54 protein-coding genes (1 of these 54 only partly in view) are annotated in these 54,520 nt (G+C 66.4%); 26 read left to right on the top strand and 28 right to left on the bottom strand.

Annotated features, from left to right (window positions below; all coding sequences use genetic code 11):
* From AC4ELS_RS25935 to glpX, 3 genes are all read right to left on the bottom strand, one after another.
* The coding region (locus AC4ELS_RS25935; protein ID WP_499049956.1) for a helix-turn-helix domain-containing protein at positions 1 to 166 on the bottom strand (166 nt) is incomplete at its 3' end.
* 130 nt (positions 167 to 296) lie between these two features.
* The gene (locus AC4ELS_RS25930; protein ID WP_064960502.1) at positions 297 to 1,712 is read right to left on the bottom strand and encodes a class II fumarate hydratase; all 1,416 of its coding nucleotides are present in this window, start codon (positions 1,710 to 1,712) and stop codon (positions 297 to 299) included.
* An 18-nt stretch (positions 1,713 to 1,730) separates the two neighbouring features.
* Positions 1,731 to 2,759 carry a class II fructose-bisphosphatase gene (gene glpX, locus AC4ELS_RS25925; protein ID WP_055116699.1) on the bottom strand — a complete coding sequence of 343 codons (1,029 nt, stop codon included), beginning with the start codon at positions 2,757 to 2,759 and terminating at the stop codon, positions 1,731 to 1,733.
* Positions 2,760 to 2,814: 55 nt separating this feature from the next.
* On the opposite strand from glpX, the gene AC4ELS_RS25920 reads away from it, so the two are divergent.
* Positions 2,815 to 3,453, top strand: a complete 639-nt coding sequence (locus tag AC4ELS_RS25920; RefSeq protein WP_499049868.1) for a DUF4245 domain-containing protein — start codon at positions 2,815 to 2,817, stop codon at positions 3,451 to 3,453.
* Positions 3,454 to 3,476: 23 nt separating this feature from the next.
* Complete coding sequence (locus tag AC4ELS_RS25915) at positions 3,477 to 4,280, top strand: dienelactone hydrolase family protein (RefSeq protein ID WP_448442287.1); 804 nt, start codon at positions 3,477 to 3,479, stop codon at positions 4,278 to 4,280.
* 18 nt (positions 4,281 to 4,298) lie between these two features.
* Here the strand turns inward: AC4ELS_RS25915 and AC4ELS_RS25910 are convergent, their stop codons facing one another.
* From AC4ELS_RS25910 to AC4ELS_RS25895, 4 genes are all read right to left on the bottom strand, one after another.
* Entirely contained in the window at positions 4,299 to 5,492 is a 1,194-nt protein-coding gene (locus AC4ELS_RS25910) for an AI-2E family transporter (protein WP_499049865.1), read from the bottom strand.
* Between the two features lie 64 nt (positions 5,493 to 5,556).
* The gene (locus AC4ELS_RS25905; RefSeq protein WP_064960505.1) at positions 5,557 to 6,402 is read right to left on the bottom strand and encodes an SDR family NAD(P)-dependent oxidoreductase; all 846 of its coding nucleotides are present in this window, start codon (positions 6,400 to 6,402) and stop codon (positions 5,557 to 5,559) included.
* Positions 6,399 to 7,163, bottom strand: coding sequence for an SDR family NAD(P)-dependent oxidoreductase (locus tag AC4ELS_RS25900; RefSeq protein ID WP_499049953.1), 765 nt, complete (start codon positions 7,161 to 7,163; stop codon positions 6,399 to 6,401). The genes AC4ELS_RS25905 and AC4ELS_RS25900 overlap by 4 nt, the downstream gene beginning before the upstream one ends.
* Positions 7,164 to 7,168: 5 nt before the next feature.
* Positions 7,169 to 8,272: a cholesterol dehydrogenase/isomerase gene (locus AC4ELS_RS25895; protein ID WP_499049862.1), complete on the bottom strand. Its 1,104-nt coding sequence runs from the start codon at positions 8,270 to 8,272 to the stop codon at positions 7,169 to 7,171.
* A 399-nt stretch (positions 8,273 to 8,671) separates the two neighbouring features.
* Here AC4ELS_RS25895 and AC4ELS_RS25890 point away from each other — a divergent pair, with 399 nt between their 5' ends.
* Positions 8,672 to 8,947: a hypothetical protein gene (locus AC4ELS_RS25890; RefSeq protein ID WP_236732109.1), complete on the top strand. Its 276-nt coding sequence runs from the start codon at positions 8,672 to 8,674 to the stop codon at positions 8,945 to 8,947.
* A gap of 12 nt (positions 8,948 to 8,959) precedes the next feature.
* On the opposite strand, the gene AC4ELS_RS25885 is transcribed toward AC4ELS_RS25890, so the two are convergent.
* Positions 8,960 to 10,159 carry a cytochrome P450 gene (locus AC4ELS_RS25885; RefSeq protein ID WP_499049859.1) on the bottom strand — a complete coding sequence of 400 codons (1,200 nt, stop codon included), beginning with the start codon at positions 10,157 to 10,159 and terminating at the stop codon, positions 8,960 to 8,962.
* 165 nt (positions 10,160 to 10,324) lie between these two features.
* Between AC4ELS_RS25885 and AC4ELS_RS25880 the strand changes: the two genes are divergently transcribed.
* On the top strand, positions 10,325 to 10,879 hold the full coding sequence (locus AC4ELS_RS25880; protein WP_499049856.1) for a TetR/AcrR family transcriptional regulator: 555 nt from the start codon (positions 10,325 to 10,327) through the stop codon (positions 10,877 to 10,879).
* Here AC4ELS_RS25880 and AC4ELS_RS25875 read toward each other — a convergent pair.
* The 4 genes from AC4ELS_RS25875 to AC4ELS_RS25860 are packed head-to-tail and all read right to left on the bottom strand — an operon-like array spanning position 10,876 to position 15,864.
* Entirely contained in the window at positions 10,876 to 11,805 is a 930-nt protein-coding gene (locus AC4ELS_RS25875) for a formylglycine-generating enzyme family protein (protein ID WP_499049854.1), read from the bottom strand. The two genes, AC4ELS_RS25880 and AC4ELS_RS25875, sit on opposite strands and share 4 nt — an antisense overlap.
* A gap of 33 nt (positions 11,806 to 11,838) precedes the next feature.
* Positions 11,839 to 12,744, bottom strand: a complete 906-nt coding sequence (locus AC4ELS_RS25870; RefSeq protein WP_499049949.1) for an HAD family hydrolase — start codon at positions 12,742 to 12,744, stop codon at positions 11,839 to 11,841.
* On the bottom strand, positions 12,741 to 14,294 hold the full coding sequence (locus tag AC4ELS_RS25865) for an arylsulfatase (RefSeq protein ID WP_448442300.1): 1,554 nt from the start codon (positions 14,292 to 14,294) through the stop codon (positions 12,741 to 12,743). Before AC4ELS_RS25865 ends, AC4ELS_RS25870 begins: the two co-directional genes overlap by 4 nt.
* A 19-nt stretch (positions 14,295 to 14,313) precedes the next feature.
* Positions 14,314 to 15,864, bottom strand: coding sequence for an arylsulfatase (locus AC4ELS_RS25860; RefSeq protein WP_064882882.1), 1,551 nt, complete (start codon positions 15,862 to 15,864; stop codon positions 14,314 to 14,316).
* A 138-nt stretch (positions 15,865 to 16,002) separates the two neighbouring features.
* Between AC4ELS_RS25860 and AC4ELS_RS25855 the strand changes: the two genes are divergently transcribed.
* Genes AC4ELS_RS25855 through AC4ELS_RS25840 form a run of 4 tightly spaced genes read left to right on the top strand, consistent with a single transcriptional unit; the run spans position 16,003 to position 18,422 of the window.
* Positions 16,003 to 17,094: a tellurite resistance/C4-dicarboxylate transporter family protein gene (locus tag AC4ELS_RS25855; protein ID WP_448442302.1), complete on the top strand. Its 1,092-nt coding sequence runs from the start codon at positions 16,003 to 16,005 to the stop codon at positions 17,092 to 17,094.
* 1 nt (position 17,095) lies between these two features.
* The gene (locus AC4ELS_RS25850) at positions 17,096 to 17,371 is read left to right on the top strand and encodes a dsRBD fold-containing protein (RefSeq protein ID WP_055116674.1); all 276 of its coding nucleotides are present in this window, start codon (positions 17,096 to 17,098) and stop codon (positions 17,369 to 17,371) included.
* 45 nt (positions 17,372 to 17,416) lie between these two features.
* Entirely contained in the window at positions 17,417 to 18,100 is a 684-nt protein-coding gene (locus tag AC4ELS_RS25845) for an AzlC family ABC transporter permease (RefSeq protein ID WP_064882886.1), read from the top strand.
* Positions 18,093 to 18,422 carry a branched-chain amino acid transport AzlD family protein gene (locus AC4ELS_RS25840; RefSeq protein ID WP_064960514.1) on the top strand — a complete coding sequence of 110 codons (330 nt, stop codon included), beginning with the start codon at positions 18,093 to 18,095 and terminating at the stop codon, positions 18,420 to 18,422. The genes AC4ELS_RS25845 and AC4ELS_RS25840 overlap by 8 nt, the downstream gene beginning before the upstream one ends.
* A 16-nt stretch (positions 18,423 to 18,438) precedes the next feature.
* On the opposite strand, the gene AC4ELS_RS25835 is transcribed toward AC4ELS_RS25840, so the two are convergent.
* The 4 genes from AC4ELS_RS25835 to AC4ELS_RS25820 all read right to left on the bottom strand — a co-directional run bounded on the left by AC4ELS_RS25835 (position 18,439) and on the right by AC4ELS_RS25820 (position 21,664).
* Positions 18,439 to 19,533 carry a 3-beta-hydroxysteroid dehydrogenase gene (locus AC4ELS_RS25835; protein WP_064882891.1) on the bottom strand — a complete coding sequence of 365 codons (1,095 nt, stop codon included), beginning with the start codon at positions 19,531 to 19,533 and terminating at the stop codon, positions 18,439 to 18,441.
* A 63-nt stretch (positions 19,534 to 19,596) separates the two neighbouring features.
* Entirely contained in the window at positions 19,597 to 19,809 is a 213-nt protein-coding gene (locus tag AC4ELS_RS25830) for an exodeoxyribonuclease VII small subunit (RefSeq protein WP_448442406.1), read from the bottom strand.
* Positions 19,810 to 19,829: 20 nt separating this feature from the next.
* On the bottom strand, positions 19,830 to 21,086 hold the full coding sequence (gene xseA, locus AC4ELS_RS25825) for an exodeoxyribonuclease VII large subunit (RefSeq protein WP_448442309.1): 1,257 nt from the start codon (positions 21,084 to 21,086) through the stop codon (positions 19,830 to 19,832).
* Positions 21,083 to 21,664 carry a lipid droplet-associated protein gene (locus AC4ELS_RS25820; protein ID WP_064882895.1) on the bottom strand — a complete coding sequence of 194 codons (582 nt, stop codon included), beginning with the start codon at positions 21,662 to 21,664 and terminating at the stop codon, positions 21,083 to 21,085. Before AC4ELS_RS25820 ends, xseA begins: the two co-directional genes overlap by 4 nt.
* 62 nt (positions 21,665 to 21,726) lie before the next feature.
* Here AC4ELS_RS25820 and AC4ELS_RS25815 point away from each other — a divergent pair, with 62 nt between their 5' ends.
* Positions 21,727 to 22,740 carry a 4-hydroxy-3-methylbut-2-enyl diphosphate reductase gene (locus AC4ELS_RS25815; RefSeq protein WP_064882897.1) on the top strand — a complete coding sequence of 338 codons (1,014 nt, stop codon included), beginning with the start codon at positions 21,727 to 21,729 and terminating at the stop codon, positions 22,738 to 22,740.
* Between the two features lie 44 nt (positions 22,741 to 22,784).
* Here AC4ELS_RS25815 and AC4ELS_RS25810 read toward each other — a convergent pair whose 3' ends face one another.
* Positions 22,785 to 23,960, bottom strand: a complete 1,176-nt coding sequence (locus tag AC4ELS_RS25810; protein WP_448457050.1) for a DUF6542 domain-containing protein — start codon at positions 23,958 to 23,960, stop codon at positions 22,785 to 22,787.
* 111 nt (positions 23,961 to 24,071) lie between these two features.
* On the opposite strand from AC4ELS_RS25810, the gene ychF reads away from it, so the two are divergent.
* Entirely contained in the window at positions 24,072 to 25,154 is a 1,083-nt protein-coding gene (gene ychF, locus AC4ELS_RS25805; protein WP_064882901.1) for a redox-regulated ATPase YchF, read from the top strand.
* A 201-nt stretch (positions 25,155 to 25,355) separates the two neighbouring features.
* Here ychF and AC4ELS_RS25800 read toward each other — a convergent pair whose 3' ends face one another.
* Positions 25,356 to 25,682, bottom strand: coding sequence for a nuclear transport factor 2 family protein (locus AC4ELS_RS25800; RefSeq protein ID WP_499049850.1), 327 nt, complete (start codon positions 25,680 to 25,682; stop codon positions 25,356 to 25,358).
* A gap of 114 nt (positions 25,683 to 25,796) precedes the next feature.
* On the opposite strand from AC4ELS_RS25800, the gene AC4ELS_RS25795 reads away from it, so the two are divergent.
* The gene (locus AC4ELS_RS25795; protein WP_064882905.1) at positions 25,797 to 26,138 is read left to right on the top strand and encodes a DUF1801 domain-containing protein; all 342 of its coding nucleotides are present in this window, start codon (positions 25,797 to 25,799) and stop codon (positions 26,136 to 26,138) included.
* A gap of 13 nt (positions 26,139 to 26,151) precedes the next feature.
* On the opposite strand, the gene AC4ELS_RS25790 is transcribed toward AC4ELS_RS25795, so the two are convergent.
* Genes AC4ELS_RS25790 through AC4ELS_RS25780 form a run of 3 tightly spaced genes read right to left on the bottom strand, consistent with a single transcriptional unit; the run spans position 26,152 to position 27,614 of the window.
* Positions 26,152 to 26,532 carry a VOC family protein gene (locus AC4ELS_RS25790; protein ID WP_499049847.1) on the bottom strand — a complete coding sequence of 127 codons (381 nt, stop codon included), beginning with the start codon at positions 26,530 to 26,532 and terminating at the stop codon, positions 26,152 to 26,154.
* A gap of 52 nt (positions 26,533 to 26,584) precedes the next feature.
* Positions 26,585 to 26,995 (bottom strand): NAD(+)--rifampin ADP-ribosyltransferase, encoded by a 411-nt coding sequence (gene arr / locus AC4ELS_RS25785; protein ID WP_499049844.1) that lies wholly within the window; start codon positions 26,993 to 26,995, stop codon positions 26,585 to 26,587.
* A gap of 40 nt (positions 26,996 to 27,035) precedes the next feature.
* On the bottom strand, positions 27,036 to 27,614 hold the full coding sequence (locus tag AC4ELS_RS25780; RefSeq protein WP_499049841.1) for a P-loop nucleotide/nucleoside kinase family protein: 579 nt from the start codon (positions 27,612 to 27,614) through the stop codon (positions 27,036 to 27,038).
* A 106-nt stretch (positions 27,615 to 27,720) separates the two neighbouring features.
* Between AC4ELS_RS25780 and AC4ELS_RS25775 the strand changes: the two genes are divergently transcribed.
* Both AC4ELS_RS25775 and AC4ELS_RS25770 read left to right on the top strand, forming a co-directional pair.
* On the top strand, positions 27,721 to 28,119 hold the full coding sequence (locus AC4ELS_RS25775) for a VOC family protein (RefSeq protein ID WP_499049838.1): 399 nt from the start codon (positions 27,721 to 27,723) through the stop codon (positions 28,117 to 28,119).
* 28 nt (positions 28,120 to 28,147) lie between these two features.
* The gene (locus AC4ELS_RS25770; protein ID WP_498889419.1) at positions 28,148 to 28,894 is read left to right on the top strand and encodes a class I SAM-dependent methyltransferase; all 747 of its coding nucleotides are present in this window, start codon (positions 28,148 to 28,150) and stop codon (positions 28,892 to 28,894) included.
* Between the two features lie 24 nt (positions 28,895 to 28,918).
* On the opposite strand, the gene AC4ELS_RS25765 is transcribed toward AC4ELS_RS25770, so the two are convergent.
* Positions 28,919 to 30,343 (bottom strand): aldehyde dehydrogenase family protein, encoded by a 1,425-nt coding sequence (locus AC4ELS_RS25765; RefSeq protein WP_499049835.1) that lies wholly within the window; start codon positions 30,341 to 30,343, stop codon positions 28,919 to 28,921.
* A 219-nt stretch (positions 30,344 to 30,562) separates the two neighbouring features.
* A complete protein-coding gene (locus tag AC4ELS_RS25760) occupies positions 30,563 to 31,243 on the bottom strand; it encodes a guanylate cyclase (RefSeq protein ID WP_463795133.1) in 681 nt (226 codons plus the stop codon).
* 41 nt (positions 31,244 to 31,284) lie between these two features.
* Here AC4ELS_RS25760 and AC4ELS_RS25755 point away from each other — a divergent pair, with 41 nt between their 5' ends.
* Complete coding sequence (locus AC4ELS_RS25755) at positions 31,285 to 31,455, top strand: hypothetical protein (protein WP_110917029.1); 171 nt, start codon at positions 31,285 to 31,287, stop codon at positions 31,453 to 31,455.
* Positions 31,456 to 31,458: 3 nt separating this feature from the next.
* Here AC4ELS_RS25755 and AC4ELS_RS25750 read toward each other — a convergent pair whose 3' ends face one another.
* Positions 31,459 to 33,123 (bottom strand): FAD-binding protein, encoded by a 1,665-nt coding sequence (locus AC4ELS_RS25750; RefSeq protein ID WP_499049832.1) that lies wholly within the window; start codon positions 33,121 to 33,123, stop codon positions 31,459 to 31,461.
* Positions 33,124 to 33,251: 128 nt separating this feature from the next.
* Between AC4ELS_RS25750 and AC4ELS_RS25745 the strand changes: the two genes are divergently transcribed.
* From AC4ELS_RS25745 to AC4ELS_RS25730, 4 genes are all read left to right on the top strand, one after another.
* On the top strand, positions 33,252 to 36,023 hold the full coding sequence (locus AC4ELS_RS25745) for a helix-turn-helix transcriptional regulator (RefSeq protein WP_499049829.1): 2,772 nt from the start codon (positions 33,252 to 33,254) through the stop codon (positions 36,021 to 36,023).
* Positions 36,024 to 36,127: 104 nt separating this feature from the next.
* Entirely contained in the window at positions 36,128 to 36,760 is a 633-nt protein-coding gene (locus AC4ELS_RS25740) for a sigma-70 family RNA polymerase sigma factor (RefSeq protein WP_499049826.1), read from the top strand.
* Positions 36,757 to 39,585, top strand: coding sequence for a LuxR C-terminal-related transcriptional regulator (locus AC4ELS_RS25735; protein WP_499049823.1), 2,829 nt, complete (start codon positions 36,757 to 36,759; stop codon positions 39,583 to 39,585). Before AC4ELS_RS25740 ends, AC4ELS_RS25735 begins: the two co-directional genes overlap by 4 nt.
* Positions 39,586 to 39,625: 40 nt before the next feature.
* A complete protein-coding gene (locus tag AC4ELS_RS25730) occupies positions 39,626 to 42,466 on the top strand; it encodes an AAA family ATPase (RefSeq protein ID WP_499049820.1) in 2,841 nt (946 codons plus the stop codon).
* On the opposite strand, the gene AC4ELS_RS25725 is transcribed toward AC4ELS_RS25730, so the two are convergent.
* Together AC4ELS_RS25725 and AC4ELS_RS25720 are read right to left on the bottom strand one after the other, a co-directional pair.
* Positions 42,424 to 45,363 carry an aminotransferase gene (locus AC4ELS_RS25725; RefSeq protein ID WP_499049818.1) on the bottom strand — a complete coding sequence of 980 codons (2,940 nt, stop codon included), beginning with the start codon at positions 45,361 to 45,363 and terminating at the stop codon, positions 42,424 to 42,426. The two genes, AC4ELS_RS25730 and AC4ELS_RS25725, sit on opposite strands and share 43 nt — an antisense overlap.
* Positions 45,360 to 46,196, bottom strand: coding sequence for an alpha/beta fold hydrolase (locus AC4ELS_RS25720; protein ID WP_448442408.1), 837 nt, complete (start codon positions 46,194 to 46,196; stop codon positions 45,360 to 45,362). The genes AC4ELS_RS25725 and AC4ELS_RS25720 overlap by 4 nt, the downstream gene beginning before the upstream one ends.
* Before the next feature lie 135 nt (positions 46,197 to 46,331).
* On the opposite strand from AC4ELS_RS25720, the gene AC4ELS_RS25715 reads away from it, so the two are divergent.
* The 5 genes from AC4ELS_RS25715 (at position 46,332) to AC4ELS_RS25695 (ending at position 50,669) form a co-directional block, all read left to right on the top strand.
* Complete coding sequence (locus tag AC4ELS_RS25715) at positions 46,332 to 46,973, top strand: TetR/AcrR family transcriptional regulator (protein WP_448442333.1); 642 nt, start codon at positions 46,332 to 46,334, stop codon at positions 46,971 to 46,973.
* Between the two features lie 130 nt (positions 46,974 to 47,103).
* Positions 47,104 to 47,763 (top strand): Rv1363c family protein, encoded by a 660-nt coding sequence (locus tag AC4ELS_RS25710; protein ID WP_448442335.1) that lies wholly within the window; start codon positions 47,104 to 47,106, stop codon positions 47,761 to 47,763.
* Entirely contained in the window at positions 47,760 to 48,521 is a 762-nt protein-coding gene (locus AC4ELS_RS25705) for a hypothetical protein (protein WP_499049815.1), read from the top strand. Before AC4ELS_RS25710 ends, AC4ELS_RS25705 begins: the two co-directional genes overlap by 4 nt.
* Positions 48,518 to 49,423 (top strand): alpha/beta fold hydrolase, encoded by a 906-nt coding sequence (locus AC4ELS_RS25700; RefSeq protein WP_448442339.1) that lies wholly within the window; start codon positions 48,518 to 48,520, stop codon positions 49,421 to 49,423. The genes AC4ELS_RS25705 and AC4ELS_RS25700 overlap by 4 nt, the downstream gene beginning before the upstream one ends.
* Positions 49,413 to 50,669 carry a WS/DGAT domain-containing protein gene (locus AC4ELS_RS25695; protein ID WP_499049812.1) on the top strand — a complete coding sequence of 419 codons (1,257 nt, stop codon included), beginning with the start codon at positions 49,413 to 49,415 and terminating at the stop codon, positions 50,667 to 50,669. The genes AC4ELS_RS25700 and AC4ELS_RS25695 overlap by 11 nt, the downstream gene beginning before the upstream one ends.
* A gap of 9 nt (positions 50,670 to 50,678) precedes the next feature.
* On the opposite strand, the gene AC4ELS_RS25690 is transcribed toward AC4ELS_RS25695, so the two are convergent.
* A complete protein-coding gene (locus AC4ELS_RS25690) occupies positions 50,679 to 51,278 on the bottom strand; it encodes a TetR/AcrR family transcriptional regulator (protein ID WP_499049809.1) in 600 nt (199 codons plus the stop codon).
* Positions 51,279 to 51,302: 24 nt separating this feature from the next.
* On the opposite strand from AC4ELS_RS25690, the gene AC4ELS_RS25685 reads away from it, so the two are divergent.
* The 3 genes from AC4ELS_RS25685 to AC4ELS_RS25675 all read left to right on the top strand — a co-directional run bounded on the left by AC4ELS_RS25685 (position 51,303) and on the right by AC4ELS_RS25675 (position 54,479).
* Positions 51,303 to 52,076: an SDR family NAD(P)-dependent oxidoreductase gene (locus AC4ELS_RS25685; RefSeq protein ID WP_498889436.1), complete on the top strand. Its 774-nt coding sequence runs from the start codon at positions 51,303 to 51,305 to the stop codon at positions 52,074 to 52,076.
* A 22-nt stretch (positions 52,077 to 52,098) separates the two neighbouring features.
* Positions 52,099 to 52,620: a DoxX family protein gene (locus AC4ELS_RS25680; protein WP_463795085.1), complete on the top strand. Its 522-nt coding sequence runs from the start codon at positions 52,099 to 52,101 to the stop codon at positions 52,618 to 52,620.
* 107 nt (positions 52,621 to 52,727) lie between these two features.
* Complete coding sequence (locus AC4ELS_RS25675) at positions 52,728 to 54,479, top strand: DUF3556 domain-containing protein (RefSeq protein WP_499049806.1); 1,752 nt, start codon at positions 52,728 to 52,730, stop codon at positions 54,477 to 54,479.
* A gap of 36 nt (positions 54,480 to 54,515) precedes the next feature.
* Here the strand turns inward: AC4ELS_RS25675 and AC4ELS_RS25670 are convergent, their stop codons facing one another.
* Positions 54,516 to 54,520 carry the final stretch of a FadR/GntR family transcriptional regulator gene (locus AC4ELS_RS25670; protein ID WP_064882945.1) on the bottom strand. Its footprint extends 787 nt past the window's final position, so 5 of the gene's 792 nt are visible here — the last part of the coding sequence; the start codon falls outside the window, past its right edge; its stop codon occupies positions 54,516 to 54,518.

Here is a 54,520-nt window from a genome sequence, read left to right as displayed (position 1 = left end):
GCGTTCTGGTCGGTTTTGCCACCAGCACCTTCCTGCCATGCAGGACCCAACGGCGATGTATCTCGCGAACCGGCCCCCGGCTCACTCCCAGATACCTCGCCGTGGCGCTATAGCCCCGACCCTGCTCGAACAACGCTACCGCCGCACCGCGCTGGGCCTCAGTCAACGAACTACAAGGATGCAAAAAAGTACTCCCCAGAAGAACAAACTGAATTTCTCAGTCCAACTTCCGGGGAGCACTTCATTCAAGCGAAAAGAGGCAGTTTTGCGTCTGCTCGCGCAGAGAAACGTGAGGGTTACTCGCCTTCCTTCACCTTGGCCATGGCCAGCACGTCGAGGCGCTTGTCCAGCTCGGCCTCGCTCAGCTTGTCGCCGATCAGGCCGCGGTCGATCACGGTCTGGCGGATGGTCTTCTTCTCCTTCAGCGCCTGCTTGGCGACCTTGGCGGCCTCCTCGTAGCCGATCGCCGAGTTCAGCGGCGTCACGATGGAGGGGGAGGACTCGGCCAGGGTGCGCAGGTGCTCCTCGTTGGCCACCAGGCCGTCGATGCACTTCTCTGCGAAAAGCCGAGACACGTTGGACAGCAGGGTGAACGACTCCAGCACGTTGCGCGCCATCATCGGGATGTAGACGTTCAGCTCGAAGGCGCCCGACAGGCCGCCGACGGTGACGGCAGCGTCGTTGCCGATGACCTGTGCGGCCACCTGGGTAACCGCCTCGGGCAGAACAGGATTGACCTTGCCCGGCATGATGGAGCTGCCCGGCTGCAGGTCCGGCAGCTGGATCTCGCCCAGGCCGGTCAGCGGGCCCGAGCCCATCCAGCGCACGTCGTTGGCGATCTTGGTCAGCGAGGCGGCGATGGTCTTCAGCGCGCCGGACGCCTCGACCAGCCCGTCGCGGGCCGCCTGGGCCTCGAACGAGTCTGCGGCGGTGCGCAGTTCGGCCAGCCCGGTCTGGTTGACCAGCACCTCGACCACCTTGGGGCCGAAACCGTCGGGGGCGTTGAGGCCGGTGCCCACGGCGGTACCGCCGATGGCGAGCTCACCGAGACGGGGGAGCGTCGCCTTGACGCGTTCGATGCCGGCCTCGATCTGACGGGCGTAGCCGCCGAACTCCTGGCCCAGCGTCACCGGCACCGCGTCCATCAGGTGGGTGCGGCCGGACTTCACCACGGTCTTCCACTGCTTGGCCTTGGCGGCCAGCGACTCATGGAGTACCTCGAGCGCCGGAATCAGGTGGCGCACAGCGGCCTCGGTGGCGGCGATGTGGGTGGCCGTCGGGAACGTGTCATTGGAGCTCTGCGACATGTTCACGTCGTCGTTGGGGTGAACCGTCACGCCGTTGCGGGCGGCGATCGAGGCGATGACCTCGTTGGCGTTCATGTTCGAGCTGGTGCCCGAGCCGGTCTGGAACACGTCGATCGGGAACTGGTCGTCGTGCAGGCCGTCGGCGATTTCGCCGGCCGCGGCGATGATGGCATCGGCCTTCTCGGCGGCCAGCAGGCCCAGGTCCTTGTTGACCTGCGCGCACGCCGCCTTCAGCAGGCCGAGTGCCCGGATCTGGGTGCGCTCCAGCCCACGGAAGGAGATCGGGAAGTTCTCCACGGCGCGCTGGGTCTGCGCCCGCCATAGGGCGTTGACCGGCACCCGGACCTCGCCCATGGTGTCGTGCTCGATGCGGTACTCGACAGCTCCGTCGGTATCGGTGCTCATGTTGCCCTTTCTGGCGAGTTACGGGAGCGGGTAGGCGGCGGTCTTGTCGCCGGTGAAGTCGATGGCGGAATATTCGTTGAGTTTGGTCAGCCGGTGGTAGGCCTCGATCATCCGGACGGTGCCGGACTTGGACCGCATCACGATGGACTGGGTGGTGCACCCGCCCGGGTAGTACTGCACGCCCTTGAGCAGATCGCCGTCGGTGACGCCGGTGGCGCAGAAAAAGACGTTGTCACCCGAGACCAGGTCGTCGGTCGACAGCACCTGGTCCAGGTCGTAGCCGGCGTCGAGTGCCTTCTGGCGTTCGGCGTCGTCGGTGGGGGCCAGCTGGGCCTGGATCGCGCCGCCCATGCAGCGGATCGCGGCCGCGGCGATGATGCCCTCGGGGGTGCCACCGATGCCGGCCAGGATGTCGGTGCCGGAGTTGGGGCGGCAGGCCGAGATGGCGCCTGCGACGTCACCGTCGGTGATCAGTCGGATGCGGGCGCCGGCGGCGCGAGCGTCGTCGATCAGTTGGGCGTGGCGCGGACGGTCGAGGATGCACACGGTCAGATCGCTCACCGAGGCGCCGCGCACCTTGGCCACCCGGCGGATGTTCTCGCCGATCGGGGCGGTGATGTCGATCGCGTCGGCGCACTCGGGGCCGACGGCGATCTTGTTCATGTAGAACACCGCGGACGGGTCGAACATGGCACCGCGCTCGGCGACGGCGAGCACCGAGATGGCGTTGGGCATGCCCTTGCTCATCAGCGTGGTGCCGTCGACCGGGTCGACAGCGAAGTCGCACTCCGGCCCGTCGCCGTTGCCGACCTCTTCACCGTTGAAGAGCATCGGGGCTTCGTCTTTCTCGCCCTCGCCGATCACCACGACACCGCGCATCGACACCGAGTTGACCAGCTCACGCATGGCGTCGACAGCGGCCCCGTCGCCGCCTTCCTTGTCGCCGCGGCCGACCCAGCGGCCTGCCGCCATGGCGCCGGCCTCGGTCACCCGGACAAGCTCAAGGGCAAGGTTGCGATCCGGGGCTTCCCCCCGCGTGGGACTCATGGCCCAGATTGTCCCAGAACGTGGTCAGCGTTTGGGAGCTGGGATACTGACGAACATGTCCTCCGAGCCGACGTCTCAGCCAACCCCGGTCCCGAAGCCGGAAAAGTCGCGGTTGCTGCAGGACGGCCGGGACATGTTCTGGTCGATGGCGCCGCTGGTGGTGGCCTGCATCGTGCTCGCGGGGATGCTGGGGATGTGCTCGTTTCAGGCGGGTGGGCCCGGGGCCGGTCCGGCCCCCGAATTCGATGCGCCGGCCGCGCTGCAGGCCGACGCCGACACCTTGAAGATCCCGATCCGCCTGCCTCAGCTGCCCGAGGGCTGGCAGCCCAACTCCGGCAGTCGCCACGGCATCGACGGCGGTTTGACGCTGCCCGACGGCCAGCACGCCCGCGCGGTGTCCTCACGCATCGGTTATCTGGCCCCCACCGGCAAGTACCTGAGCCTTACCCAGAGCAATGCCGACGAGGCCGCCCTGGTGGCCTCGATCAAGCCGGACTCGTATGCGGCAGGTACCCAGGACGTCGACGGGGTGACCTGGGTGGTCTACGAGAGCAGCGACCCGGAACCGGTGTGGACGACAAAGCTGAGCGGACCGGCTCAGGTTGCGATCACCGGCGCCGGTGGTACTGATGAGTACCGTACGCTGGCGAGTGCGACGCAGAAGCAGTCGCCGCTGCCGATCAAGAGGCTGTGACGCACTAACGGATGGAGCCCGTGTTGTCGTCGCCAGTTGCAGATCTCACCGGGTGGACCGCTACCCCCTTCACCGCCGCCGATCAGACCTATGACGTCTACCGCAAGGGCGAAGGCCCCGGCGTGGTCCTGATCCCCGAGATTCCCGGCCTGCATCCCGGCGTACTCGCGCTGGGCAACCATCTGGTGGACAACGGCTTCACGGTGGCCGCGCCGTCGCTGTTCGGCACCCCCGGTGCCTCCGCCGTCCGCCCTGGCGCCATCCCGGTCATGCTGAAAGCCTGCGTGACAAAGGAATTTGCGGCATTCGCCACCAATGCCGACCGGCCCGTCGCGCATTACCTCCGGGCGCTGGCCCGCGATCTCAACGCCACTACCCCCGGTAAGGGCGTCGGCGTCATCGGGCAGTGCTTCACGGGCGGCTTTGCGCTCGCCGCGGCCGTCGACGACAGCGTGCTGGCCCCGGTGCTCAGTCAGCCGTCGGTGCCGATCGCCCTGACCGCGGCGCAGAAACGTGATCCGGGTATGTCGGAGGCCGAGCTCAAGATCGTCGAACAGCGCGTTGCCAATGACGGGCTGTGCGCACTGGCCCTTCGGTTCAGCCAGGACAAACTGGCGCCGGGGGAGCGGTTCGCCACCCTCAAGGCCCGCCTGGGGGACGCGTTCGAGGTGATCGAGATCAATTCGAAGAAGGGCAATCCCGACGGGTTGTCCGCATCGGCGCACTCGGTGCTCACCGATCAGGTGCGCGAGGTTGACGGGCATCCTGCATATGAGGCGCGCAAGAGGGTGGTCGCGTTCCTGACCGAGCGGCTGTGCTCGAATTAGGGAAATGCGTTTGACCGACTAGCTCTCGGCTTCGGCCGTGGCTTTGGATTCGGCTCGGGGTTCAGGTTTCTTTCCCCCGAGCCGTTTCTGTACCCAGTCCCACATCCGCCGCCACGGCCGCTGACCCGGCTCGTCGGGCTCGGTCGTTTCCAGCTCGACGCCCTTGAACACCGCCAGGTAGACGCTGACCGTGGTGACGATGATGATCATCAGCACCGGCCCGATCACCAGGCCGAAGAAGCCGAACATCGAGATGCCGGCGAACACCGCCAGCAGCATCAGTGCCGGATCCAACCGGGCGGCCTTGGGTACCAGCCACGGCCGCAGCACATTGTCGATGTTGGTGACCACCAGCAGGTGGAACACCACCACGAAGATGCCGCCGATGATGTTGCCGAAGAACATCATTCCGATGCCGAACGGAATGGTCACGATGCCGCCACCGAGCGGGATGACGGACAGGGCGGTCAGCAGGATCGCGAAGACGAAGAACCCGTTGTGGAAGCCGGCGATGTAGATCGAGATGGCACCGGCCACACCCTGGCAGAGCGCGATCACGAACTGCCCCTTGACCGTTCCCTTCACCATGGCGCCGGTCTTGGCCAGGTACAGATCGGTGATCTCTTCGCCGAGCGGGTTGAGCCGGCGGATCAGTGTGGCCATCTCGGCGTTGTTGACCAGCATCGAGATGAACACGTACAGGAAGATGATCGATCCGGTGATCGCGCCGACCATGCCGCCGACCGCGCCCTGCAGAATGCCCAGCAGCCATTCGCCGATGTGTTGAGAAAGCTTGACCACCGTGTCGCGCAAGGAATCCGCGGTCAGGTGGATGTCCAGGAACGGCACCCGGCCGAGCAGTGAGTTGACCAGTTGCAGGGCCCGGTCGCCGAGGGTGCTGACATCGGTGTCGGCGATCCACGTGCTGACTGTGTTGACCAGCTGGGTCACCTGCACGATGGCCATGAACACCACCAACGACACCGGGATGATCACCATCAGGATGGCGACCAACACCGTCAGCGTGGCCGAAAGGCCGGTGCCCAGCCGGTGCTGAAACCGTTGATAGAGCGGGGTGAACAGATAGGCGCCGACCGCGGCCATCACGATCAGGACGAAGAAACCACGCAGGAAGTAGGCGCCCAGCAGCACGGCCAGCACCGTGACGACCGCCAGCGCCCGCTTCTGGGTGAGGCTGAACTCGTCTTTCATCGGGCCCCTTCCCGCCGTTGGGCTGACCCTATCGTCACGCTGGCGTGACGGTCGGCATTGAGCGTCACTCTGGCGTGACGCTGGAGCCTTCAGTCGAGCGGTGCGCGGCCTGGCCGGCGCGCTGTGCGGCGACGAACCGCATCGAGAGTCGCTGCATCAGACCCGGCGCGATGCGGGCGAACAGCCAGGAGGCATGGGCACGACGAGGTTTGACCAGGATGGCCTTGTTGCGCGCGATGGCACGCAGGGTGTCGGCGGCCAGCTGGTCGGCGTCGTAGGCGGTTTTGACGCCCTGGCCTTGCAGGAAGTAGTCGCGGCCGACGAAACCGCCCACCGCGCCCTTGTCCAGGATCGGCGTCTCCACCGCGGCCGGGCACACCGCCAGCACACCTACGCCGTGGGCGGCCGCTTCCGATCGCAGGGCCATCGACAGCCCGACGACGGCGTGCTTGGTCATCACATAGCTGGTGAGCTGGCCCGCTGCGGCCAGACCTGCCATCGATGCGGTGTTGACGATGTGGCCGTGGCCCTGCCGGATCATCTGCGGATACGCCGCGGCGACACCGTGGACGACGCCGCGCACATTGATGTCGATGATGGCGTTCCACTGATCCAGCGTCAGCAGTTCGGTGTCCCCGCCCCAGACGATGCCGGCGTTGTTGAACATCAGGTCGAGTCGGCCGGCCCGGTCCACGACGCCGTCGACCGCGGCTTGCACGGCGGCCGCATCGGTGACGTCCAGACGTGCCGACCGGGCGCCGAGCGCAGCCGCAGTGTGGGCTGCGGCGTCCTCGTCGATGTCGGTGCAGAGCACCTCGGCGCCGGCGCCGGCCAACGCCCGGCACAGGGCCGCGCCGATTCCCGATCCGGCGCCGGTGACGATCGCCTGCTTGCCGGCGAGGCTTGTCACGCCTGGGCCAGCTTCATCACGTGTCCGAGGATGTCCGGGTAGCGCTTGAGGTGCGCGCCGCCGTTGAGATCGAGAACTTCGCCGGTCAGCCACGAGGCCTGGGGCGAACACAGGAACACGACGGCGGCCGCGATGTCCTCCGGGGTTCCGCTGCGGCCCAGCGCGGTGTTCTCGACGTACTCCTCGACCACACCGGGGATCATCGCCGCAGGATCGGTCAGTGGCGTCTTGACGAATCCTGGCGCGATCGCGTTGACCCGGATGCCGCGTGGTCCCATTTCCAGCGCGGCCACCTGCGTCAGCATCGACAATCCGGCCTTGGCGGCGCAGTAGGCGCTCATCCCGGCCGCGGGCTGGCGCCCGTTCAGCGATGAAATCGACACCAGGACACCGCCTTCGGGCAGGTTACGCCCGGCGTGTTTGGCGACGATGAACCCGCCGTTGAGGCAGACGTCGACGACCGAGCGGAAGTCTTCGACCGCCAGGTCGGTGATCAGCCCGACGTTGCTGAACCCCGCGCAGTTGAGCACGATGTCGACCGGTCCCGCGGCCTCGAACAGCTTCTCCACCGAGCTCTCGTCGGTGACGTCGGCGTAGTGGCTCGTGTGCGGCGCACCGAGCTGAGTGACTCGGGCCGCCGCTCCGTCAGCGTCACGGTCGGCCACCACGATGCGGCAGCCGTCGGCGGCCAGGGCCTGGGCGCTGGCCCAGCCGATCCCCGAAGCTCCGCCGATGACGATCGCGACGCGTTCCGTCGTCATGCTGCTCATGTCGTCTCCTCGCGCGAGCGCTCGTCGGGCGCCTGATCCGGTCGGTGGTCGCCCCACTTCTTGTCGATGGCATTCCACGGGTCGGCCAACTTGCCCGGATAGTCCTTGTACGCGGACTTCGACCGCAGGAACGCGCGGATCAGGGGTGCGGCCAGGCCGATCGGAAACCGTTTCAGCCCGGCGTTCGCCCTGGTGTCGGCCAGGAGCTGCGGCCATGAGCGGTGCTGGAACCCGAGCACCTCCTGCGAGCGGGTGGTGTCCATCCAGTCGGTGGCGAACCAGGCGGCGTCGTCGTCGGGGTTGCCGGGCCGGCCGATCGGCAGGCCGCCCTTGATTCCCATCGCGGCAGCCGCTTGCGAACCGACCGAGGACTGGATGTGCCGGTGCGTCTCGGCGTCGCCACCGATCAGCAGCACCTCGTGGTTGGCGGTCTCGGTCGGGACCGTGGTGGCCGCGACGAACGCCGCCGCCACATCACGCACGTCGACCGTCTGCAGCCGCCCGTCGGCGGGCAACACGCTCTCGAACGAGATGAGGTCCACGTCGATGCCGAGGCTGAACTCTGAGCTCATGACCCCACCGAGACGCAGGATCAGCCAGTCCAGCTTCGAGGCCCGGACCAGGGCTTCTGCCTCGACCTTGTGCGCGCCGTAGATGTCGGATGGGTTGACCGGGGTATCCGGGGTCAGCACACCGTCGATGTGGTGCGGATTGCGGGCGCCGTAGACCGCGATGCTGGAGGCCTGGACGAACCGCGGCGGGGTCGGCTGAGCCTCGGCGGCCCGCAGCAGCGATGCGGTGGCCTCGACGTTCACCTTGCGGGCCAGTCCGCGACGCATGTAGCAGAACGGCGGGATGATGGCGGCGAGGTGGATGATCGCGGCCGGTGCGACCGCCGCCACCAATGCGTCGACGGCGGCGGCGTCGGTCAGGTCGGCCCAGCGCACCTCTACAGATGCGGGGAGCGCGGCGGCAGCCTTACGGTTGGCCGGCACGTCGAGATCGGTCGCGACCACTGTGCGTCCGCCTGCGGCCAGCGTCTTCACCACGGCCGAGCCCACCAAACCGAACGCGCCGGTAACCAAAACAGCGTCGGACATAGGCCTCCTCGCTAGAACGTGTTGCAACACTAGCGAACGCAGGTGTGGTGTGTGTCACCGCGATCCGGAACTCCATCGTGCGTTTATCGGGAGGCGTTCGCCCGAGGTTGCTCAGCAACCGGTGACCATCCGTCGTGCTGGGCGATGCCGGGGATCGGCGAATGTTGCTGCCGTTGCCTCAAAAGCATCGGCCAGTGGCACTTTGCGGCGTTAGGTGTGACCGGGGACACGCTGGCCACCCCACTGTGATGCATTTGCCCGAACGGTCGTCGTCGCCGGATTTGGAAATTTGCCCGAGAGGTATGCAAGGTGTGGCTGTAGGTATCGATCGAAAGTGAGCCAATCGCAGGCGTTTGTGATGTACTCGGTTGCACGCGTCAGTAATTGGGGAGGTGTGGGATGTCCGAAGATGTCGTGACGGGGGTTAACGACAGCGACTCCGGCGAAATTGCCGAAGAGGTTGCTGTGGGTTCCTCGGTGGTCGTGTATCCGGGAACTGACGACGAATTGCACGGCACTGTCGTCGAAGATTTCGCCGACCTTGCCGGGACCGCAGTGGAGGTCGCTGGGGAGCGAATTGTCGAACCGGCGCGCCGGTGGGCAGTCAACCTCGACGACGGCGGTCTGGTGTTCGTCGACGACGACAGCATTGCGCTCGCCGCGCAGGCTGCCTGAGTTCCAGGCAGCTCACCGCAGACTCAGCGGAAGCTGACGTAACCGCCGCACCAACAGGCTGGGCTGCCATTCGGCGTCTCCGGCTGGACTGATGGTGTCGGTGGCGGCGAGCAGAGCCGAGATCACGATGCGGGCTTCGAGGCGGGCGAGTGCGGCCCCGAGACAGAAGTGCCCGCCCTTGCCGAATGCCAAGTGATTCTTGATATTCGGCCGATCCAGCCGGAACTCGTTCGGATCCTCGAACACTGCCTCATCCCGGTTGGCTGCACCCCACAGCAGCAGTAGATGGCTGTCCGCAGGCAGCGCGACGCCCGCCAGTTCGGCATCGGCCAGCACATGCCGGTAGTGGCCGCGGAACGGGGATTCGAACCGCAACACCTCCTCCAGGAACGGCGCGATCATCGCGGGATCCTGGCGCAGCTTTCCCGCCAGCTCGGGCTGACGGCTCAGTATCCCGACGGCGCTGCCAATCAACGATGCCGTCGATTCGCCTCCCGCGCCCACCAGCTGGATCAGCATGAACACTGCCGTGTCGCGGTCCACGCGCTCCGCCGCACAGTAGGTCGCCAGGTCGCCCAGCAGATTCTCGCCCGCATTTGCCGATGCTTCGACGAACCGTTCGGTCAGGTAGCCGCCGAGTTCGACGGCTGCGATCCCCGATGCCGTCAGCTGATCGGCGTCGACGAGCCCGTCCAGGAGCTGGGTGCTGGCATACGCCCATGCCACGAGTTGGTCCACGTCTTCGGCCGGTAAGCCCAGCAGTTGCGCGACGACCACCATCGGCAGCCGGTCGGCCACGGCCGACATCCAGTCGAACTCCCCGGCGGCCCCGGTGAGCAGGTCCGCGGCCGTGGCGGCGATGAAGGGCTCGAGCTCAGAGATCCGTTTCGCCGCCATCCGCGGCAGGACCAGTTTGCGGTGGGCGGCGTGAGCCGGTTCGTCAGCGGTGGCCAGTACGTGGATGGGTCCGCCCGGCTCGCCCATGCCGAACGCACTGACGGTGCCGTCGGCCTGGGACCACATGGTGGCGGTGAGGTTCGACGAGAAGTCGTGCGTGCGTGCGGTGGCCTCGAGGACGGCGTCGAAGGAGCTCACCACGAAGAACGGTGAGTCGCCGACCTGTGCCACCGGTGCGTGCGCCCGCAGGCGGTCGTAGAGCGGATACGGATTCTGCAGGCAGGCGGGCTCGAACAGTTCGTGTGCCAGGAGCATTTGGCCAGGTTGGCTGGCTGTTCGAGGCCCGTCAACGTTGCCGGCTCATGTTGATATCCGCCGACGGGGAGCCGGTTGCGGGGGCGTCTCAATCGCGCGCGGTGACCTGCGGGCGAGATGAGAACTTTGGGGAACTTTGTCTCAGTATGCGATAAATTGACTCCCATGTCTCCCAGACGTGAAGACTGGTTGGTCGGGGGTGACCGACGCGTCGAGGCTGCCGAACGCATCTATGCCGCCGCGGCCGAGATGGCGGCGCGGGACGGACTGGACGCTCTGGACATCGATGCGTTGGCGGCGCGGGTGCACTGCTCACGCGCGACGGTGTACCGGCATGCCGGGGGCAAGGCACAGATTCGCGACGCTGTGCTGGCCAGGTTGGCCATATCGATCGTGGGAGAGGTGCGTCGCGCGGTCGACGGCCTGACCGGAGCAGAACGGGTGCTGATCGCTGTCACCGTTGCACTGAAACATATTCGGGCCGATCCGATGTTCGGCCTACTACTCAGCTCACTGCGCAGTGGGGGTGGGATGGCGGATCTGGCACAGTCACCGGTCCCCGCCGCATTCGCCACCGAACTCACCGGACTCGGCGAGGACGACCCGGCGGCCGCGGCGTGGATCGTGCGGCTGGTGTTGTCGTTGTTGGTCTGGCCGGGGGTCGACGAGGCAGCTGAGCGAGAGATGTTGAGGCGCTTTGTGGCTCCTGCGTTCGGCTAAGGCTGTTTGACGCACCGAAAACCGATGTGGCTCATGCCGGTATCAACCATCTGGGGACGTCGGGCAGCCGGCCGGTAGCGCATGCAGTAGCTGTCGGCGCACAGGAACGAACCGCCCTTGATCACCTTGCGCCCGATCTGGAACTGGGGCTGATCGGGGTCATAGGTATCTGCGGCACAGCACGGCGTGGTGGCCCGGTCCTCGCCGTACCAGTCGGTGGTCCACTCCCAGACGTTGCCTGCCATGTCGAACAGGCCGTAGCCGTTGGCTTCGAAGCTGCCGACCGGTTTCGTTGTGCCATAACCGGTGTCGGGCAGGTAGGGGAATTCGCCGTGCCAGTAGTTCGCGAGGCGCTGCCCGGGTTGCTCGGGCTGGTCACCCCACGTGTACGCCGCACCGGGGATCCCGCCGCGGGCCGCGGTCTCCCACTGGGCCTCGCTCGGCAGTTCCAGCCCGGCCCAGTCCGCATAGGCCGCGGCATCGTCGAAGGCGATGTGCACCACGGGATGCTGCTCGCGTCCTGTCAGTGAGGAGCGCGGTCCGCGTGGGTGATTCCAGCACGCACCCGGCGTCCATGCCCACCATTGGCTGATGTGCCGCAAATCCACGGGGCCGGCAGTGCGCCGGAACACCATGGAGCCGGGGACGAGGTTCTCCGGTGGGGCGCCCGGGAAATCGTCGGGGTTCACCGGACGTTCGGCGACCGTGATGTAGCCGGTGGCCGAAACGAACTGCGCGAACTCGCTATTCGTCACCTGGTGGCTCTGGATCCAGTAGCCCGTGGTAGCAACCTCGCGTGCCGGCGCCTCTTCGGGGTAATGCGCGTCGGAGCCGAGAATCGTCGTCTGGGCCGGAATCCACACCAGATCGGCTGATGTCATGCGTCGACTCTGCGGTGAGGGCGAGGTGTACTCGCACTTTGGCACCCTGGACGCAGAGTCGGCGACCTTGGTGCGGTGTCAGTCAAAGACCGTCGTCCAATCGTCACGCATGCTCGCCACCGCCCAGCCGTTGGACCCCGCCAGGTCCAGAGCCTTCTCGGCCCCTGCGGTGTAATCGAATTCGCGGTCGGCATCGTCGTGACGTACCAGCAGACCCAACGACGGTCCTGGTCCGCCTGCGGTGTACTGCAGCATCTGGATGTCGCCGTTGGAGTTTCCCGCCGCGAAGATCGGCCGACGCCCGATACGTCCCCAGATGCGCACGGCCTTGACCGGACCATCGTTCAGGAACTCGGGGGTGGCTGTCGTCCTGAGTTGACCACCGACGAAATCCAGCCCCACTGAACTGCCGATCACCCGCTCGGGCGGGATGCCGTACATCGATGCTGTCACCGGGCGCATGAAATCGCGGCCGCCGCCGGAGACGATGTAGTTGGTGAACCCGTTGGCCTCCAGGTAACGCAGCAACTCGACCATCGGCAGATAGCCGCACCTGGTGTACGGACGACTCAGCGTCGGGTGCTGCGCCTCGGCGAAGAACGCCTTGATCCGGTCGGCGTGGTCCTCGACAGACAGTCCGGCGTAGGCCGAGAGTATGCCTCCGGCAAGGATTTTGAGCGCGGAGTCATCGCCGTTGTAGTGCTTGGTGACGGCATCGCCGAACCAGGCCAGATCACCGGCGGCCGCAGCCTGATACGGCTGTGTGGCCGCCAGCGCCGGGTCGGCGGCGGCCTGCTCGGCCAGTCGGCGCACCAGGAAGTCCAGCTGGATGTACGCCGGCTTCTCACACCACAGCGTGCCGTCGTTGTCGAAAACGGCGACGCGCTCTTCGGGAGCCACCTGCTCGGTGACACGCCCCACGAAGTCGCCGATCGCCGACTTCGTAGGCCCATCGTTCCAGGATTTCAGTTCGGCCACGCTCAGCCGCCCCGCGTGGCCAGGAACTTCTCGAGCTCCTCCACGGCATGGTTGATCGTGAACGAGGCCGGCTCCTGACGCGGCGGGAACTCTTTGAAGGTTTCCAGGAACTGATTGACGATCGCCCCGGCGTAGAACATGAGGTACAGGCGATCGATCACCCAGTCCCAGTAGGTGTTTGACGTGACATCGGCGTGTTCGAAAGGGTCGGTGCGCAGGTTGAACAGCTTCGGGGCGCGCAGCTTGGTGAACGGTTCGAACCACACCTCCAGGGTTCCCTGGCAGCGCTGCTCCATGAACACGACTTTCCAGTTGTCCGCGCGGACACCCAGGACATCGCCGTCGTCGGAGAAGTAGATCATCCCGCGCCGGGGGGATTTGTCGACCTCGCCGGTGAGATAGGGCAGCAGGTTGTACCCGTCGATATGGACCTTGTATTCGGTTTCCCCGTCGGCGCCGGCCTTGTAGCCCTGTTTGAGCTTCTCCACGATGTCAGGATCGCCCGCGGCAGCGAGAAATGTGGGCAGCCAGTCATGGTGTTGCACAATCTCGTTCGAGACCGAACCGGGCGAGATCTTCCCCGTCCACCGGATCATCTCGGGAATGCGGAAGGCACCTTCCCAGTTGGTGTTCTTCTCGCTACGGAACGGAGTGGTCGCGCCGTCGGGCCAGCTGTTGGCGTGGGGTCCGTTGTCCGTGGAGTAGATGACGATGGTGTCCTCGGTGATACCGAGCTCGTCCACCAGGTCGAGTAATGTCCCGACGTGGCCGTCGTGATCGATCATCGTGTCGTGGTACCGCGACTGCCAGCGTCCGGCCTGCCCCTCGCTCTCCGGCTTGGTGTGGGTCCGGAAATGCATGTGGGTCATGTTCATCCATACGAAGAACGGTGTGTCTGATTCGTGCTGGCGCTTGATGAAATCCATACAGGCTGACGTGGTTTCATCGTCGACGGTCTCCATCCGCTTCTTCGTCAGCGGCCCGGTGTCCTCGATGCGCTGCTTGCCGACCGGTCCGTAGCGTGGGTCGACCTCGCCGGAATCCTCTTCGGTGGCCCAGGAGTGGATGACGCCGCGAGGCAACAGCGCCTTGCGGAGCAGAGGTGCTTCTTCCTCGGTGGGATAGTCCTCGTGCTCGGGCTCCTCCTCGGCGTTGAGATGGTACAAGTTGCCGAAGAACTCGTCGAACCCGTGCGCGGTCGGCAGGTACTTGTTCAGATCGCCCAGGTGGTTCTTGCCGAATTGTCCGGTCGCATAACCCAACGGTTTCAGCAACTCGGCGATGGTCGGGTCCTCCTTCTGAAGGCCCACGTCGACGCCGGGCATACCCACCTTGCTCATTCCGGTGCGGTAGACACTCTGGCCGGTGATGAACGAAGCCCGACCGGCCGTACAGCTTTGTTCACCGTACGAGTCGGTGAAAAGCATTCCCTCGTTTGCGATCCGGTCGATGTTGGGCGTCTGGTAGCCCATCATGCCGCGGCTGTAACAACTCAGGTTCCAGATCCCGATGTCGTCACCCCAGATGACCAGGATGTTGGGTTTGCCGTTGGGCATCTTCCGTCTGCTCCTTCGCTCAGTCTTTGGCCAGGAATGCGTGCAGCTTCTCGACGGCCTGGTCCACGCTGAAGCTGGCCGGTGGATGCCGCGGCGGGAACTCTTTGAACGTCTCAAGGAATTTCGTGGCCATTGCCGTCGCGTAGAACACGAAGTAGTCGTGTCGCAGGAACCACTCGTAGTAGGTGTTCGACGTGATGTCGGCGTATTCGTACGGGTCGGTGCGCAGGTTGAACAGTTTCGGTACTCGCAACGGGGTGAATGGTTCGGCCCAGATCCGCAACGTGCCTGGGCAGCGCTGTTCGGAGAAGACGATCTTCCAGTTCTCGAACCGCATGGCCACCAGGTCGGCGTCGTCGGAGAAGTAGAAGAATCCGCGCCGGGGACTCTCGTCCACCTCGCCGGTCAGGTAGGGCAGCAGGTTGTAGCCGTCGATGTGCACCTTGTACTCGGTTTCCCCGTCGGCGCCGGCCTTGTGGCCCTTCTTGAGCTTTTCCGCGATGTCGGGATCGCCGGCGGCGGCCAGCAGCGTGGGCAGCCAGTCGTGGTGCTGGATGATCTCGTTGGAAACCGTGCCCGCCTTGACCTTTCCGGGCCACCGGATCAGCTCCGGCACCCGGAAGGCGCCCTCCCAGTTGGTGTCCTTCTCACTGCGGAACGGAGTCGTGCCGGCATCGGGCCAGGTGTTGCGGTGCGGACCGTTGTCGGTGGAGTAGATGACGATGGTGTCGTCGGCGATCCCGAGCTCGTCGAGCACGTTGAGCACGGTGCCCACATTTCGGTCGTGGTCGATCATCGTGTCGTGGTAGGGCGACTGCCACAATCCGGCCTGCCCGCGACTTTCCGGCTTGGTGTGGGTGTAGAGGTGCATGTGGGTGAAGTTGCACCACACGAAGAACGGGTTGCCTGCGTCATGCTGGCGCTTGATGTAGTCGACGGTCGCGTCGGCGATGTCCTCGTCGATGGTCTCCATGCGCTTGGTGTTCAGGGGGCCGGTGTCCTCGATGGTCTGCTTGCCGACCGCGCCGTACTTCGGGTCATCGGGTTCGGTCGAGACCGTGTCGGTGGCCTTGCACTTCAAGACGCCACGCGGTTTGGCCAGGTTGTACAACCGCGGGTAGCGATCCTCGTGCGGATAGTCGAAGTTCTCCGGCTCTTCCTCGGCATTGAGGTGGTAGAGGTTGCCGAAGAATTCGTCGAAGCCGTGCACGGTGGGCAGGTACTTGTTGAGGTCACCGAAGTGGTTCTTGCCGAACTGCCCGGTGGCATAGCCCATCGGTTTGAGCAGTTCGGCGATCGTCGGATCCTCGGCGGCCCAGCCGATGTCGGCGCCAGGTATGCCGACCTTGCTCATACCGGTCCGGTAGACGCTTTGTCCACTGATGAAGGCTGCCCTGCCGGCGGTGCAACTTTGCTCACCGTAGGAGTCGGTGAATCGCATGCCCTCGTTGGCGAGGCGGTCGATGTTCGGTGTGCGGTAGCCCATCAGCCCGTCGCTGTAACAACTGAGGTTGCTGATGCCGATGTCGTCGCCCCAGATCACGAGAATGTTCGGCTTGCCGTTTGGCATGTTGGCTCCTCGCCTCGACAGATGCACCCCGACCCGTTTCCGACCTTAGGCGCTCTGTGACGTGCTCGCCGCGGCTTCGTCCGCCTGTCGCCGGATATTTACGCATTCGTCCAGCGTTGCGGTGGTAAGACCAAAGCCATGAGTGAGCCGACAGTCCGCGAGGCAGTGCGCACCCTGCACCCCGGTTACTTCGCGCTCGTCATGGGCACCGGAATCATGTCCATTGCAATGACTTACCACCGTGCGCATGCGGTTTCGGTGGTGCTGTTGTGGATCGCGGGCATCGCCTACGTGGTTCTGGTGACGCTGACGGTCATCCGTATCGTCGCCTTCCGCCGGGAGTTCATGGCCGATCTGACCGATCCGAGCCGCGGTTTCGCCATGTTCACGTTCGTGGCCGCGACCTGCGTGGTCGGGACGCGACTGGCCGCTGACGGCCATTACGGCTTGGCGTTCACACTCTTGGCGATCGGCTGGGTCGCCTGGATGGTGCTGGGCTATGTGGTGCCGTGGACGGCGGTTCTCGGTCAAGCCGTCCGGCCAGTGCTGCAGAGTGCCAACGGCACCTGGTTCATCTGGGTGGTGGCCAGCCAGTCCATCGCGGTGCTGGCCGCGGCGTTACAACCCGAAATAGCCGTGGGCCGTTCGGAATTGGCGTTGTTGGCGGTGTTCTCTTGGTCGGTCGGGATATTTCTCTACGGCGCGGCCGGCATCTTCGTGGCTGTCCGAATGCTGGTGTACCCGCTGCTGCCCACCGATCTCACTCCGCCGTACTGGGTGGCGATGGGGGCCACCGCCATCACCGTGGTGGCCGGGGCCCGGATCGTGGAGATGGCGGATGCGCCCATGGTCGCGGCCACGCGCGGCCTGATCGCGGGAACGTCGGTCTTCTTCTGGGCCTTCGGTACCTGGCTCATCCCGCCGCTGATCGCGGCCGGGATCTGGCGCCACTGGGTTCATCGCATTCCGTTGCGCTACGACGCCACCCTGTGGAGTGTGGTCTTCCCGCTCGGCATGTACGGCGTCGGTGGCCACTACCTCGGTCAGGCCGATCAGTTGCCGATCGTGGAGCGCATCGGATACATCGAGAGCTGGATCGCGCTGGCGGTGTGGGCGCTGGTGTTCGTGGCGATGCTCCGCCACCTCGTCCTCACGCTCTGGCTCGATCGCGACGCCACCCCTGGCGTGGACGCCGTATCCGGCGCACCCTTGGAGGTGGAGGGTGATTGACATGTACGACAAGGATCTGACCAACAAGTGGCTCGTCGAGATCGAGTTCTCCGAGGACGAGGTCCACACCCACGCGTCGGCCCGGGCGCAGGTGCGCGACGACACCATGTCCACCACCGGCGACGCCTACCGCAACCCGAAAGACCCCGGCGCACCGATGATCGGTGAGGAGATCGCTGCGGCCCGTGCCCTCATCGCCTTGGGCAGCGATCTCCTGCATGCCGCATCGGCACGCATCGAGCAGTCCACGCACCACCCGGTGCATCTGTACCGCTGAACGGGGCTGCCAGGGTGTCCGCCCGGGTGCGGCACACTCTTCGGCATGTCCGACCACTCTTTGCGCGGGGTCATGTCGGTGACCGCGCCGATCGGCCTGGCGTTCATTCCGCTGGGCATGGCTCTGGGGCTGCTGGTGGTCCACGCGGGCCTGGATTGGTGGTGGGCGCCGGCCTTCGCCGCGGTGATCTACGCCGGCTCCCTGGAATTCCTGATGGTGGGACTGGCGGCAACGGCGGCACCTCTCGGCACGGTCGCATTGACCACGTTCATCGTGAACAGTCGGCACGCGTTCTACGCGCTGTCGTTCCCGTTGGACCGCGTCAAGAGTCCCGTGGGCAAGCTCTACAGCACCTACGCGCTGTCGGACGAGGCGTACGCGGTGGCGGTGAGCCCGGCTGCCGAGCACTGGACGAGCCGGCCGATTCTGATGATGCAGGCCGCGTTGCAGGCGCTCTGGGTCACCGGCGCCGCGCTGGGCGGACTGATCGGTTCGGCACTGCCGGTCGAACGATTGCAGGGGCTGGATTTCGCCCTGACTGCGCTGTTCGTCGTGCTGGCCATCGACGCGTACCGGCAGCGGCCCGACCGGCTGACCGCACTGACGGCAGTGGGCTGCGCGGTGGTCGCCTGGCTGCTGGTGCCCGGCCAACTGCTGGTCTGCGCGTTCGCCGGCTTCACGGTGGTGCTGCTGGCCCGACTCGGCGTCGAACGGCGTCGTCATGCCTGACCACGCCGGCCACATCGCGCTGCTGGTGGCTGTCGCGGCCGGCATCACCTGGGCCTTGCGTGCCCTGCCTTTCGCGGTTCTCGCGCCGATGCGGCACAGCACCGTGGTGCGTTACCTCAGTACGCACATGCCGCTCGGGGTGATGGCCATGCTGGCGATCTATACCTTGCGGGGCCACACCGACGGCGGCACCCGGCAACTGCTGTGGCTGGGCATCGCGGTGGCGTCGACCGCAGCCCTGCACTGGGTGCGCGGCAGCGCGCTGTTGTCGATCCTGGCCGGTACGACGATCTATGTCGTGCTGATGTCGTTGTGGGCGTGAGAATTGTGGAAGCTGCTCAGCGAGCGGCCGCGGCGGCCGGCTCCTTCTTCGCCGACTCCATCTGGTGGAACATGTCGACGTAGTAGGGCATGCATTCGGCCATCGCCTGTTCGGTGGTGAACAACGGCTCGTAGCCAAGGTCGCGCTTGGCCTTGGCGATGGAGAAGTAGTTGTTGAGGTAAAGCCGTTCCACCGCAAGGGGTTCGATCAACGGCTCGGGCAGGGCGAACTTGAAGTGAAGCCACTGCCAGGCCATCATCACCTTGTGCACCAGGCGTCCTGACACATAGAACGTCGGCAGCGGACGGCCGCATGCCGCCAGGACGGGACGGGCGAACTCGAACATGTTGATGGGCTCGCCGTCGTTGATGAAATAGGCCTGACCGGGTGCGGTGCCGCCGGGGACCAGATGCTGGCCCGCCAGGATGAACCCGTGGATCAGGTTGTGCACGTATGAGTTGTCCAGCTTGATGTTCTTGTTGCCGACCAGCACCTTGACGTGTCCGGCGAGCACGTTCTCGAACACCTTGCGGAACATGGTCTGATCGCCGCGGCCCCAGATGCCGCTGGGCCGGATCGCGCAGGTGAGCATGCCGTGTTCGCCGTTCTGTGCCAGCACGAACTTCTCTGCCACGACCTTGGTTTCGGTGTAGAGGTCGTTGAACCGGGCGGTGTACGGCATGGTCTCGTCGCCGTTGACGATGTCTTGTCCGCCCATGACCACGCTGTTGGAGGCGGTGTAGACGAAGCGCTTGACGCCCGCCTCCTGGGCCGCGTGAACGAGGTTCTTGGTGCCCTCGACGTTGACGGCGAAGCTGCGCTGCCGGTACTCCTCGGTGACCGAGGCGCCGCCCATCAGGTCGATGATGGCCGCGGTGTGGATGACGGTGTCGATGTCCTTGACAGCCGCGGCCACGGTCTGCTTGTCGCAGATGTCGCCCTCGATGACCTCAAGACCGGCGTGATCGGCCAGCGGCGACGGCGCGCGGTCGAAGGAGCGCACCACGTATCCGCGGTCGAGCAGCTCGGTCACCAGATTGGCGCCGACGAAGCCGGAGCCTCCGGTCACCAGGACGCGGCCGAGTTCAGTGGTCAAAGATGCGTCACCCATGACGGGCAGCTTAACTGAAACAGGTTCCAGTTTCGAGCGCGATGCGCAAAAATAGTTGCTGGGTCAATCTTCTTCGGCCTCCCGCGCAGCCAGCGCCCGCTCGACGCGCTGGCGTGCTCCCGCTAAGTGCTCTTCGCACCGTTGTGCCAGCTTCTCGCCTCGCTCCCAGAGGTTGAGCGAAGCATCGAGATCGAGGCCACCCTGCTCCAACTGCTGCACGACGGCCATCAGCTCATCGCGGGCCTCTTCATAGCCCAACTCACTAATAGGCTTAATACTCACGATGCTCACACCCTCTACTCATTGCCGTCGCTCACGGCTGCACCCTCATTGCCGTCGCTCACGGCGGTGATCACTCCGTCCGACACCCGGACCCGCAGTCGGGTGCCTTCCGGCGAATCGGCCACTGAACGTAAAACTGTCGGTTCACCCGACGTCGGAACCGTCTGCACCACCGCATACCCGCGGGCCAGGGTGGCTGCCGGGCCGAGCGCGGTCAGCCGTGCAGACAGGTGGCCGATGGTATCGGCCTCCGCGGCGATCAGCCGCGTGATGTCACGTTGGGCGGTGGCCCTGGCCCGCGTGATCTCGTCGGCGCGTGCGGTGAGCGCCGCCAGGGGTTGCGCGAGGACCGGCCGGCTGCGCAGCTGCTCCAGGTGATGCTGTTCACGGTGCACCCAGTTGCGGAGTGCGCGGGCGCTGCGCCGGTGCAGATCGGTGATCAGCGCCTGTTCGGCGGCGGCGTCGGGAACGATCCGCTTGGCCGCGTCGGTCGGGGTGGCGGCGCGCAGGTCGGCGACGAGATCGGACAGGGGAGCGTCGGGTTCGTGGCCGATCGCGCTGACCACCGGGGTGCGGCAGGCGACGATGGCGCGACACAGCGTCTCGTCGGAGAACGGCAGCAGGTCCTCGACGCTGCCGCCGCCGCGTGCCAGGACGATGACATCGACGTCGGGATCGGCGTCCAGCGCCGCCAGCGCGTCCACGATCTGGGGAACGGCATTGGGTCCCTGGACGATCGTGTTGCGGATCGCGAAACGCACTGCGGGCCAACGGGTGGTGGCGACCGTCGTCACGTCCCGTTCGGCGGCTGACGCGCGTCCGGTGATCAGACCGATGGTGTTGGGCAGGAACGGGATCGGCCGTTTGAGGCGGGGGTCGAACAGTCCTTCGGCCTCCAGCAGCCGACGCAACCGCTCGATCCGGGCCAGCAGCTCACCGATACCGACCGCACGAATCTCGCTGACCCGCAACGAGAATGTGCCGCGACCGGTGTAGAAGTTAGGCTTGCCGCAGATGATCACCTGGGTGCCCTCGGACAGCTTGACCGGTGCATTGCGCACCAGATCGCGCGGGCAGGTCAGGGTCAGGGACATGTCGGCGGCCGGATCCCGCAGCACCATGAAGACGGTTTTGGAGTCCGGGCGGATCTTGAGCTCGGTCAGCTGCCCTTCGACCCACACCGTGCCGAGCCGGTCGATCCACTTGGCGACGCGGGTCGCCACGGCGCGCACCGGCCAGGGGTTTTCCGGTGACTGGCCCGGTTCGGTCACTTCGCGGTCGCGCGGGTGATCCTGTTGGCGAGCAACGTGACGAACGGTGCGCGGGCCCGGCCGGCCTCCTCATAGGCCAGGAGCGCTTCGAGATCGGCCACGCGCAACGAGGTCAACCGGGCGCGAAGCTGCGCCAGCGTCAGCGCGTCGTACCCGAGTTCGGCCGCGATGTCCGGCGCGGCCCCTGCGTCGGCAGCACGTGCGGACTTGCCGTTCGTCCCAGCTGCGGACTCGGGCTCCCCGGTGCTGTACAGAGCGAACCGCCCCTCGGTACGCCGGTCGCCGTCGGTGGCCTCCGCGTCGTCGACCGTCGCGCCGTCGAGGTCGGAGTCGAGATCCTCGTCGAAGGTGGCCCACTCGGGCTGCTCGTCCTTGGGCGGAAACAGTTGTTCGAGCGTTTCGTCGCCCTTGACCACGAGCTCGGCAAGGTTCTGCTGGACGTGCATGACGATGTTGGCCGCCTGGCTGGCCACCGTCATGGGGTAGGTCAGGATGGTTTGGGGCAGCTTGCGAGTTTCCTCGATCGCGGTCGCAGCCGCGCCCACCAGCAGCCGGACCCCGTACGGTGCAGTTCCCATGTGCACAGACTAGCCACAGCCACGGCTGGCTCCCTTGCATTGTCGCCCCGTACCCTGGAGACATGCCGCCGACAATCAACATGGGTATCCCGGGTGCCACGAGCTCGGTGAGGTCGGGCGGCGGTTCGCAAGCCTTTGGCAAGCGCGTCCTGCTGGCCGAACCGCGCGGATACTGCGCGGGTGTGGACCGGGCCGTCGAGACCGTCGAGCGCGCCCTTGAGAAGCACGGCGCACCGGTCTATGTGCGCCACGAGATCGTGCACAACGTGCACGTCGTCGAAACGCTGGCCAAGGCCGGCGCGGTGTTCGTCGACGAGACGGACGAGGTGCCCGAAGGGGCGATCGTGGTGTTCTCGGCGCACGGCGTCGCGCCGACCGTGCACGTCGAGGCCGCCGCCCGCAACCTCAGGACGATCGACGCCACCTGCCCGCTGGTCACCAAGGTGCACAACGAGGCCAAGCGGTTCGCCCGCGACGACTACGACATCCTGCTCGTCGGTCACACCGGTCACGAGGAGGTCGTCGGCACCGCGGGTGAGGCGCCCGACCACGTCCAGGTCGTCGACAATCCGGACGCGGTGGACCAGGTGACGGTGCGTGACCCGAACAAGGTCATCTGGCTGTCGCAGACCACGCTGAGCGTCGACGAGACGATGGAGACGGTGCGCCGGCTCCGCGAGAAGTTCCCGACGCTGCAGGATCCGCCGAGCGACGACATCTGCTACGCGACGCAGAACCGTCAGGTTGCCGTCAAGGCGATGGCGCCCGAATGTGAGCTCGTGATCGTGGTCGGCTCGCGCAACTCGTCGAACTCTGTGCGACTGGTCGAGGTGGCCCTCGGCGCCGGATCCGACGCCGCCCACTTGGTCGACTACGCCGAAGACATCGACCCGGCCTGGTTGGAGGGCGTCACCACGGTGGGCGTCACCTCCGGGGCATCAGTTCCCGAGGTGCTCGTGCGCGGTGTGCTCGAGCGGCTTGCCGAATACGGTTACGGCACTGTGCAGCCCGTGACCACCGCCAACGAGACGTTGGTGTTCGCCTTGCCGCGTGAGATCCGCCCGCCGCGCGCCTGACCCGCGTGCCTGAACCCGGGCAACCGGGTTGGGCTGAGCCGCCTTCAGTCGTCGTACTCCCAGGAGTGACGTCCCCGGGGCGTCGAACCCTTGGTCGAGCGCGGTCGCGTCCGGTGCCCCACGCGGTGATCCTCGTCGTCGGCACCGCGGTACCGCACCCGCGACACCGGGTGGTGCGTCGAGCGCCCCGAGCCGTTGGGGGGCTGGTTCGGCTGCTCGAACGGTTCCTCGAACGGCTGATAGTCGTCGAATCGGCGACGCTGCCGCTGTGGGCGCTCACGCGGGGTCTCGAATGCGCCGGCCTCACGTCGCTCGGGCGGTGGCTGCTTGCGCGGTTCGCGCGGCTGGCTGCGTACCCGCCGGCGCGGCTCGCCTGCCCCGGGCTCGGCCGAGCGCGGCGGCCTGGGCCGCCGTGGCCGCTCGGGAATGGCGCCGTCGAGTTCGTTGCCGAGATCGCCGGTGGCCGTGCGGTCAGGGCGGGGGCGAGGCGGCGCGGTGCGTTTGGTCGGCCTGCGTTCGCCCCGGGGACGCCCGGCGCCTGCTCCGGCCGCCGCTGCCACCCCAGCGCCGGATTCGGCACCGGCGGGACGTCGCCGTGTCGGTCGTTCAGAGGGACGACGCCGCGGCGGGATATCCGAGGCGGGGTCGTGCTCGGCCGTCCGGTCCCGGCGCGTGGACGCCGTGGCGGGTTTGCGGAGAACCAGCCCGGAAAGTTTCGTTGTGACAGATGACACAATTCCCGCGACAGGCGATGCCGCGGCTGTTTTCGCCGTCCCGGAGCCGGCCGCTTCGTCCACGCCGGTGTCCTTGCGCGATGTCAGGCCGACGTACCACCGGCCGAGGCCGATCAGCAGCACTGTGGCCGAGAGGAACAGCATCAGCGGGAAGCGTTCGATCAGGGGATATCCGCAGTTGATGGCCAGGTCTTTGACGCCCTGCAGCTCGCCCCCGTGGAACAGGAAATAGGACCCGGGTACGGCGACGAACAGGATCAGCGGGGGCTGGATCACCGCGGTGAACAGCCCGGCCTGCTGAACGGCCAGAACGGCCAGGATGCAACCGAGGGAATAGCAGATCGCGAACACCGAACTGAGCTCCCGATTGCCTGCACCGGCATCGAAGGCAAAGCCGATCGCGGTAGCCGTGACCGCCAAAAGGACAGCTCCCCACCACGGCACACCAGCGAATCGCGGGTGTACAGAGCGATGGTCAGCCGGCACTGCCGACTGTGCGCGCTGTCCTGACACACGTTGACCGTACCGGCTCTATCTGGCCGCGTGCTGCCAGCTCGCGCTGGCGTGCCGGTCACACGGGCCTAGACTCTCTTCTCTGTGAGCCTGAACCTGGGAATCGTCGGTTTGCCGAACGTCGGAAAGTCGACTCTGTTCAATGCCCTGACGCGTAACGACGTGTTGGCGGCCAACTACCCGTTTGCGACCATCGAGCCCAATGAGGGCGTGGTGCCGTTGCCCGATCCCCGGCTCGACAAGCTCGCCGAGATCTTCGGCTCGGAGAAGACCGTGCCGGCTCCGGTGACGTTCGTGGACATCGCCGGGATCGTCAAGGGCGCGTCCGAAGGTGCGGGTCTCGGTAACAAGTTCCTCGCCAACATCCGTGAGTGCGATGCCATCTGCCAGGTGGTGCGGGTGTTCGCCGACGACGACGTGGTGCACGTCGACGGGCGGGTGGACCCCCGGTCGGACATCGAGGTGATCGAGACCGAGCTGATCCTGGCCGACATGCAGACGCTGGAGAAGGCGGTGCCGCGCCTCGAGAAGGAAGCCCGCAACAACAAGGAACGCAAGCCGGTGCTGGACGCGGCGGTCGCGGCGCAGGCCGTGTTCGACGACGGCAAGACTCTTTTTTCCGTGTCCTCGTCGGCCCAGGACTGGTCGATTCTTCGCGAGCTGAACCTGATGACCACCAAGCCGTTCCTGTATGTGTTCAACGCCGACGAGTCGGTGCTCACCGACGAGGCGAAGCAGGCCGAGCTGCGGGCGCTGGTGGCCCCGGCCGACGCGGTGTTCCTGGACGCCAAGATCGAATCGGAGCTGATCGAGCTCGACGACGAGTCCGCCCAAGAGCTGCTGGAGTCGATCGGGCAGACCGAGCGTGGCCTGGACGCGTTGGCCCGCGCCGGTTTCCACACCCTGCGACTGCAGACCTATCTGACGGCGGGGCCGAAGGAATCACGCGCCTGGACCATCCACCAGGGCGACACCGCGCCCAAGGCGGCCGGCGTGATCCACACCGACTTCGAGAAGGGCTTCATCAAGGCTGAGGTGGTCTCGTTCGACGATCTCGTCGAGGCCGGGTCGATGGCCGCGGCCAAGGCCGCCGGCAAGGTCCGCATGGAAGGCAAGGACTACGTCATGGCCGACGGCGACGTGGTGGAATTTCGGTTCAACGTCTAGTGCCGCTGACTCTGCGGCTATGGCGACGTGCTCTCGAAGTTTTGCGCCCTGACCGCAGAGTCAACGATGAGCAGGAGCGTCAGTCGTGCCACACGTCCCAGCAATCGTGCGGCCGGCGATCAAGTGCCAAGCCCGGCGCCGGCGAATGTTGATTGGTGAGATAACAGGCTGGAGTTCCCCTTGAACGGGTGATGCGCGGGATCAGCCGATGGATTCGACCCATCGAGTGCGGGATGGACCGGGGCTAAATGGATCGCCGAAATACTGGGTCTCGCGGACTACTTCGCCGTCCATGAATTCCATGATGCTCACCACGTAGGACGGCTGTCCGTCGTAGGTCAGGACCAGTTCGCTGATCCACAGATCACCGCCGCCGAGGATGCGGCGGACAGTGAAACGTTTCGCGTTCGGCTGAGCTTCACGCGAAGCCCGAATGCCGTCGCGGCCGCGGATTCGCTCACCTGATTGGGGATATTCGAGAACTGCGTCGGCCCGATAGATCCGATGTTCAGTGTCGAAATCGTTCACATCGGACGACGCCCCAGTGCTCCTCAAGTGCGGTACGTACATCGTCGTCTGCCATGGCAACGACGTTATCGGGACGGGGTGGGCACCTATGTTGATCGGAGTACATTGACGGTTGTGAGTGGGGACTGGCGAGTCGATCGGGTCGATGAGATCCGGTCGCTGATCAAACAAGCCGAACCCGACGTCGTCGAGGAGATCAAGTGGCGCAAGCCCTCGAATCCTGATGGTGTGCCTGCGTTTTCGCTCGACGGCCTGATCTGCACACTGGAGATGTACAAGGGCAAAGTCAAGGTGAATTTCGCCAAAGGCTCGTCGGTGAACGACCCCGACCATTTGTTCAATGCGAGCCTCGAGGCGCCAGTCGGACGTTCCATCGATCTGCGCGAAGATGACGAGATGGATGCGGACGCATTCAAAGCGCTGATTCAAGAGGCAGTCAGAGTAAACCGCAGGTAGTGCGCTGAGACGATCAGTCCGCTACGTGGTTCTCGAAGTATTGGACCAAGCAGAACTCATGACCTTCGGGATCCAGCATGTTCAGCACCACGCCCTCGTCGTAGTCATGCCGGATGCCGGAGAAGCGTCCACCCAGCTCCTCGACCTGACGACGTCCGGTGGCGATGTCATCGACCTCGACGTCCAGGTGGATGCGCACCTTTCCGGCTTTCGGTTCAGCTACACGCTGGAAGGTAAGGCGGGGAAACCGTCCCGCGCGTGAGCCCACCGTCGCCCAGGCCGGATCATCTCCGTGTTCGCTCGACGCGGGAATGCCGAGCATGGCGGCCCAAAAGGTCGACATCCGAATGGGATCGGCGCAATCGATGGTTACTCCGGACCAACGGTTGGCCATTGTCTCTCCCGGTGTTCTCGGCACGGATTGCCGCGTTAGCGTTCGGTCGTACCTAGTTGATGATCTCGCCGCGGCCCTCGGCATGGATCGCGGACAGCTGTTCCCGCCACATCTGCAGAGCCTCGGGTGTCAGTCGCGTCCAGTCGGTGATCTCGCCGACGATGCGGAGCGGCTCCCTGGTCCGGTAGGACCGGGTGGGGTTGCCAGGGAACTTCTTGTCGGTGACGTTGGGATCGTTCTCGAACTCCCCGGTCGGTTCCACGGCATAGACCCGCGGAATCCCTTCGCCCGCGGCGAGTTCGGCAGCGAGGCCTGCGCCGTCGCGCAACGCGGTGAAGTAGATGTGGTTCATCACGATTTCGGGCCGGTAGTTGGAACGGAAACCGGCGGTGAGGTGATCGCCCACCCGCAGGTCGGCCTTGGTGCCGTGAAAGAACGGCCCGTCATCCGAAACCTCGTCCATCTCGACAGGTTACAAACAAGCCAGGGATGCCGAACGCGCTTCACATTCGGGGTTCGGCCGGCGGATCGAACGCGGCTGCGCGTGAATGGTGAACCGCGGTGACGATGACCGCGGTCGCGGCCTCCACTCCCGCCGCAGTGTCGACGCGAAGAATCGCGTGGTCCCACGGCTCATAGGTCCGGTCCTCGACCTGTTGCCACGTCGGCACGGTCAATCCATCGATGTCTGAGGCACGGGCTTCTACGCGTTTGCGGTGCAGGTTCTGATCACTGCAGATCACCTCGACGTCGACGAGTGTGGCTCGCGCGGTCCGTGCGGCCTCAGCCCAGGCTTGTCTTGTGATGCCGAGCGGATTCACGCTGTCGGCCACGACGTCATGCCCAGCGCTCAGGAAATCGGAGGCAATCGCATTGGCGATCCGATAGCCGGCATCGGGGACAGCCTCCCAGCCGCCGGCCCGGTCGATGAATCCCGATGCCGTCATGGCCGCTTCGATCGTGTCGAGTCGTACATGTGCTGCACCGATTTCAGCGCTCACGTGCCGTGCCACGGTGGTCTTGCCGACGCCAGGAAGCCCCGACAGCACGACGAGGACCGGGGTGGTCTTCTCGGCGGTCACGGCATTCGATGTTACGTCCGGTTGTCGGAGTGCGTGTCTAGCATGCTGCGGTACCGGCCGCCGAGCACGCCGGCGCAGTGACCGCAAATCCCCAGGAGTTGTTGACATGAAATTTCTTTCGACCCGCATCATCACGGCCGACGTCCAGCGGCTCGCATCGTTCTACGAGATGGTCACGGGGGTCAGCGCGGTATGGGGCAACGAACTCTTTGCCGAGATTCCGACGCCGGTGGGCACGTTGGCGATCGGCAGCGACAAGACCGTTCCACTGTTCGGGCCAGGATCTGCAGAGCCCGCGGCAAACCGAAGTGCGATCATCGAATTCATAGTCGACGACGTGGACGCCGAGTACGGGCGGTTGGCCGGACAGTTGGACGACGTCGTCACCGAGCCCACGACGATGCCGTGGGGCAACCGCGCGCTGATGTTCCGGGATCCCGACGGCAACCTCGTCAACCTGTTCACGCCGGTCACCGACGCTGCTCGGGCCAAATTCGGGCTGTGACTCGGCGATGCCGACGTAGCATTTCGAGGTGAGCTTCGAGGTTCCGCCGGACGCCTATGCGCGATTCATGGGCCGGTACGCCGAGCCTCTTGCGAAGGTCTTTGCGGCGTTTTCCGGGGTGAACGCCGGCGACAACGTACTCGACGTCGGTTGTGGGCCGGGTGCACTGACGGCGCATCTGCTGTCGGTCGGAGCCCGGGTTTCGGCAATCGATCCGTCACCCCCGTTCGTCGTCGCGATCCGTGCGCGCTTCCCGGATGTCGACGTGCGCGAGGGCACGGCAGAGGAATTGCCCTATGGCGCGGCTGCCTTCGATGCGGCCCTCGCCCAGTTGGTGGTGCACTTCATGACGGATCCGGTGGTCGGCATCGGGCAGATGGCCCGCGTCACGCGGCGTGGCGGAATCGTCGCAGCATGCGTTTGGGACGGGCCGACCGGCGCACTGGCACCATTCTGGGAGGCCGTTCACCTGATCGAACCTGACGCCGAGGACGAAGCGCTACTTTCCGGTGCTCACCGAGGGCAGCTGACCGAGATATTCGAGGCCGCCGGACTGCGTGACGTGCAAGAGCGTCCGATTGCCGCCGATGTGGTGCATCCGACGTTCGAGGAGTGGTGGGAGCCATACACATTCGGTGTCGGCCCGGCTGGTGACTATGTTCAGAGCCTCGACGACGCCCATCGTGCTCGACTCGAATCGGTGGCGCGCGAACATCTCGGCAGTGGCCCCTTCACGGTTACCGCCACCGCGTGGGCCGCGCGCGGGACGGTCTGACCGGAACCGGTGACGCTCTAGCGGTCAGAACAGCTTGCGCGCCAGCTTCCAGGCCCGGTCGCTGTAGGGCGGGTACAGCATCTTGGACAGGTCAGGCCGGGCGGGTTTGGTGAGCACCGTCTTGGAATGGCTGAACTCCTGGAAGCCCCATCGCCCGTGGTAGGCGCCCATCCCGGAGTTGCCGACGCCACCGAACGGCAGTCGGGTGGTCGATGCCTGGAATGCCACGTGGTTGATCAGCATTCCGCCTGCCGACACCTCGGACACCACGCGATTGCGGACCGCGCGGGATCGGCTGAAGAGGTACGCGGCAAGCGGTTTCGGGCGGGAGTTCACGAAATCGATGGCATCGTCAAGGGAATCGACGGTCACCACCGGCAGGATCGGCCCGAAGATCTCCTCGGTCATCAGCGGTTCTGAAGGGGAGGGATCCAGGACCACGGTCGGCTCGACCGTGAGTGACGAGTGGTCGAGTCCGCCTCCGAAGACGATCTCCCCGCGGGTATCGATCAGGTACTCACTCAGTCGCTCAAGGTGATCGAGGTTCAAGACCCGCATGCCTTTTGGCTGGTCCACCCGCTGACGAACCCAGGCATCGCACAGCCCGTCGACGAATCGCTCGGCGACGTCGCGGTGAGCGAGCACATAGTCAGGGGCGACGCATACCTGGCCGGAGTTGATGAGCTTGGTCCACGCGACCCGGGAGGCTGCGACATCGACGTCGCAGTCGTCGGCGAGGATCACCGGGCTCTTGCCGCCCAATTCCAGAGTGACGGGTGTCAGATGTCGCGCTGCCGCCGCGAGAATCTTGCGGCCGGTCTCGGCGCCACCGGTGAACAAGATGCGGTCGAATTCCTGTTTGAGCAACAGCTCGCTGGTCGAGCGTGCGCCTTCGACCACGGCGATGGCATCGTGATCGAGATAGCGCGGAACAAGCTCGGCCAGCAGTTGTGATGTTCGCGGTGCGAACTCAGAAGGCTTGATCAGTACGGTGTTTCCCGCCGAAATGGCGCCGATGGCGGGCCCGAGCGTCAGAAGGTAGGGCAGGTTCCAAGTCCCGATGATCAGGACGGTTCCGTAGGGTTCGTACTCGACCCAGCCCCGTCCCGGCAACTGGGGCAACTCGAGCATCCTCCGGTCGCGGCGCATCCAACGCTTGACATGCTTTGCGGCGTAACGGGCTTCGGCCACCGTGCCCGCGATATCGGTCAACCAGGATTCGAAGGGCGCGCGGCCGAGATCTGCCGACAGCGCATCGATGATCTCCGTCTCGTTGTCGGTCATCATCTGTGCGAGTCGGTTCAGCTGATCTGATCGCCATTGCGCCGATCGCGTCCGGCCGCTGTCGAAGGTGGCCCGCAGGGTCTTGATGATTCGACTGATGTAGACCTCGGTCGCCTCGTCATCGACCGCTGCGTCGTTGCCGTTCCTGGATGTTGTTCCCGTCATCGCTGCCCCCGGTGAGTGAATATGTATTCACATAGATTCTCGACAGTGTGTTCTATTTCCACTATCAGACCTGATAGAGACCCGTATCTATCAAGAATGGACATTAACATAATGCCGCGTGCGGGGGAACCGTGTGCAGGCCGGGCACCACTCTTGACCGATTGATCCGGGCGGGCTCGTTGATCCGAGGAATCGACTACCCGTCGGGCCATGTCGGTCTCAGTCGACGATTACCGAGACTTCGTCACCCAGCCGGTAGCCCACGGCCAGGGGCAATTGATCGCCGCTCCAGAACGAGCCGGGATCGAACCAGTTGTAATGCTTCTCGGTGGTCAGCAGGCCCATCTCCTCGTAGGTGATGGCCACGGTTTCGGCGCAGTAGGCGGTCTCCAGCCCGACCTGGCGGCTGCGCGCCTTCTTGCGGTCGGCTGACTCGCGAACCTTCTTGTGCACAAAGGGAATTCCGCGGGTGAAGTCGCTGACGATCGGTACCCGCCCGCGCAGCCAGCGTCCGGTCAGTCGCGCGGTGGTGGGGAAGGCGGTGCCGTTCATCCGGGCGATCACCTTGAGCAGCTGGTCTTCCTGCTCGCGCGACGCGAAGGGGGTGAGCTGACGCAACCAGCAGCGTTGCCCGTAGCTGTGCGCCCATCGTTCGACGACTTCGCGGGCATCGTTGAGTTGCACCCCGCGGTGGTTGGTGCCGGTCCATACGTCGAGCATCTTGTCGCCGAGTTCGGCGTGCCAGATCAGCGGAGGCAGGTCATCGATGGCCACCGTCATCCCGACGTGGTTGACCGGGCTGTTGGTGAGGGTCTGGATCGCCCGGTCTGGTCCGGAGCCGCCGCGGAACAGCCAGATGTCACCGGTCCGGGTCTCCTCGAGCGCCTTGGTCAACGACACGGTGTTCGCTTTCACAAGCGCAGCTTATGCACACTGGGTGCATGCGAAGCATGTGGAAGTGGGTGGGACTGGCCGGTGTCGCCGGGGTCGTGGCGGGCGGCGTCATGGTGGCGCGTGATCAGCGCCGCCGAAATGCCTACACCCCGCAGGATATTCGCGAGCGTCTGCACCAGCGATTGGCCGAGGCCGAGCACGGCGAGCCGAAGCGCTGAGTCCTACTGCATCAACTCGGCAATGTCGGTAGGGATCGGTGCGACCGGCTCGCGGCGCACGCCGTGGTGCGGTGACCACACCAGGTTCACCTGCAGCGCCGGGTCGAGATCGGGGTAGTCGGAACGGATGTGACAGCCCCGGGTCTCGCGTCGTTCCAGCGCGCACTCGAGCGTGGCACGGGCAGAAAGCACTGCAGACCGGAGGGCGAAGGCGTGTGCCAGGTCCGCGAAGCCGCTGATGTCGGTGTGCACACCCACGTCGGCCATGCGTGCCTCGATCTCCCCGAGCGCTGCCAATCCGGAGAGCAGGCCGGCCTCGTCTCGGACCACTCCGGCGTGCTCGGTCATCAGGTTGCGGACCGCACGCTGCAACCCGCGGATGTTCTCGCTGCCATCGGCGGCCAGCAGTCGGTCGACTCGCGCCTCAGCTTCACGGACCGCCGCCAGTGACCGACGCTGGGCGGTGAGCCGCGCCGAGTAGTCGGCTGCGGCTTGCCCGGTCAGCCGGCCGTAGACCATCACCGCGATCAAGGAGTTTCCGTCCAGCAGGCCTGCGCCGTGCAATCCGGTGGTGGCTTCGCCGGTGACGAACAGCCCGTCGACCTCGGTGCCATGGTCCTGGGGCCGGTCCGCGATCCCGCCCAACGAGTAGTGCGCGGTCGGGGCCACCTCGATCGGGTCCCGGGTGACGTCGCGCCCCTGGAGCTCCAACACGGTCTGGTAGACCTGCGGCAGTCGGGTCATGACCTTCTCGGCAGGCAGATGCGACAGGTCCAGCCAGACCCCGCCGGTCCGGGTGCCGCGCCCCGCCTTGATCTCGGCGTAGGACGCCATCGCGGCCCGGTCCCGACCGGCGCGCTCCAGGTGCTCGGGGTCGTAGCGGGTCATGAACCGTTCGCCGACGGTGTTCAGTAGTAAACCGCCCTCTTCGCACACCGAATCGCTGATCAGCGTCCCTGCCACGTTCTCGGGACCGAGTAAGCCGAACGGCCGGAACTGCACCAGCTCGGCGTCTCGCAACCGGGCGCCCGCCTCGACGGCGAGGCGAAACGAGTCGCCGGTGTTCTCGTCCCGGCGGGCCGATGTCCGGCGCCAGATCCGGGTGTGGCCACCTGTCGCCAGGACGACCGCATCGGCGTGCACGAGATACCGTGCGCCGTCGACGAGATCGAAGCCGTAGGCGCCGAAGACCGCTCCGTCGTTCACCAGGATCTGAGTCACATAAACCGTCGGGTGGATCGGGATCCCGAGCCGGACTGCGTGTTCGCGCAGGACGCGTTGCACCTCGCCGGCGTCGGCCTTGCGCCGGTACGGATGGGTCCCGGCGGTCCGGCCTGCGTCGGGTCGCTCGACGCGCATGCCGAAGCGCTCCAGGTCATGGATGCCTTGGGTGGCGCCCTGGGCGACCCGCTGCACGGTGCGAGGATCGGCCAGTAGGCGGCTTTCCAGCAGAGTGTCGGCCGCGTGTTGTTCCCAGCCGTCGGCGGTGTCCAGCGCCGCGTTGATCCCACTGAGGGTCAGACCGGTGTGATCGTCATCCGGTGTGTGCTTGCCCACTGCCGTGACCGCCACCCCGGCCTCGGCGAGTTCGATGGCCACTCGCAGCCCGGCGGCCCCGACCCCCACCACCAGGACAGATGTGGCGAGCTGATGTTCGCGGGGTGACATGGAATCTCCTGGGGCAGACGGCCGGTTATAAGTACCGACCGGGCGGCGTCACGGTTTGTGACAATCCCGGTAGATTTCTCGCCAGCCGTGCACACCCGTGCCGCCCAGCCCTGCCAGGAGCCGTACGCATGAGTGCCAGCCCGTTGCCCAACCTGGTTGGCAGGCAACGCGAGTGCACCCAGCTGACCGACCTGCTCAGCGGGCTGCGCCGCGGTGAGTCCGGGGTAGCGGTGATCCGGGGCGAGGCCGGTATCGGGAAATCGGTGCTTTTGGAGTACGTGGCGGCCCAGGCCGCGGGGATGACCGTGACCACCGCCCGCGGGATCGAGGCGGACATGGAGCTGGCCTATGCCGGCCTGCACCAACTCTGCGCACCGTTTCTCAGCACGATCGATGCGCTGCCCGAGCCGCAGCGAGATGCGCTGCGGGTCGCCTTCGGATTGGCGGCGGGGGACCCGCCGGATCGGTTCCTGGTCGGCTTGGCGGTGTTGACCCTGCTCACCCGGGCCTCGGAGGCCAAGCCCGTACTGGTCATCGTCGACGACGCCCAGTGGCTGGATCAGGTGTCGGTGCTGACGTTGGAGTTCGTGGCACGCCGGCTGCTGGCCGAGGCGGTCGCGATGGTGTACTCCGTGCGCCATCCGGAGGGCCACGCGGTGCTCAGGGATCTACCCGAGCTGCGGCTCGGCGGGCTGGATCCAGCGGCGGCGAGCGAGCTGTTGGAGGGCGCCGTGGAGGGGCGGCTGGAGGAGCGGGTACGGGATCGGCTGGTAGCCGAGACCTCCGGCAATCCGCTGGCACTGCTCGAGCTCTACCGCGGCCGCAGTGCCGCCGAGCTCGCCTACGGCGTCGAGACGGGGACTGCGACAATTCGTGAATCGGTGTCGAGCCGCGTCGAACAGGACTTCGCCGACCGCATCCAGATGCTGCCTGCGCAGACCCGAACGCTGCTGTTGATCGCGGCAGCAGAGCCGATCGGGGAGGCGCGGCTACTGGTGCGCGCGGCGGACGCGATGAACATCGCGCCCGATGCCGCGCCCGCGAAGGCGGCCGGTCTGATCGAATTCGGTGAGTCCGTCCGGTTCCGCCACCCACTGGTGCGCTCGGCGGTGTACCGGCAGGCCGATCCCGAGCAGCGCCGGGCCGTGCACCGGGCGCTGGCGGCCGTCACCGACCCGGTACTCGATCCGGACCGGTGTGCCTGGCACGCGGCAGAGGCGGCCGACGGGCCCGACGAGGAGGTCGCGGCGGGTTTGGACCACGCGGCAGGCCGGGCGCGGCAGCGCGGTGGCATGGCGGCCGAGGCGGTTCTACTGGAACGCGCCACCGAGTTGACCCCGGACCTCTGGCAGCGCGGGCGACGGGCGCTCGCCGCCGCCGAGGCCCATTTCTCGGCCGCCTCCCCGGATCGTGCCACCGAGTTGGCAACCATGGCCAGCTTGTGCCCGCTCGACCCGCTGGACCAGGCCCGGCTGGCGCGTCTGCGGGCCCGAATCCTGTTCGGCCGCAGTCGTAGTGACGAAGCTGCGCCGTTGCTGCTCGACGCCGCTGCGCAATTCGCGGCCGCCGGCTCACCATTGGCCCGCGAGACGTACCTGGAGGCGATCAGCGCAACGGTCTTCGCCGGCCGGGTCCACGGCGCGGCCGGTGCCAAGGCCGCGGCAGTCGCCGCCCGGGCCTCCGGCGCTCCGCCGTCGAACTCCGCGGCCGCGGACCTGTTGCTCGACGGTGTTGCCACCCTGTTGGCCGACGGTTATGAGACCGGCGTGCCTGCGTTGCGCCGGGCCTTCGAGCCCTTCGCGCAGGAGGAACTGCACAGCCGCGAGGCGACGATGCGATGGCTGCTGCTGGTGCCGGTCGCGCTGGAATCGTTCATCCACTACGGGTGGGATCTGCCCGCGTGGGACTCCTTCGCCACCCGTGCCGTGCGGCTCGCGCGTGACATCGGTGCGCTCGGGGTGTTGCCGCCGGCGCTGATCTACCTGGGCGGCGTCTACATCCACCATGGCGACTTCGCCACCGCGGCCCGCATGATCGATGAGGCCGACGCGATCTCCGCGGCGACCGGACAATCCCCTCACGCCTATGCCTCGCTGGTGCTGGCCGCATGGCGCGGTGAGGAAGAGGGCGCCGCGGGCCCGATCGCCGAGGCCAAAGCCCGTGCTGCCCAACACGGCGAGGTCTCCCTGCTAGGGGTCGCCGGCTACATCCAGGGATTGCTCTACAACGGCCTGGCCCGATACGACGAGGCACTCGCGGTCGCCCAGGCGGGCATCGAGCACGACGGCTACAACTTCACCGGCTTGTCGTTGGTCGAGCATGTCGAAGCTGCGGTGCGGTGCGGTGAGCTCGAGGCGGCTCGGTCATCGCTGGACCGTCTGGTCGAACTGACCCGCGCGGCCGGTTCCGGCTGGGCCCGCGGCATCAGCGCGCGCAGCCGCGCCTTGCTCACCGACGGTGACGAGGCGGACGCGCTGTATCGCACGGCCATCGAGGAACTTGCCCGCGACCGCGTGGTGGTCGAGGTGGCACGCACCCACCTGCTGTACGGCGAATGGTTGCGCCGGAACCGTCGGCGGGCACTGGCGCGGGAGCACCTCCGCACCGCACACCAGATGTTCGATGGCATGGGAGCCACGGCGTTCGCCGAACGGGCGCGGCGCGAACTGCTGGCCACCGGTGAGCACGTGCGAAGCCGGGAAACCGGGCCGACGACCAGTCTGACCCCGCAGGAGGCACAGATCGCCGCGTTGGCCGCCGCTGGAATGACCAACCCGAAGATCGGCGCGGAACTCTTCCTCAGCCCACACACCGTGGAATGGCACCTGCGCAAGGTGTACGCGAAGCTCGGCATCAGCTCCCGCCGCGAGCTGCCGGGTGCCCTGGCACCGTCGGCCTAGCCCCGGTACGTAGCCGGCCCGCGTAGTCCGTGGTGCACACCCCACGGACTCGACCACGCAGTTCCGTGGCGCGACGGAGGCCCCGTGGCATCCAGGGTGGAGGTATGTCGACACCGGATGAACTGGACCTGGCTCTCGACATCTTTCTCACACATCGCACGCGGCTGTTCGGTATCGCCTACCGAGTCACCGGCGAGGTGTGCGGTGCCGAAGACCTGGTCCAGGAGGCCTGGCTGCGGTGGCAGCGCACCGATCGCACGATCGTGGAAAACCCGGCCGCATTTCTGACCACCACCACGACCAACCTCGCGATCAACGTCATCCAGTCGGCCCGGTACCGCCACGAGGCACCGACCGCGTCGCCGTTGGACTACCTGATCGACACCGTCGACGACGAGCCCGTGTCGCGGACCGAGCAGACCGCTCTGGTCGAGGAGCTGCTGGCCCTGCTGATGGTGAGGTTGACGCCGGCGGAGCTCGCCGCCTACGTGCTGCGCAAAGGCTTTGAATACACCTACGTCGACATCGCAGCGCTCCTGCGGACGAGTGTGGCGAACACGCGGCAACTGGTCCGCCGGGCCCAGACCCGGCTCGTTACCGGTGAGCGTGCCTCAGCGGTCCTGATCGCCACGCACCGCCGGCTTGCCAACGCGTTCTTGCGGGCCGCGCGCACCGGCGACCGCCGAGATCTGGAGCGGCTCCTCACCGGCGAGTACGCCGGCTCACGGGCCGCATGAGGGCCGAAACCTCAGGCCGGTTGGCCTGGACCGTCGAGACACCTCGCGTCGAGGAGATGGAGCGGCTCGACGGAACGCGGGGACGGCTTGTCGGCCGGCGATGGGAGCGCACCACTCTCGACGACATGGTCACGGCGGTGGCGGGCGGTCGCAGTGCAGCACTGGTGCTGCGGGGCGAGGCCGGTATCGGCAAAACCGCGTTGCTCGACTACGTGGGCGACCATGCGCCCGGTTGCCAGGTGGTGCGCATCGCGGGGATCGAGGCGGAGGCGGAGCTGGCTTTCGGCGGGCTGCACCGGCTGTGCGAGCCATTTCGGGAACATTTCGACCGGCTGCCTGTCCCACAGCGGTCGGCGCTCGAAACGGCGTTCGGGCTCAGCGCGGGCACTCCCGCGGACCGGTTCCTCGTCGGCCTGGCAGTCCTGAGCCTGTTGGCGGAGGCGGCGGCGCGGCAGCCCGTGGTGTGTTTGATCGACGATGCGCAATGGTTGGATCGGATTTCCGCTCAGATCTTGTCGTTCGTCGGTCGCCGGCTGCTGGCCGAGCAGGTGGTGCTGCTCTTCGCGGTACGTGAGCCCGTCGTGGAGGATGCCCTGACGGATCTACCCGCGCTGCGGATCGACGGCCTGGGCGATCACGACGCCCGGACTCTGCTGGCACGGGGCTGCCCGGGCCGCGTCGACGACCGGGTGCTCGATCGTATTCTGGCCGAATCCCAGGGGAATCCGCTTGCACTCCTGGAACTTCCACGTGAGGTGACTGCTGCGCAGCTGGCCGTGGCTGCCGACGGGCTCGACGACCATTCGCTGGCCGGCCAGATCGAGCAGGGCTTCCGGCGTCGCCTTGGTTCGTTGTCGTCCGAGGCCCAGCTTCTGGTGTTGCTCGCCGCGGCTGATCCGGTGGGAGATGTGGCGCTGCTGCGGCGCGCGGCCACACAGTTGGATATCGACATCGTCGCCGCGGGCGCCGAAGCACAGGCCGGGGACCTCCTCACGGTCGGCACCATGGTCCGATTCCGGCATCCACTGGTCCGTTCGGCGGCCTACCGTTCGGCGACGACATCGCAGCGGCGGCATGTGCACCGGGCGTTGGCGGAGGCGACCGACCCCGAACACGATCCCGATCGACGCACGTGGCACTTGGCAAGTGCCGCAGGGCACCCCGATGAGGAGGTGGCCTCCGCACTCGAGCTGGCCGCCACCCGCGCCCGCGCCCGCGGGGGTGCTGCCGCGGCGGCGGCATTCCTCGACCGGGCCGCAGAGCTGACCCCTGATCCGCATCGACGTGGCTCCCGCGCGTTGGCCGCTGCGCAGGCCAAGAGCGAAGCAGGTGAGTTCGGCGAGGCTCTCGAACTGCTCGACGACCTCGCGACGCTGCCGTTGAACAAGCGTGAGCATGCCCTGGCCGAACTGGTGCGCGGACGAAGTCTCTTCGCCTTCCGCAGTGCCAGCGCGGGCCTGCCCTCACTGCTCGCTGCTGCCAAACAACTTGAGCCAGTTGACCGTGGTCTCGCGACCGAGACCTACCGCGACGCGTTCTACGCCGCCCTCACCGCCGGCAGATTGCCCGATGAGGTCGGCGTGGAGCAGGTGGCGGCTGCGATCCTGGCGATGCGGCGGCCCACGGACCCGGCTTGCTCAGATCTGCTCCTGGAAGGCGTTTCCCGGATCACGGTTGCGGGTTACGCACAGGGGGCGCCGCTGGTTCATCGTGCCCTCGCGGCCTATCGAACAGGCGAATTCTCCCCAGCGGACGGGCTGGGCTGGCTGCCCTTGGCGTGCCGATTGGCGCACAACACTTGGGAATTCGACGCCTGGTCCACGCTGTCGGCCAGGCTGGTCGAGCTTGCTGTGGACGCCGGCGCACTTGCCGTCCTGCCGTCGGCGCTGCTGCTGCGGCTGTCGAACCGCGTCTATGCAGGTGACCTGGCGGCCTCCGACGCGCTGGTCGCTCAGGCGGCAACGTTGGGCGAGGTCACCGGAAGCAGCTTTTTCGCGCACTACGGCGCCGTGGTCGTCGAACCGTGGCGCGGTGACGAGACACGCACGCGGCAGGCCATCGACCTGATCACCTCCGACCCGTTGCTGCGCAGCGAGGGAAAGGCGCTGACGGCGACGGAATGGGCGGCCGCGGTGCTGTACAACGGGCTCGGCCGGTATGACGAGGCCCTCGCTGCGGCCCGCCGCGGGTCCGCCTACCCGCAGGAGCTTGGACTCTCAACCTGGTCGATGGTCGAGTTGGTCGAGGCGGCAGCAAGATTGGGCCTTCCGGCCGAGGCGGCCGAAGCGGTGCGACACATCGAAGACATTGCTGCGGTGAGTGGTACCGATTGGGTGCGCGGCACAGCGGCCTATGTCAGCGCGCTGGTGGCAGACGGCCCGGTCGCCGAGCAACGCTATCGCGATGCGATCGAGCTTCTCGAGCGTACGGGCGTCCGAATGCTCACTGCACGGGCCTATTTGGTGTATGGCGAGTGGCTGCGGAGCGAACAGCGACGGGGCGAAGCGCGGGAACGCCTCCGCCAGGCATACACCCTGCTGAGCGACTTGGGCGCCGACGGGTTCGCCGAGCGGGCCCGCCGGGAACTCGCCGCCGCGGGGGCAGCGACTTCGGCCAGGGCAACGGGCCGGCGCGTGGTCGACGCCGCATCGCTCACCGCGCAGGAGATGCAGATCGCCCGGCTCGCCGCCGACGGACTGACCAATTCGGAGATCGGCGCGCAACTGTTCATCAGCGCTCACACCGTCGAGTGGCACCTGCGAAAAGTGTTCGGCAAGTTGGGTATCCGTTCCCGTCGGCACATCGCGGCGAAGCTGGGGAAGTAGAGGCTGTCACAAAATCGGCTGCTGTTCGGTCGATATGTGTATGTGGCGGAAACCTTTTCACGATGCGGGCGCGCGTGTCCTGATCGGACGCGATGCCGAATGCCGGGTTCTGGAGGATCTGGTCACGGGAATGCGGAGCGGAGGCAGGGTGCTGGTGCTGCGCGGACAGCGCGGCGTCGGGAAGACCGAACTGCTGAACCACCTTCTCGAGCGGGTCGGGCACTATCGATCGGTACGGGTGACCGGAGTGTCGTTGGATATGGACCTCGACTTCGCCGGTCTACAGCAGTTGTGCCGACCGCTGCTCGGCCACCTCGCCGGGCTGCCGGAAGACCAACGCGACGCACTGGTGGTGGTTCTGGGACTCGGATCCGGTGCGCCGCCGACCGAAAAATTGGTGCAGTCAGCGGTTTTGAATTTGCTGACCGCCGCCTGCCGCGATGAACCGCTGGTCTGGGTTCTCGACGACGCACATTGGCTGGACCCTGCGACGCTGGCCGTTCTGGCCGCTGTGGCGAGGCGGTTGACCACCGAACGGGCCGGGCTGGTGTTCGCGACCTGTGACCTCGGGGTAGACGTGCTGAGCGGGTTGCCCGAGCGCATGATCGGCCCGTTGTCGGATGAGCATGCGCGAGACCTGCTGGGCACGGTGATGATGACCCGACTCGACCCGCGCGTCAGCGATCGGATCATCGCCGAGACCCGGGGTAATCCGCTTGCGTTGGTTTCACTTCCGCATGATCGTGCCGCCGCAGAACTTGCCGGGGCGCTGCGCCGCGGCGACACCCCTTCGGGGGTCAAAAGAATCGAGCTCGACTATGTCGAGTTGATTCGCGCGCTGCCCGAATCGACTCGGCAGCTGCTCCTCGCCGCTGCGGCCGAGCCCGTCGGTGATGCCGCTGTGTTGGGTCGCGTCGCGGACCGGCTTGGGATCACTGCCGACATGCTGGCGCCCGCGGTGGTCGCCCGAGTGATCGAAATCGACTCCGATGTGCGGTTTCTGCACCCCCTGGCCCGGTCGGCCGCTTACCACGCTGCCGACCCGTCCGCACGCCGCGAGATGCACCGTGTACTGGCCGAAGTCACCGATGTCGAGATCGATCCGGACCGCCGGATCTGGCATATCGCCAACGCCGTGACGTGGCCCGACGATGAGGTGGCAGCGCAACTGGAAGTCGCTGCCGGTCATGCGCACGCGCAGATCGGTATGGCCGTTGCCGCAACATTTCTCGAGCGGGCCGCGGTCCTGACATCGGTTCCGGAACTTCGCTGTGACCGCGCGCTGGCCGCAGCGCGGGCCAAGCTCGATGCCGGCGCCTTTTCCGATGCCGACACGTTGCTCGGCGTGGCAGGCCTGGCACCGATGACCGGCCTGCAGCGGGCACGAGCCGCGCGGTTGTCCGCGCAGATGGAGTTCGCCAAGCGGCGCAGCGGCGACGGCGCGGCGGCTTCGTTGAGTGAGATAGCATCCCGGATGAGTGATGCTGCAGTCGAATTCGAGCACTTCGACGCTGAAGTGAGCCTTGAGACGCATCTCGAAGCTCTCGCTGCGGCGATGTACGCAGGCCGGCTCGGAGATATCCCGGCCGTGGCGCGGACGGCCGAGACCGCGCGGTGCGGTATCGAACGCCTATCCACCGGTTCTGGGCCGGTGGGCACCGTGTTGCGGGGCATGACGGCTCAGATCACCGGTGTTCCGTATGCCGGGGAGGGATTGCCGGCGGCGGTGGAGAGGCTGGGCGCGCATCGTCTCGATGCCGATTCCCCGGCGTCGCGGTGGATGGTGCCCGCGCTGCCTCTCATCCAGCAGTCCACGGCCTATGAACTATGTGATGACGGGTTGGTGCACCGGCTCTCCACGGCGGCGGTGCGACGAGTTCGGGCGTCCGACGCGTTGGCGCTGCTTCCGGAGACCCTGGCCTACCGGGCCGTCGTGCACATGTTGGCCGGCGAGCTCGTTTCCGCCGAAGCCCTTCTGACGGAGGCTGATTCGACCTTTCTGTCGACCCGCTACTACTCACCGCTGCGCTATCACTCTCTTGCGCTGGATGCGTGGAAGGGTGATCCGGAAGATCTCGATGCGCTCAAGGCTGGTGCCGAGGCGGCATCGGCCTCTGGGGAAGGCCGGGTGCTGGGCCTGGCCCGATATGCGACCGCCGTGCTCTGCAATGGTCTGGGCCGCTATGAGGAGGCGTTCGTCGCGGCCCAGCAGGCTGCCGAGTATGAGGACCTCGGACTGTACGGCTGGTATCTGGTCGAACTGATCGAGGCGGCGACCCGCATCGGCAACATCGACGCTGCGCAGGAGGCCTGCGGGCGCCTTACCGAGCGTTTATCGGTTCGCGACACGGATTGGGCTCTGGGGACTTTGGCGGGTGCACGGGCTCTGGTGGCCGACGATGGAGATGCCGAGGCTCACTACCGTGAAGCGATCGACCGGTTGGGGCGTACCCGCATCAGGGTCCACCTGGCCCGGGCCCATCTGCGCTACGGAGAATGGCTGCGCCGTCGGAAGCGCCGGTCGGCGGCCAAGGAACAGCTCACCATCGCGCACGACATGTTCCGCACCTTCGGTGCCCGGGCTTTCGCTGATCGTGCCGGGCGCGAGTTGATCGCGAAGGGCGAGCGCGCGGGCCGGCGGCCGGTCGCCGGCGGCGACGTCCTGACGGCTCAGGAGGCACAGATCGCGCGGCTCGCAGCAGCCGGACTGACCAACGCTGCGATCGGAGAGCAGCTGTTCATCAGCACCCACACGGTCGAGTGGCACCTGCGGAAAGTGTTCGCCAAGCTCTCGGTTACCTCTCGTCGGCAACTTCGGGGCTTGTCGGACAGCCTCGCTCACCAGCCTTCGGTAAGTACCCGGTCCAGGGTGTCGGCGTAGAAATCGGCCGCTTCGATGTCGATGCACAACGGCGGCTTGGTTTTCAGGATGTTCTGGTGGTCGCCGGTCGGCTGGATGATCACCCCGAGTTCGAGCATCCGATCACAGATGAGGGCCGTTTCCTCGGTGGCCGGCTCGAGGGTGTCGGGATCGCGGATCATCTCGACGCCGAGGTACAGGCCGACGCCATGGACGGTGCCGATGATCGAGTGCCGCTCGGCCAGTTCCTCCAGTCGCGACTTCAGATGAGCGCCGACGCGGGACGCGTTGCCTTGCAGGTCTTCGTCGTTCAGCACGTCGAGCACCGTCATTCCGATCGCGCATGACAGTGGACTGCCGCCGGTGGAGGAGAAGAAGTAACCCTGGCTGCGGAAGGCCTCGGCGATGGCGCGGCTGGTGACCACCGCCCCCAGCGGATAACCGTTACCGACCGATTTGGCCATCGACACAATGTCGGGGACCACTCCCTGTTGGTCGAAGCCCCAAAACCATTCGCCCAGACGACCGTAGCCGACCTGGACTTCATCCGCGACCGCGTATCCGCCCGCCCCGCGCACCGCCGCGTAGACCTGCTCCAGGTATCCGTCGGGTAGGGCCATGCCGCCGGCATTGCCGTATACCGTCTCGCAGATGAACGCGGCCGGGGCGCGCCCCTCGGCGATCAACTGGTCGATCTGGGCCACCGCGTCCACCGCGTATCGCCCGACCTCACTACCGCGGTACTTGCCGCGGAAGCTGTTGGGCGATTCGACGGTGTGCACCCAATCCGGCCGGGTGGTGAGCGCATTCGGGTTGTCCGCGGTAGAGGTCGACACGGCGTCGGTGCCGTACGTCCAGCCGTGATACGCCTCGCGCATCGCCACCACATCGGGGCGCCCGGCCGCTGCGGTCGCCAACCGCAGCGCCAGGTCACTGGCCTCAGATCCGGAGTTGACCAGAAATACCGTGTCGAGCGGATCTGGCAGGAGCTCGGCCAGGCGTTCGCTGAATTCGACGACGGAGGCGTAGTTGAACCGTGAGTTGGTGTTCAGCTTGCGCAGCTGCCGGGCTGCTGCCGCCGCGACCCGCGGGTGCGCGTGGCCCAACACCGTGACGTTGTTGACCATGTCCAGATAGCAGCGTCCGCTGGTGGACATCAGGAAGTGTCGCCAGCCCCGTTCGATTCGCTGCGGTCGGCGGTAGTAGTGCTCCTGTACGGGTGCGAATGCGCGGTCGCGCCGGACCATCAGATCGGGCTCGGAATCATCGGCGGATAGTGGCGGTAATCCCAGCAGCGGCCGTGGATCTCGGCACAGTGCCAGCCAGCCGGGAGCGAGTGCGGGCGTGGTCAGATGCGGTGCCACCGGCGCGCCGACGGGCCGCACTGCGAGTTCGACACGTCGACTCGGTGCGGCCACGCCCATCCCGTCTCCCGAACCGGCGCTCACTCCGGTCAAAGTCAGCTCGAAGTCGGTGCCGCGGAACGTCACCGCAGAGGCTGAGCGATCGACGATCTCACCGCTGAAAGGCACTACCAGCGGGGTGGATTCAGCAGCCCACATACTGATTCCGGTCGGCACCACGGCCGGCTCGTCCTGGCTCAACGCGGGAGCCTGCGCGATCCGCGGTTGTCCGTACCGGGTCACCACCAGGGCGGCGCCGTCGGCCAGTGCGGCCCTGGCCAATTCGTCTTCGATATCGGGTTTCACCCAGCCGCCGGCCGTGAAGGCGTCGCTCAGATCATCGGACGTCGCACCCAGATCCAGCGTCACCACCGGCCCCGGCACGGTGAGCATCGGCCGGTCAACCGGAACCGGCTCGGGCGGTGCGGCCAGCCCGAGGTCGGCCTTGATCAGCGCCGTCATCACGTCCATCGGCACCGAGGTGGCGGACTCGAACATCTGCCACTCGCCGTCGGACTGCTCGGTGAGGTAGTCGTTGTCCGGGTCGAAACCGGCCTGATGTGCTCCGCTGACGATCAGCACCGCGGTGCGCAGTACCAGCAACGGCCACAACGCTTCTGCCTCGGTAACGCTCAAGGGTCGGATGGCATGGAAGGCTCGGATGCCGGGCAGCACGGCCACCGGGTCGGCTCCGGGATGTTGCAGTACCGAGGACAGTGTGATGGCCAGTTCGCTCACGGCCCAACTGTCGGCCAGATCGCCGAGATCGATGATGCCGTCGGGGTGCACGGTACCGCCGACGCCGCGGGAGACCACGACATTGGCGTCGGTCAGGTCCATGTGCACGGCTTGCCGGGGCAGTGCGTCGGCCAGTGGTGCGATGCGGGCCCACGCCGCATCGGCCGCAGTCTCCAGGCGGGTACGTGCAGCATCGTCGTCGACGTGGACTGCCAGGTGGGATACCACCTCGGCGCCGTAACGCAGGTCCCACTGCAGGATCCGGTCCAGGCCGGGATGGCTGAAACCGGCCAATGCTCGGCTGACCCGTCCGGCCAGTGCACCCAGTTCGGCGACCGTGGCCGGCGGCAGGTAGCCGGACTCGATGAGGGTTCCGCCGGGCAGGTGTCGCAGCAGTCGCACGTAGGCGGTGTCGTCGGTCCGGTTCAGGCCCAGACCGGTTACCGCGGTGAGCTTTTCGCCGCACTGATTGGGCAACGGCTGCGCCACGCGCAAATTCGGTTCGGCTGCTGCGATCAGGTCCGCGGCCAACTCCTGAGCAGTCAGCTCGATCTCGTTGAACGCGGGGTTCGCGATCTTCAGCACCCCGGTGATCGCGTCGTCGCCGTCACCCACCAGGAAATTCTTATCCTGCTGGCTGCCCAGGGATTTCACACTTGCCCGTAGGCCGAAATGGGTGGCCAGGATGTCGCGGGCGGATGATTCGCCGACCTGAGGTGCGGGCAGCTCAGGCTGGCGCAGAAAGTTGAAGCCTACGGTGTCGCGGGTGGCGCTCACCGCCCGACGAACTCCACGACGACCTCGGTGAATGCGTCGTTGTCGTCCCCGGCGGCGGTGTGCCCCGCATCGGACAGCTCGACGAACTCGGCGGCAGGCACCTTCTCCAGAAAGTCCTGCACGCCCTCGGGGCTGACCACATCGGAGAGCTTGCCGCGGATCAGCAGGATCGGGATAGTCAGGTTCATCGCGGCTGATTCCAGCTTGTCCACCCGGGCGAACGGATCGTCCTCGGGCTTGGTGAGGAAGGCCGGATCCCAGTGCCAGTACCAGCGCCCGTCGCGCTGCCGCAGGTTCTTCTTCAGCCCCTCCGGGCTGCGCGGCTTCGTGCGGTGGGGCAGGTAGGCGGAGACCGCCTCGGCAGCCTGTTCGAGGGAGTCGAAACCGTCCACGTTGGTGAACATGAAGTCGCGGATACGCGCGCTACCGCTCTTCTCGAACCGGGGCACCACATCGACCAGCACGAGTTTGGTGACCAGCTCCGGGCCGGCCTCGTGGGACGCCAGGATGCTGGTCAGCCCGCCCATGCTGGCCCCGATCAGCACCACCGGCCGGCCGACTTGATACAGCACGTGCTGCACGTCGGAGCTCAGCGCTTCCACCGAATAGTTCGCGCTGGGGGAGCGGTCGCTGTCGCCGTGACCACGCGCGTCGAGCGCGATCACGTGCAGGCCGTCGTCGGCCAGGATCTGCCCGGTGTTCTTCCAGGAGTACCGGTTCTGCCCGCCGCCGTGAAGTAGCAGAACCGTAGGTCGGCCAGCAGCGGACGCGGCGTCGCGGTTCCATTCGTCGCCGACCAGATTCAGATCGTCGACGCCCCGGAACGTGACGATGCTTGACTCGCTGTGCGCGGTTTTCCCGGTGCTCACGGACATTCCTCTCGGCAGGCCCCGGAAGTCACGTTACCCAGGGGTGTTTTCGTCGCATCTGCGACCCGTGCAAGCGGGCCGTTTCTAGAATCGTCAATCGTGCGGATTGATCCAGGTATCGAGCCGGATGACGCGGCGCGGGACGCCGCCGAGCGCCGCGCGATCATCAGGGCCGCCTTCACCTGCCTGGCCGAGCCCCACACCGGTGCCGTGCCGATCGCATCGGTGCTGGCTCGCGCCGGGCTGTCCACCCGGGCCTTCTATCGCCACTTCGAATCCAAGGACGCGTTGTTCCTGGCCATGCAACAGAGCGCGGGCAGGGCGTTGGGTCGCAGGCTCGACGAGATCGCCGACGACACCGATGGTGCGCCCGCACAACAGCTCGAGCAGTGGATCAGGGTGTCGTTCGACGTGATACACGACGCGCGACTGCGCGGGCAGGCGTTGGTTCTGGACCTAGAGGAGGTTCGCTCGGCCAAGGGCTACCTCGCCGGGCAGGAACAGTGGCGGATCGACCGCGAACGGTCGCTGGCAGCTCTCCTGCGCCGCGGTCTGGACGACGCGTCGTTTCCGCTGACCAGGCCGGAGCGGGATGCCGCGGCCATTCGCGCAGTGGTCAGCCATGAGCTGTCCCGGCTGGGAGCCGACGGGGATTGGGAGGGTGCGTGCGCCGCCGCGGTGGACTTTGCGCTGCGTGCGGTGGGGGCGCGCATCACGTGCAGAGAGCCCGGTAGCACGTAAGGGCGGCCGCCCGAGAGGCGTATCCGGGACTGCCGGTACCGCTGATGACGGTGTGACCGGTGCCACGTACGTTGGACCGCACGCGTGCTGTCGCACGCGCGATACCGCAGTGCCACCGAGGAGCAGATGTATGGCAGACGACAGCGCCGACGCCGAGTCGGTCGAGCCGACCGAGGCCGAGGAGCCGAGCCCGTCCGCCCCAGAACCCGACGCCGAGGCTGTCGAACAAACCGACGAGGACGCCGACGGTGAGGTCGCCGAGGAAGAGTCGGACGAGGCCGAGCACACGGCCCCCGAACGACGCCGGTCCCTGCGCCCGAAGATTGTGTCGGTTGTCGGCGGCGCGTTCGTCGTCGCGCTCGTGGCGCTGACCGGTTGGCTGGGCTTTGACTACTACCAGGTCCATCAGGAACAGCAGCGACGTGACATGTTCCTGGAAACTGCCCGCCAAGGCGCGACCAACCTGACAAGCATCGACTGGGAGCACGCCGAAGACGACGTCCAGCGAGTGCTCGACTCATCGACCGGACGGTTCTACGACGACTTCGAGAAACGTTCGAAGTCCTTTCTGGACGTGGTCAAACAGATCAAGTCGAAGTCGGTGGGCACGGTTACCGCATCGGCTCTGGAGTCCTACTCGGAGGACAAGGCGGACGTGCTCATGTCCGTGACCGTTCGGTCCACGAACGCGGGCGTGCCCGAGCAGGATCCCCAGGTATGGCGAATGGTGTTGACAGTGCAGGATATTGAGGGCAAGGCGAAGGTTTCCAACGTGGAGTTCATCCAGTGAGCGGCCGGCACAAGATGCCGCCGGCGGGGCGTCGTAAGGCCGCAGCCGAATCCGCAGAGATCGCCGAGCCCGTAGCCGCCGAGCCGGTCAGCCTGGAGAAGGCGAGCCCCGAGCCCGACAGCGTCGAGTCGGACAGTGCCGAGTCGGACAGCGTCGAGCCGGACGGTGCCGAGGAGGCGGCGGTCGAGGAATCGGTCGGGCCAGCCGACGAGCCCGTCGTAGCCGACGAGGCGGTGGAGCCCGCGGAACGCGCCGAAGAGGCCGAACCGTCCCATCCGCGCGCTCGGGTCAGCCTGCCTGTCGTGCTGGCGATCATCGCCTTGGTGTTGGCGACGGCCTCTGGGGTGCTGCGCTGGCTGACCGTGTCGCAGAACGAAAGTGACACGGCACGAGTCGAATCGGTTCAGGCGGCCAAGGACATCACGGCCCAGATGCTGTCGTATGAGACCGAAACCGTCGACCAACAGCTCACCGCGGCCCGCGACCGGATGACCGGGAATTTTCGCGGTACCTACACAGCGATGATCAACGAGGTGATCCCGGCCGCACACGCGCAGCGGATCGCGGCAGTCGCCGACGTACTGGAGGCTGGGACCGCGACCGCGAAACCCGACCGCGTCGAGTTGGTGCTGTTCGTCAATCAGAGTGTCCAGGTCGGCGACGAAATGCCGAAGAAGCACCCGTCGGTGGCGCGGGTGACGATGGTCAAAGACGGTGGCCAATGGCTGATGTCCGAGTACGAGCCGGTGCCACTGTGACCGAGCCGCGCTGGATCGATGTCGCCACCCCTGCAGTACAACTGCGGGCGTTGGCGTGGGGGCCCGATGACGGTCCGGTGGCGTTGTGCCTACATGGGTTTCCCGACACCGCCTACGGTTGGCGCAAGGTCGCCCCGACCTTGGCGGAGGCCGGCTGGAAAGTGGTGGCGCCGTTCATGCGGGGCTACGTGCCCTCGTCGATTCCTGCCGACGGCAGCTATCACGTCGCTGCGCTGATGGACGACGCGCTGAACCTCTTGCAGGCGGTCGGACCGACGGGGCGTGATGTGATCATCGGCCATGACTGGGGTGCCATGGCGGCAGCGGGAGTGGCTGCGCTGCCGGACAACCCGTTCGCCAGAGCGGTGATCATGTCGGTACCGCCGATGGCCTCGTTCCAGCCGCTGGGACGGGTGCCTGACGCGGGCAAGCTGTTGGCTCAGCTGCCGCGTCAGGCATTGCGCAGCTGGTACATGATGTACTTCCAATTGCCTTGGTTGCCTGAGCGTTCCGCGTCCTGGGTGGTGCCGCGGTTGTGGAAGACATGGTCGCCGGGATACGACGCCGCCGAGGACCTGCGCCACGTCGACGCCGCGATCGGGGCGCCGGACCGCTGGCGCGCCGCGCTGGGCTACTACCGGGCCACGATCCGGATGAGCAAGCCACCGGCCCGGTACGCCGAGCTACACGAGCACTTGGCGTTGCCGCCGGTGCTGCCGTCGCTGTATCTGCACGGTACCGATGACGGCTGTGCCGCACCGGATTACATCCGCTGGGTGCGCGAGGTGCTGCCCGCAGGCAGCGACACCCATGTCGTCGAATCCGGTGGTCACTTCCTGCAACTCGATCAGCCCGACGCCACAGCGGCCCGCATCCTGGACTTCATCGGACGTGCCGGTTAACCGACTCACTGCGGTCGATGCGCAGATGTTCTGGATGTCGTCCAGGATGCCCAACGACACGTTCCTGCTGTACGGATTCGACGGTGTGCCCGTCGATCTGTCCGGGGTGCTCGCCGAGTTGGCTGCCAATGCCGGCACCAGCCCTGACCTCTCGCAGCGGATCGATGACGGCGCACGGCTGCACTACCCGTCCTGGGTACCAGCTCCGGTCGACGAATTCCGGTTCGTGGTACACGATCTCGATCAGCCGACCTGGCTGGGTTGTCTGGCCGCCGTGGGCGAGCTGGTGGACGCTCAACTCGATGCGCAGCTGGCGCCGTGGCGGCTTCATGTCTTCCCCGGCGTCGAGGGGATACCTGGTGTCACTGGTGCCGGCACCGTTGCGGTCCTGCAGATCACGCACGCCCTCGGCGGTGGTGGGCGCACCTGCGGTCCGGCGGCGCTGATGTTCGGTCGTCAGGGAGCGGTTGCACCGGTTGTGCCGGTGTACGGCCACCCGGCGATGCTGCCTTGGCGGAGCATCGAAGCGGCCCGGGCGCACCGGCAGTTGGTGGCCGACACCGAGGCCGGGCGGGTGCCGCCGGCCGCGACACCGCGCCGTCCTCTCCGGACCAACGACCGTCCGACGGGTGTACGCAGTATGCGGACGGTGGTCCGCGATCGGGCGCAGCTCTCGGGCGCCACCGTGACGGTCTGTGCCCTGGCCGGAATCTCCGAAGCCCTGGCCGGGCAGCTCCGTGAGCTCGGGACGGATCCGGCCACTCTCGGTGCCGAGGTGACCATGGCGAAATCCGGTCCTCGCCAGGCCTACAACCATTTCGGCACGGTCGGCGTTGGGCTGCATCCGTCGCTGCCGGTGACGCAGCGCCGCGCCGCGATCGCTGCTGAACTGGCGGCGCGGCGGGAACGCGCCGCACACCCGGCGATGCGGGCCTCGGAACGTGCCTTCGCCGCCACTCCGGCCCCGCTTCTGCGGTGGGGGATCGGCCAGTTCAATCCCGACGCACGTTCGGCGACGGTCACCGGGAACACCGTGGTGTCCAGCGTGAACTGCGGCGCCGCGGATTTCTCGTTCGGAGGTATGCCGGTACGGCTGGCTGCGGCGTTTCCCGGATTGTCGCCGATGGTGGGGCTCACTCACTGCGTGACGGGCGTGGGGGACACCATCTCGATCAGTGTGTTCGGGGCAGAGTCGGCGATCGGGGACGTCGACGGGTATATCGAGCGACTCGAAGCGGCGTTGTGAGTGATCGGCCTAGCGATGCAGCATTGCGATGCCGACATCCAGCGCGGACTCGAGGTAGCTCAGGTCACCGGAGGCCAGCATCACGCTGACCCCGCCCTGGATCCCGGCCAGCAGGGCGGCGCCCACCTTTTCGGCATCCAGATCGGCAGCCATCTTTCCCTGCGACTGCATGTGCCGGATACCTGCTGAGATCTCGTCATGCCATTGCTGCAGTAGGGCTTTGGTGACCGCCTGGGCGCCGGGAGTGGTGCGGCCGATCTCTGACATCAGCAGACTCAGCGGGCAGCTCTGTCCCTGGCGGCGGTAGCGTTCCACGACCGCGTCGCGCCAGCGCTGCCAGGCGGCCCAGGAGGTCAGCTCACCGAGGTAGGGCTGCTGATCCTCCAGCACCATCTGGGCTTCGCGTTCGGCCACCGCGAGCAGCAGTTGGTCCTTGCCGTCGGGAAAGTAGTGGAACAGCTGGCTCTTGGACGTCTGGGTGTGGGCGCGGATATCGTCCAACGTGGTGGCAGCCACCCCGTGGCTGCGGATCACCGATGCGGCACCCTCGACGATGCGGCGTCGGGTGGCCTCGCCCTTGGCGGTCAGTTTCTGGACTTGCAGGTCCATTTTTAGCGGCCTATACCTGGACTCATGAGTCCAAACACTACGCGCCTCCAAGGCCGCACAGCACTTGTCACAGGATCCACCGGCGGCCTCGGTGTCGCCATCGCCAAGGCCCTCGCCGCGCAGGGTGCCTTGGTCATCGTCAGCGGCCGCAACAAGGAACGCGGCGACTCCGTCGTCGCCGAGATCCGTGCCGCCGGAGGGCGAGCCGAGTTTGTCGCCGCCGACCTCGGGGCCGGGGCGGGCGAGGTGCAGCGCCTGGCCCAGCAGGCCCGCGAGGTCGCTGCGGCGGCCGGCGGGCAGCTTGACATCCTCGTCAACAACGCCGGGGTCTGGGGGATGCCCGAACCTACCGGCGAGGTCACCGAGCAGGCGCTGCTGGAGTCCTACCAGACCAACGTCATGGCACCGTTCCTGCTGACCGGAGCGCTGGCGCCGGCCATGGCCGAACGTGGCCACGGCGCGGTGGTCAACGTCGGCTCGATCACGGGACTGATCGGTGGAGACCGCGCGGCGCTGTACTCGTCGACCAAGGCGGCGGTGCATTCGCTGACGAAGTCGTGGGCGGTCGAGTACGGCCCGCGCGGGGTGCGGGTGAACGCGGTGGCTCCCGGCCCGATCGCGACCGAAAGGGCAGCTGACGTGGCCGACGAGATCGGACCGGTGCTGGCCCGCATCCCGTCGCGTCGGATGAGCACCCCCGAGGAGGTCGCCGCGGCGGTGACCTTCCTGGCCGGCGACGACGCCGGAAACATCCACGGCGTGATCCTCAGTGTGGATGGGGGCTGGGCGGCGGCTTAACAGATGTCCTAGATTCTGTTACATGGCTTCCTCTGCTTACGACACTGCGATCCTGCTCCTGCGCGTGGTGCTCGGCCTGACCATGGCCGCACACGGCTACAACAAGTTCTTCGGTGGCGGACGGATCCCGGGCACCGCGGGATGGTTCGACAGCATCGGCATGAAGCCGGGACTGTTCCACGCCCGGGTCGCAGCCAGCACCGAAATGGCGGCTGGGCTGGGCTTGGCTTTGGGCCTGCTGACCCCGGTGCCCGCAGCCGGGTTCGTGGCGCTGATGCTGGTGGCGGCTTGGACCGTGCACCGGCACAACGGCTTCTTCATCGTCAAGGAGGGCTGGGAGTACAACCTGATCCTCGCGGTGGCCGCCGTGGCGATCGCCGGCACCGGTGCAGGTCGCTACAGCCTCGACCACCTGCTGTTCTCCAGTTCGAACTTCTACCACTACCTGCATGGCTGGTGCGGTCTGGCGATCGCGGTCGTCCTCGGCCTGGCCGGTGGCATCGGCCAGCTGGTGATCTTCTTCCGCCCGCCGGTGAAGTCCTAGCTTTTCCCCGCCGAACAGACGCGAACTCGCACATCTCCGGGTCGATTTGTGCGAGTTTGCGTCTGTTCGCGTGAGGTCCGACTAGAACACGTTCTAATCTGTCGGGCATGGGTTTTCTCAAACAGGAATCGCCCCAGATCGACTTCGAGCAGTGGAGCAAGGGCACGCGCGCGGAAAAGATCCAGCCGATGGCCCGGCACTGGGCGGAGGTGGGGTTCGGAACCCCGGTTGTGCTGCACCTGTTCTACGTCGTCAAGATCCTGGCCTACATTCTCGGTGCCTGGCTGATCGCGCTGACCACCAGCGGCGTCGACGGGTTCACGAACGTCGCCTCCTGGTACGCCGAGCCGATCGTCTACCAGAAGGTCGTGTTCTACACGATGTTGTTCGAGGTCGTCGGCCTCGGCTGCGGCTTCGGCCCGCTCAACAACCGGTTCTTCCCGCCGATGGGGTCGATCCTGTACTGGTTGCGGCCCAAGACGATTCGGCTCCCACCGTGGCCCAACCGGGTCCCGCTGACCAAGGGTGACGACCGCACCATCGTCGACGTCGCACTGTACGGCGCGCTGCTGGTGATGCTGGTGGTGGCCCTCGCCTCGCAAGGTACCGGTCCCATCCCCGCGCTCGGCAGCGAGATCGGCGTGCTGCCGGTGTGGCAGACCGCGGCGATCGTCGGCCTGCTCGCCGTGGCCGGCCTGCGCGACAAGGTGATCTTCCTGGCTGCCCGCGGCGAGGTGTACGGCTCACTGGCGGTCTGTTTCCTGTTCAGCGGCGCCGACATCGTCATCGCGGCAAAGCTGATCTGCCTGACGATCTGGATCGGCGCGGCCACCTCGAAACTCACCAAACACTTCCCATTCGTCATCTCGACGATGATGAGCAACAACCCGGTGTTCCGGCCACGGTTCATCAAGCGCAAGTTCTTCGAGCACTTCCCGGATGACCTCCGGCCAGGGCGGCCGTCGCGCTTCGTGGCGCATTTCTCCACTGCCATCGAGGGTCTGGTCCCGTTGGTGCTGTTCTTCTCGCACGGCGGGTGGGCGACAGCGATCGCGGCCTTCGTGATGCTGGTGTTCCACTTCGGGATCCTGAGCGCCATTCCGATGGGCGTGCCGCTGGAGTGGAACGTCTTCATGATGTTCTCCGTGCTGGCGCTGTTCGTCGGGCACGCCGGCGTGGGTCTAGGGGATCTGGGCAGCCCGTGGCCGATCGTGCTGTTCGCGGTGGTGGCAGGCACTGTGGTGCTGGGAAACCTGTTCCCGCGCAAGGTTTCGTTCCTGCCGGGTATGCGCTATTACGCCGGCAACTGGGACACCTCGCTGTGGTGCGTCAAGCCGTCGGCCGCGGAGAAGATCGAAAAGAACATCGTCGCGATCGCCAGCATGCCCGCCGCCCAGATGGAGCGTTACTACGGCAGCCCCGAGGTCGCCCAGATGTACCTGTACATGGGATATGCGTTCCGTGGCTTCAACTCTCACGGCCGGGCGCTGTTCACTTTGGCGCACCGGGCGATGGCCGGCTGCAACGAGGACGACTATGTGTTGACCGATGGCGAGCGCATCGTCTCGACGGCCATCGGCTGGAACTTCGGTGACGGGCACATGAGCAATGAGCAGCTCGTGGCGGCCCTGCAGAAGAGGTGCCATTTCGAGCCGGGGGAGGTGCGGATCGTGATGCTCGACGCGCAACCGATCCAGCATCAGACCCAGCAATACCGATTGGTCGATGCGGCCACCGGGGAATTCGAGCGGGGATACGTCAAGGTGGCCGACATGGTGACGCGGCAGCCCTGGGACGACGAACTGCCGGTCCATGTCGAATCGGTATCGACTGTGCGTTCAGATCGCGATTCGGGCTGAGTTTCCGATCTGAGCGCACGTTCGGCGAAAATCGCCTCAGC

It is taken from the genome of Mycobacterium shunyiense (assembly GCF_058270035.1).
This window is presented reverse-complemented; position numbering and strand designations above follow the sequence as displayed.

What these genes read in the sequence shown, in the direction of transcription:
- AC4ELS_RS25930 (WP_064960502.1), bottom strand. Translation starts at nt 1,712, where the DNA reads ATGAGCACCGATACCGACGGAGCTGTCGAGTACCGCATCGAGCACGAC.
- glpX (WP_055116699.1), bottom strand. Translation starts at nt 2,759, where the DNA reads ATGAGTCCCACGCGGGGGGAAGCCCCGGATCGCAACCTTGCCCTTGAG.
- AC4ELS_RS25920 (WP_499049868.1), top strand. Translation starts at nt 2,815, where the DNA reads ATGTCCTCCGAGCCGACGTCTCAGCCAACCCCGGTCCCGAAGCCGGAA.
- AC4ELS_RS25910 (WP_499049865.1), bottom strand. Translation starts at nt 5,492, where the DNA reads ATGAAAGACGAGTTCAGCCTCACCCAGAAGCGGGCGCTGGCGGTCGTC.
- AC4ELS_RS25900 (WP_499049953.1), bottom strand. Translation starts at nt 7,163, where the DNA reads ATGACGACGGAACGCGTCGCGATCGTCATCGGCGGAGCTTCGGGGATC.
- AC4ELS_RS25895 (WP_499049862.1), bottom strand. Translation starts at nt 8,272, where the DNA reads ATGTCCGACGCTGTTTTGGTTACCGGCGCGTTCGGTTTGGTGGGCTCG.
- AC4ELS_RS25890 (WP_236732109.1), top strand. Translation starts at nt 8,672, where the DNA reads ATGTCCGAAGATGTCGTGACGGGGGTTAACGACAGCGACTCCGGCGAA.
- AC4ELS_RS25885 (WP_499049859.1), bottom strand. Translation starts at nt 10,159, where the DNA reads ATGCTCCTGGCACACGAACTGTTCGAGCCCGCCTGCCTGCAGAATCCG.
- AC4ELS_RS25880 (WP_499049856.1), top strand. Translation starts at nt 10,325, where the DNA reads ATGTCTCCCAGACGTGAAGACTGGTTGGTCGGGGGTGACCGACGCGTC.
- AC4ELS_RS25865 (WP_448442300.1), bottom strand. Translation starts at nt 14,294, where the DNA reads ATGCCCAACGGCAAACCCAACATCCTGGTCATCTGGGGTGACGACATC.
- AC4ELS_RS25860 (WP_064882882.1), bottom strand. Translation starts at nt 15,864, where the DNA reads ATGCCAAACGGCAAGCCGAACATTCTCGTGATCTGGGGCGACGACATC.
- AC4ELS_RS25855 (WP_448442302.1), top strand. Translation starts at nt 16,003, where the DNA reads ATGAGTGAGCCGACAGTCCGCGAGGCAGTGCGCACCCTGCACCCCGGT.
- AC4ELS_RS25850 (WP_055116674.1), top strand. Translation starts at nt 17,096, where the DNA reads ATGTACGACAAGGATCTGACCAACAAGTGGCTCGTCGAGATCGAGTTC.
- AC4ELS_RS25845 (WP_064882886.1), top strand. Translation starts at nt 17,417, where the DNA reads ATGTCCGACCACTCTTTGCGCGGGGTCATGTCGGTGACCGCGCCGATC.
- AC4ELS_RS25840 (WP_064960514.1), top strand. Translation starts at nt 18,093, where the DNA reads ATGCCTGACCACGCCGGCCACATCGCGCTGCTGGTGGCTGTCGCGGCC.
- AC4ELS_RS25835 (WP_064882891.1), bottom strand. Translation starts at nt 19,533, where the DNA reads ATGGGTGACGCATCTTTGACCACTGAACTCGGCCGCGTCCTGGTGACC.
- AC4ELS_RS25820 (WP_064882895.1), bottom strand. Translation starts at nt 21,664, where the DNA reads ATGGGAACTGCACCGTACGGGGTCCGGCTGCTGGTGGGCGCGGCTGCG.
- AC4ELS_RS25815 (WP_064882897.1), top strand. Translation starts at nt 21,727, where the DNA reads ATGCCGCCGACAATCAACATGGGTATCCCGGGTGCCACGAGCTCGGTG.
- AC4ELS_RS25790 (WP_499049847.1), bottom strand. Translation starts at nt 26,532, where the DNA reads ATGGCCAACCGTTGGTCCGGAGTAACCATCGATTGCGCCGATCCCATT.
- arr (WP_499049844.1), bottom strand. Translation starts at nt 26,995, where the DNA reads ATGGACGAGGTTTCGGATGACGGGCCGTTCTTTCACGGCACCAAGGCC.
- AC4ELS_RS25775 (WP_499049838.1), top strand. Translation starts at nt 27,721, where the DNA reads ATGAAATTTCTTTCGACCCGCATCATCACGGCCGACGTCCAGCGGCTC.
- AC4ELS_RS25765 (WP_499049835.1), bottom strand. Translation starts at nt 30,343, where the DNA reads ATGACGGGAACAACATCCAGGAACGGCAACGACGCAGCGGTCGATGAC.
- AC4ELS_RS25755 (WP_110917029.1), top strand. Translation starts at nt 31,285, where the DNA reads ATGCGAAGCATGTGGAAGTGGGTGGGACTGGCCGGTGTCGCCGGGGTC.
- AC4ELS_RS25750 (WP_499049832.1), bottom strand. Translation starts at nt 33,123, where the DNA reads ATGTCACCCCGCGAACATCAGCTCGCCACATCTGTCCTGGTGGTGGGG.
- AC4ELS_RS25745 (WP_499049829.1), top strand. Translation starts at nt 33,252, where the DNA reads ATGAGTGCCAGCCCGTTGCCCAACCTGGTTGGCAGGCAACGCGAGTGC.
- AC4ELS_RS25740 (WP_499049826.1), top strand. Translation starts at nt 36,128, where the DNA reads ATGTCGACACCGGATGAACTGGACCTGGCTCTCGACATCTTTCTCACA.
- AC4ELS_RS25735 (WP_499049823.1), top strand. Translation starts at nt 36,757, where the DNA reads ATGAGGGCCGAAACCTCAGGCCGGTTGGCCTGGACCGTCGAGACACCT.
- AC4ELS_RS25730 (WP_499049820.1), top strand. Translation starts at nt 39,626, where the DNA reads ATGTGGCGGAAACCTTTTCACGATGCGGGCGCGCGTGTCCTGATCGGA.
- AC4ELS_RS25710 (WP_448442335.1), top strand. Translation starts at nt 47,104, where the DNA reads ATGGCAGACGACAGCGCCGACGCCGAGTCGGTCGAGCCGACCGAGGCC.
- AC4ELS_RS25690 (WP_499049809.1), bottom strand. Translation starts at nt 51,278, where the DNA reads ATGGACCTGCAAGTCCAGAAACTGACCGCCAAGGGCGAGGCCACCCGA.
- AC4ELS_RS25685 (WP_498889436.1), top strand. Translation starts at nt 51,303, where the DNA reads ATGAGTCCAAACACTACGCGCCTCCAAGGCCGCACAGCACTTGTCACA.
- AC4ELS_RS25680 (WP_463795085.1), top strand. Translation starts at nt 52,099, where the DNA reads ATGGCTTCCTCTGCTTACGACACTGCGATCCTGCTCCTGCGCGTGGTG.
- AC4ELS_RS25675 (WP_499049806.1), top strand. Translation starts at nt 52,728, where the DNA reads ATGGGTTTTCTCAAACAGGAATCGCCCCAGATCGACTTCGAGCAGTGG.